We start from the raw sequence: 51,900 nt of genomic DNA on the forward strand, positions 1-51,900 counted from the left end.
GGGGTGCGCGGGACTCCGCGCTGCGGGAACACCTTGAACCGGGTCCCCGAATTCGCGAACGCCCACGACGGCGTCTCGATCCGCTGCGCCCGCAGTGCGGACTTCACGGCCGTCAGGTCGGACAAGTCGATCACTTCTCTTCTGCTCATGCGCTTTCGCGCTTTCCGTCAAGGTGGAAGACCTCGTTCAGCAGCCACAGGTTCTCGTCCGGCCGATGTTCGCCCGATCCAGTGAAGAAGGCCGCCATCTCCGCCTGCCAGCGCGCGTTGACCTCGGTACGCTCCATCGCTGCCTGCGCGGCGGCGAGGTCGTCCGCCTCCACGTAGCCGATGAGGAGGCCGTCCTCGCGGAGGAAGAGCGAGTAGTTCCGCCAGCCGCATTCGGCGAGCGCGGCCCGCATCTCGGGCCACACGGCGCGGTGCCGCTCGGCGTATTCCTCCAGCCGGTCGGGTTTCACCTGCAGGCAGAAGCAGTATCGAGCCACAGTCGGTCCTCCGTGGACCCGGCCGGACGAAGCCCAGCCGGGTCCGGGCGTCAGAAGTTGAACTTGTCGATGTTGTTCGCGTCGAAGGTCGTCGGCGGTCCGAGCACGATCTCGCCGTCCGCGCCGATCGTGTACTCGCCGAGCTTGCCGGCCTTGAACTTCTCGCCTTGCTTGCCGGTGATCTGGCCAGACTCCAGCGCGACGCCCGCGTACGCGGCGAGGTAGCCGATGTCCGCCGGGTTCCACAGCGCGAACTGCTTGACCGTGCCGTCCTTGACGAATGCGCGCATCTGGTTCGGCGTGCCGAGCCCGGTCACCGCGACTTTGCCCTTGTAGCTCGACGAACTGACGTACCGGGCCGCGGCCGCGATTCCGACCGTCGTGGGTGCCACGATCACCTTGAGGTTCGGGAACGACTGCAGCAGGCCCTGTGCTTCCTGGAACGACTTCTGGTCGTCGTCGTTGCCGTAGGCGACCTTGTCCAGTTTCAGGCCCGCGTAGTCCGGCTTGGCGAGTTCCTTCTTCAGCACGTCGATCCAGGCGTTCTGGTTGGTGGCGTTGGGCGTCGCGGACAGCACCGCGATCTCCCCGGACCCGCCGGACAGTTCCTTCGCCTGCTTGGCCAGCTGCTCGCCGATGCCTTGCGTGGTCGCCTGGTTGATGAACACGTCGCGACAGTTCTTGGCCGCGTCCGAGTCGAACGCGACGACCTTGATGCCCGCGCTGCGGGCCTGGTTCAGCGACGGGCACACCGCGTTCGGGTCGTTCGCGGCGATGCCGATGACGTCCTGCTGCTGCTGGATCAGTGTGTTGATGTAGCTGACTTGCGAGGACGCGCTCGCGTCGTTCGGGCCGACCAGCTTGTACTCGCCCTTCAGCTCGCTCAGCGCCGCTTTGCCTCCGCTGGCCTCGATGTCGCTGTAGGGATTGTTGAGCTGCTTGGGCAGGAAGGCCATCTTGACGCCGGTCTTGGACGCGGCGTTCGGGTTCGCCGACGCGGTGGACGCAGCCGGCCCGGAACCCGAACTGCTGTTCTTCGTGGTGCCGCCACAGGCGGTGAGACCGAGCACCAGGACGGCCGCGCTTGCGACCGACACGGCGCCGGAGGGGAATCGACGGGACATCATTGTCACCTTTCTGGAATTGCCGCGCTGCGGGCCCGATGCCGGCGCCGCAGCGCCGCACCGGCAGAGGAGAGGAGATTGGGCAGCAGAACCGAGATGATCAGCAGGACCCCGGTCACGACGTTCAGGGCTTCGTTCGACACGTCCTGCAGGCGCAACGCGTTCTGCAGGACCGCCAGCAGCAGCACCCCGCCGAGCACCCCGGGCAGCGTGCCCTTGCCGCCGAAGATCGAGACGCCGCCGAGCAGCACGGCGGCCACCACCGCGAGTTCCAGTCCGAAACCATTGTCGGCACGGGCGCTCGAATAGCGCAGCGTCCAGAGGACCCCGGCCAGTCCGGCGACGGCCCCGCTCACCACGTAGAGCCAGAACTTCAGCCGTCCGGTGCGGATGCCGGCGAATCGCGCCGCCTGATCGCTCGCGCCGGCGGCGAACGCGGCGCGGCCGACCGGCGTCGCGTGCAGCACCACCCCGAAAACGACCGCCAGCGCGAGCAGCGGCAGCAACACGTTCGGGAGCGCGCCGCCTCCGGCGACCCAGCCGGTGTAGGAGGCCGGGAAGTCGGCGACCGCGCTGTCCCCCAGAACCACGAAGGCCAAGCCCCGGAACAGGGCCATCGTGCCGATGGTGACGGCGAGAGACGGCAGCTTCAGCACGGTCACGAAGAAGCCGTTCACCGCGCCGAGCAACGCCCCGAGGACGATGCAGAGCGGAATGATCGTCTGGATGCTGAGGCCCGCGTTCCACAGCGAGCCCATCACCGCCGAGGTCAGCCCGAGCGTGCTCGCCACCGAGAGATCGATCTCGCCGGTGACGATGACGAACGTCATCGGCAGCGCCATCAACGCGATCGGCAGCAGGTCCAGCAACAGGAACGTGAAGTTGCGGCTGGTGCCGAAGTTCTCGACGGCGCCGGACGCGATCGCCAGGCCCGCGACGGCGACAGCGATCACGGCGACGTCCCAGCTGAGCAGCCGGCCGAGCCGGTTCCCGCGGTCAGACATGGGAATTCCTCTTCTTGAGCGCTTTGGCGACGCGGACCGCGACCAGCCGGTCTGCGCCGATGGCCAGCAGGATCAGCGCGCCGACGATCGCCTGCTGCCAGAACTGGTTGATGTCCAGAACCGCCAGCGAGCTGCCGATCACAGTCAGCAGGAGCGCGCCGAGGCTCGCGCCCCACACCGATCCGCTGCCGCCGAACACCGCGACCCCGCCCACGACCGCCGCGGCGACGACGTTGAGCTCGTAACCGGTTCCCGCCGCGGCATCGACCGTGCTGAACCGGGCGGCGAAGAGCACGCCCGCCAGCCCGGCCAGCGCTCCGCAGACGAGGAACGCGACCGTGGTGTTGCGGCCGACCTTGATGCCCGCCAGCTCGGCAGCCTGCGGACTCGACCCCATGGCATACAGCTCGCGTCCGCCGCGATAGCTGCGCAACACGACCCCGGCGACCACCAGCACGAGCACCGCGATCAAGACCAGCCATGGCACCCCCAGCAGCGACGCGTCCCCGAACTCCACGAACGAGCGAGGCAGCTTGTCGGCGTTGATCTGCTGACCGCCGGCCCAGAAATAGGTCACCCCGCGAAACGCGTACAGCGTGCCGAGCGTGACGACCAGCGCCGGCACCCGGCCGAAGCGCACCACCGCGCCGTTCACCAGCCCGCACCCCGCGCCGATGCCAAGCCCGGCCAGCAACGCCACGATCACCGGCAACCCCGGGTTGCCCTCCATCAACGAACCGACCGCGAAAGCCGACAGGCCGAGCACCGAACCGACCGACAGGTCGATGTTGCGCGTGATCATCACGATCGCTTGCCCCACGGCCAGCACCGCGAGGATCGCCGTGCCCAGCAGGATGTCCCTGATGTTCTGCCCGGACAGGAACCGGCCGTTCTGGGTCGCGGTGAACGCCACGAGCACCAGCAGCGCCAAGACGATGCCCGACTCGCGCGCTTTGAACACAGCCCCGAACACCGTCCTGCCCATGCCCGCGCTCGCCTGCGGGGGCGGCGCGGCAGCCACCTTCGTCGCGTTCATGCCGCCGCTCCCTGTCCCATCGCCGCGAACATCACCGAGTTCTCGTCGGCGTCGGACCGCGGAATCTCCGCGACGATCCGGCCTTCGCGCATCACGAGCACCCGGTCGGCCATGCCGAGCACCTCGGGCAGCTCCGACGACACCATCACCACGGCCACGCCTTCCGCGGCGAGCGATGACATGAGCCGGTGCACCTCGGCCTTCGTGCCGACATCGATTCCGCGGGTCGGCTCGTCCACGATCAGCACCCGCGGCGCCATCGCCAGCCACTTGGCCAGGACGACCTTCTGCTGGTTGCCGCCGGACAGTGTCGCGACCGGGTCGCCAAGACGGCGGTACTTCGTCCGCAGCCGCTCGGTCCAGCGCAGCGCCTCCCGCCGTTCGCCCGAACCCAGCAGCAGCCCCAGTTTCGACAGCGCGCGGGCCCGGGGCAGCGTCACGTTCCGCTCGATCGACAGGTCCATCACCAAGCCCTCCTGCCGCCGGTCCTCCGGAACGAGAGCCATGCCCGCGGCCATCGCCGCCCGCGCCGAATTCGGCCGCAGCTTCTTCCCGTTGACCCGCACGATTCCGGCGTCGCGCTCGTCCACCCCGAACACCGCTTGGACCACCTCGGACCGGCCAGAGCCGACCAGCCCGGCGAACGCGACGATCTCGCCTGCCCGCACCGAGAACGACACGTCGCGGAACACGCCTTCGCGGGTCAGGCCCTCGACCTCGAGCACGACCGCTCCGGGCTCCACCTCCTGCTTGGGAAACAGCGCCGCGAGATCCCGGCCCACCATCCGCCGCACCATCGTGTCGACAGTGACCTCGTCCATCAGGTCAGTGGAAACGTGTTTGCCGTCGCGCATGATCGTCACGCGCTGGCACAGATCGGTGATTTCCTCGAAACGATGCGAAATGAACATGATCGCCGCGCCCTCGTCCCGCAGCGCCCGCGCGACCGCGAACAGCCGCTCCACCTCCACCAGGCTCAGCGCCGCGGTCGGCTCGTCCATGACCAGCACCCGGGCGTCCGCACTCAGCGCCTTCGCGATCTCGACGATCTGCTGGTCGGCGATCGAGAGCCCGCGTGCAGGCCGCGCCGGATCGATCCGGACCCCGAGACGCGCGAAGAGCCGCTCAGCCTCCGACCGGATCGCGGCCCGGTCGATCCGGCCGAAGCCCTTGCGCGGATGACGGCCCATCACGATGTTCTCCGCGACCGACAGATCCGGGAACAGCGTGGGTTCCTGGTAGATCACCGCGATCCCGGCTGCCTTCGCGTCGGCTGGCGACGAGAAGGCGACCTCCTTCCCGTCGAGCAGCAGCGCGCCCCGTTCCGGCCGGTGCACCCCGGCCAGCATCTTGACGATCGTCGACTTGCCCGCCCCGTTCTCCCCCACCAGGGCGTGCACCTCCCCGGCGTACAGCGGAAACGACACCCCGTCGACCGCCGCGACCGCGCCGAACGACTTCGCCACCCCCCGGACCTCCAGCAAGGGCACCGGGCCCGGATCCTGCCGCATCATCGCGTCCTCCGGATTGAAAGGTTTCAAAATCGGTGTCGACGACGCTACTATGACGGAGAACACGAAGTCAACGCTCACCTTCAGCCAGTGATTATCCAGCTACACTGCACGCTGAGCCTGCTTTATGACGTTTCAAGAGGGGGTCGCGATGACGGTGACCGGGGTCGACGGGCCAGAGCCCGCGGAGAACCGTTCCGCCGGGATGAAGGACGTCGCGGCCGCCGCCGGCGTCTCGCTCGGTACGGTGTCCAACGTCCTCAACCGGCCCGAGCGAGTCAGTCCCGCGACGCGCGCCAGGGTCGAGGCCGCGATGGCCGAGCTGCGGTTCGTGCGCAACGAAGCCGCCCGGCACCTCCGGGCCGGACACAGCCGAATGCTGGCCTACGTGATGCTCGACGGCCGCAACCCGTTCTTCACCGACGTGGCCGGCGGCATGGAAGACGCCGCGGAAGAAGCCGACCTGTCGCTCTTCATGTGCAACAGCGCCAACCTCGCCGCCCGCGAAGCCGCCTATCTCAACCGGCTGGAGCAGCAGCGCGTGCAGGGCATCTTGATCACTCCGATCGACCCCGATTCCGCCCAGCTCGACGAAATCGCCCGACGAGGCACCCCGCTGGTGATCGTCGACCGCAGGCGAAACTCCGCCAGCCACTGCTCGGTCGCCGTCGACGACGTCGTCGGCGGCGAAATCGCCGTCCGCCACCTCCTCGAACAAGGACACGAGCGGATCGCCTTCGTCGGCGGACAGCTGAACATCGGCCAGGTCCGCGAACGCCGCGAAGGCGCACTGCGCGCCCTTCGGGAGGCCGGACTCGGGCCGGACCGCCTTGTCGACCTGACCACCTCGCAAATGGCCGTCGCCGACGGCGGCAACGCCGGCCAGCGCCTGGCCGGCCTCCCGGCCGCGACCAGGCCAACCGCGGCGTTCTGCGCCAACGACCTCCTGGCGCTCGGCCTGCTCCAGGCCTGCGCCGCCCTGCACATGCGCGTACCAGAAGACCTCGCCATAGTCGGCTACGACGACATCGAATTCGCCGCAGCCGCAACCGTCCCGCTCACCTCGGTCCGCCAGCCGCGCCGCCAGCTAGGACGCACCGCCGCCGAGCTGCTCATCCGCGAGACCACCGAGACGGCGCACGAGCATGAACAGGTGACGTTCACCCCGGAACTGGTCGTCCGAGCGTCGAGCTACCGACGATAGCCCCTCCCCGCTGCTTCAGCTGCCGACGGTCCCGCCGCTCCCCCGAATCGGTCCACGCAGCTCCGGTGATCGGCGCAGTCTCGGACAACAGCAATTCCCCCATCCGTTGGCAGGGAGCTGAAGATCTGCCTTGCACAGCATCGCTGCTTCCTCGGGACGCAATGCCGCGTAGTACCTGAGCGCGAAGTACGCAACGAGCATCGGACCCGCGGATCGACGCGGTGCAATATCGCGGACCAGTATTTCTGGCGTTCCGGAAACCAGGAAGGCACCGCCGATCGAGTCGACCTCACCTAGGGCAAACAGAGCGTTAAGCAGGTTCGGGATACGGTGCTCGGCCAGGTCCGCGGCCGCAGCCCATGCTCCGAACGCCCCGAGCGGCATCGCAGCCGGCCAGATCCACGACGGGCCAGGCAACCACTCAGACATCGGCAACGGCCGCGGTACCGAGAAGAGCCACGCCCAACAGACAGCGGATCGGCCCAGCTCTCCTGAGCGCGCCGCGGCTGATCCGCGAGCGACCTCGTTCAGTGGGCACGGCCCTCCTCGACCTTCACTTCCGCGCCGTACCGAACACCTGCGTCGCCGCGCCGCGCAGGCCGGTAGTGCCACTCTGGCCCGGACTAGGCGTGTAACGCGCTCCAGCCCAGCGACTCCCAGTGGGATCGCATATGGGCGGAGGGCAACGGCATGGGGTTCGAGTTCCATCCGCCGCCGAACTGGCCGCAGGTTCCCCCCGGGCGGACTTCCTCACCCGGCTGGCGTCCGCCGGCAGAGTGGCCCGAGCCGCCAAAGAAGTGGCAGCTGTGGACGCTCGATCCTGAATCGCCTACCCCGGCAGTTCCGGGCCAAGCGGATGTCGGCCCGGCTGCAGGAAAGCCTGGATTGTTCGGCGCTCGCAAGCGGGCTCGGGAACTCGAGGTCAAGCGCAGAGCAGGCCCACCAAGATTGGGATCAATTCTATCAGTTGCCCTGGAGCGCCGCGGGTTCCCGACCTCCCCTAGCGCTTCTGGAAGATCGATTGAAGTCTCATCTAAATTCTCCGCCAGCACTCCATCAATCGAATCAATAGCGACTCGAACATCGTCGCTAGCCCACCCGATGCGAATGAAGAATTCACTGCGCGACAGTGCTTCCACTGATTCGCTCACACAGGCCAGAAGTCGCTCCAGCTCAACCTTCGTCACAGTGAGAACGAATCCGACGCCACCACGATTAACATGCATGATTCACCTATTCGGATCGATTCGGGACTCGAAGTTGCCCCTTGAGCGCCTTCCCGGTGCCGATTTTTGCGTATGCGTCAAGGTAATCAGCGAGCTGGTTGTCAGTCATTCTCAGATCGTGGGTCATCTTACCCTTGTCACCCCGGTGTCAACCAAAGTCTGGGCTACGTCCTCGTCAATCCGGCCGTGAACCGCTGCGCGATTACGGCACCCGCGATGCGCAACCAGCGCAGTGGTTCCGCCATCGCAGCCTCAGCCGAACCAGCAAGAACCGTAAGATCCGTTCCGATGGCAGGTGGCTGGATGGCGAGCCGGCCCGCGACGATGACGGGCTGCACCCGGTGCGCCCGGCAGCGGCTCAACAACGACCCCACCAGCTTGCCGGTCGCTGACGTGGCGTCGAAACAACCTTCTCCGGTGACCAGGACGTCGATTCGATCGAGGAGTGCGGTCAAGCCGGAAAGCTCGGCGATCGCGTTCGCGCCGTCGACGATGCTGCCTCCCCAAGCAGAAAGGCCGAACGCGGTACCGCCCGCCGCACCGGAACCGGGCGCGTGCGGGTCAGCGGCGGAGCAGGCACCAAGGACTGCGCCGAACCGGGCGAGAGCAGCATCGAGTCGAGCGACTTCGTCCGGCGTCGCCCCTTTTTGCGGGCCGAACACTCGTGCCGCACCGTCGGGTCCGGTCAGGACAGTCCTGGTGTCAGTGAGCAGCCGGACGCCCCCAGGCGGAAGCGGGACGAGCCTGGTCAGGTCTGCCCGGTCGACCTGCAGCAGGGCCGCGCCCCCCAACGGCAATTCGGTGCCCTGCCTATCGGTCAGGCATGCCCCCAATGCCTGCAGAGCACCCGCTCCGCCGTCCGTCGACGCGGAACCGCCCAGCGCGACCGTGATCGACGGGGCACCGGATGCGGCGGCCGCCCGAACCACCTCGCCGAGACCGCGGGTCGTCGCACCGGCCGGATCGGGAGTGCGCAGCATCGGCAGACCGCACACCTGCGCCAGTTCCACCACCGCGCTGCCGTCCGGCAAGCGCAGCCATCGTCCTGGTACTGGGCGGCCGTCCGGCCCGGCGACGGAGTCCGGTGTGCGTTGCCAGGCCGCACCGGGAACGCCGGTCTGGATGACGGCCGCGGTTCCTTCTCCGCCGTCGGCCTGCGGCAGCAGGATCAGCTCGTCGCCGGGCCGATCGGTTTGCCAGCCTTCCGCCAGCGCAGCCGCGACCTGCGCGGCGGACGCCGAGCCTTTGAAGGAATCCGGCGCGAAGAGCACCCGCAGCTGGTGCGTCATGTGATCGAATAGCCGCCGTCGACCGGCACGACCGCTCCGGTCACGTACCGGGCGGCGTTCGAGACGAGGAACGTCACCACATCGGCGATGTCCGCGCCGTCCGCGAGCCTGCCGAGCGGGATCCTGCTGAGGACCCGATCGCGGAATTCGTTCCGCCCCAGCAGGTTTGCCGTCATCGGGGTGACCACGTAACCGGGTGCGACGGCGTTGACGCGGACGCCGGACGGCCCGAGCTCCACGGCGAGCCCTTTGGTCAGCTGGACCAAAGCCGCCTTCGTGGCACCGTAGGGCACGATGCCGGCGACCGCGCGGTCGGCCGACAACGACGCGATGTTCACCACCGAACCCCGCGCCTCGGCGAGCGCCTTCGCCGCGGCTTGGATCAACCGGTAGGTCGCCGTCAAATTCACCGACAACAGCCGTTCCCAGTCCTCTGCGGCGATGTCGACCGCGGCCGTCCGCACCTGGATGCCGGCCGCGTTGACCAGCATGTCCAAGCACGGGCGAACCGACAGCACCCGATCGAGCACGCGCCGCGGAGTCTCCGGACCGCTGAGATCTTCCACGATCGCGCATCCGCCGAGGTCCGCTGCGAGATTCTCGGCTCGCTCGTCGGCGTCGACCACCGCTACCCACACGCCCTGCGCGGCGAGCCCACGGGCGATCGCCGATCCGATCCCGCCCGATCCGCCGGTCACGACGGCGGTCTTGCCGGCCAGCCCCTCACCCGCCATCCGGGAATTCCTCACTGTCGTCGGCACCTTTCCTCTTCCGGTTGCCACGTCCTGTTGGCTCAGACCTGGCCGCGGAGACTGATCCAGCGGCGTTCGGTGAACAGATCGAGATTCGCGAGACCGCCGAAGCGTTCGCCCGCACCGGATGCACCGACCCCGCCGAACGGGACATGCGTCTCGTTCAGCGCGGTCATCTCGTTGACGTGGACCATCCCCGCGTGCAATCGACGGGCGATCCGCCAACCACGGTGCACGTCCCGGGTGAACACGGAGGCCGAAAGCCCGTACTCGGTCCGGTTCGCGAGTTCGACCGCGTCTTCCTCGTCGACGGCCTCGGTGACGGAGACGACCGGAGCGAACGTTTCCTGGTCGAACAGAGGCATCCCGGGCCGGACTCCGGTGACGACGGTGGCCGGCACGAATCGGCCGTCCTGCCCGCCGCCCAGTCGCAGCCGCGCACCTGCAGCCACGGTGTCGGCCACCAGCTGCGCCGCCCGTGCTGCTTGTTTCTCGCTGATGAGCGGACCGAGGTCGGCGTCGGGATCCAGCAGCGGGTCCGCCGTCCGGAGCGCCGCTGCCTGGGTGAGAACCCGCTCGACGTACTCGTCGGCGATCTCCCGGACGACGATGTGGCGACCGGTGGCGATGCAGACCTGTCCTTGGTGGACGAACGTGCCCGCGACGGCCTGCTCCACTGCGAGGTCGAGATCCGCGTCCGCCAGCACCAGCGCCGCATTGTTCCCGCCCAATTCGAGCGCGACCTTCTTCAGTGTGCGCGCGGCGATTGCCGCGACCTGGTGCCCCACCGCGCTCGACCCGGTGAAGTGGATCAGGTCGACACCAGGGTGCTCGACCAGCGCCGGTCCGGCCGCGTGCCCGGGAAGGACTTGCAGCAGCGCGGGCGGCAATCCCGCGTCTACCAGTGCGTCGTGCCATGCCAGCCCGCCCGCGTGCGGGGTTTCCGGTGCCGGCTTGACCAGCACAGCGTTGCCGAGCGCGAGGGCGGGCGCGGTAATCCGCAAACCCAGGTGCATAGGGAAATTCCAGCCGGTGATCAAGCCGACCACGCCGATGGGAAAGCGCTCGACGACATTGGTGCGCCCGGCGACTGCCGAGGGGATCAGTTCCGCCTCGGGGTGCAAGGTCAGCGCGCCCGCAGCGTGCAGCTCCTCGATGCTGTCGCGTACTTCTCCCTCTGCCTTGGATCTGGTGCTGCCCGTTTCTGTCATGACCAGATCGACGAGTTCGGACGATCGCGCGTCCAGGGTCGCTGCCGCGCGCCGCAGAACAAGACGTCGCTGCGGTGGCGGGGTCGCCGCCCATTCGTGTTGCGCTTCGGCAGCCAGTGCGACGGCTTTGCCAACGTCGTCCGGGGTGGCATCGGCCGGTTTCGGGGGCAGATTCATCGGGGTTTCTCCTTCAGGCGGGTCGGGGCAGCAAGGACCGGCTGATGATCAGCCTCTGCATTTCGCTGGTGCCCTCGTAGATGCGGGTGATGCGGGCGTCGCGGTAGAGGCGCTCCGCCTCGTACCCGCGGATGAAACCGGATCCGCCGAAGGTCTGGACCGCGGTATCTGCGTGCCGGACAGCGCCCTCGGACGCCGTCAACTTCGCCATCGAGCACAACACACCGGATTCAGCGGAGCCGTCGCCCAGCGCTCGGGCGGCTTCGGCGGCCAGCGCCACACCCGCGCGCAGTTCGGTGTATGCAGTCGCGAGCGGAAATGCGATCGCCTGATTGGCGCCGATCGGCTGGCCGAACTGGCGCCGGTCACCGGCTTGGTCGACTGCCGCGGCCACCGCGGCGCGGCTGATGCCAAGCGCGAGTCCTGCGATGCCCAGACGGCCTTTTGCCAGCACCTCCATCATGTAGCCGAAAGCCTTGCCCTCCTCGCCGAGCAATGCATCCGCGGGCAGCCGCACGTCGGAGAACACAAGACCGCCGACCTGGCTGGCACGCTGTCCCATCTTGTGTTCGTGGTAGGCCCTGGTCACGCCGGGCACGGCCAGATCCACGACGAACACCGAGATTCCCCCGCGTTTGCCTTTCTCCGGATCGGTCACCGCGAGCACCAGCGCGAAATCCGCGACCGGCGCGTTGTGGATGTAGATCTTCTCCCCGTTGAGGACCCACCCCGTTCCCTCCCGTACCGCTCGGGTGGAGATGCTGCCGAGGTCGGAGCCGGAACCGGCTTCTGTCAACGCGTAAGCGCAGGTCTGTTCGAACGCGAGCAGCGGGCGGAGATAGCGCTCGTGTTGTTCAGGCGTGCCGAACGCCGCCAGCAACGAGCCGATCAGCTCGATCAGCCCGCACTGGTCGGCGACAGAGGCGTAGCCGTAGGACAGCGCCTCCATGACGAACAGGTAGTCGAGCGGGCTCGCCCCCATTCCGCCGAGGTGCTCGGGCACCGTCGTGCCGAAGATGCCGATCTTGGCCAGCTCCGCGTACAGCTCGCGGGGGAAGCGCTCCGTCTGGTCGAGTTCCGCGGCCACCGGACGAATCTGCTCGGCGACGAACTCCTCGACCAGGTTCCGCTCATCCGCGCCGAGGGCCGCGGACGGGACGACGCTGCGCCGCAACGACACAGTCATGTTCTCTTTCCTTTCACTGCAAGGGTTCTTGTCAGCTCACTGCGGGATTTTCTTCCCGGCGAAGCGTTTCGGGCATGACCAAGACCGCGACCCCGCCCACCGCGCTGAGGACCATGAGGTAGACCGCCACGCCCCACGGCGATCCCCCGCCCCAGGCCACGAGGGCCGCGGAGACCAGCGGCGCGGTTCCGCCGACGACGGCGGCAGGTATCTCGCGTGCCGCGGCGATCCCGCTCCACCGCGAGCTGGCGGGGAACAGCTCGGACATCAGCGCGCCGGCCGGACCGGACGTCGCGCCCTGGCTGATCCCGATCCCCAGCGTCATCGCCAGCCCGATGACCCACGGCGACGAAGAGTGCAGCATCCAGAACATCGGCCAGGGGAACACCAGGCAGAACGCCGCGCCGCCGAGCAGGACCGGGCGGCGGCCGACCCGGTCCGCGAGCCGGCCGAACGCGACGATCAGCGGGATGGCGAGCAGCTCCGCGACGATGAGACAGGCCAGCGCGGTGCCGGAGGGAGCGTGCAAGGTCTTGGTCACGTACGAGAGCACGAAGACCTGCATCACGTAAGCCCAGGGGATGACGAACGCGAACAGCGCCATCCCCTGCAGCACCTGCCGCCGATGGTTTCGGGCCACCTGGAGAAGCGGGGCTTTCTCCAGTTCGCCGGCGTCGCGCACGCCCGAGAACTCCGCAGTTTCCTCCACCCGCAGCCGAAGATAGCCTGCGACCAGCACGATGACCGCGCTCGCCAGGAACGGCAGCCGCCAGCCCCAGCTGGTGAAGATCTCGTGCGGCAGCAGAGAGAACAGCGCGAAGACCGCCGTCGCACCGCCCGTGCCGACATAAATGGCCGCGCCGGGCAGGCTGCTTGCCAGCGCCCGTCCCCGGCTTGAGGTCGACTCGGTGACCATGGTGATGGCGCCCGCGAACTCCGCTCCGGCGCCCGCGCCTTGCACGAGCCGGAGCACGACGAGCAGGATCGCCGCCCAGGGCCCGATCAATGCTGCCGTGGGCAGGGCCCCGATCAGCGTAGTCGAAGCTCCCATGACGATGAGCGTCAGGAACATCATCGGCTTGCGGCCGATCCGGTCTCCGAAATGCGCGAAGATCAGCCCGCCCACCGGACGGGCGCCAAGCCCGACTGCGAACGTCGCCAACGAGGCCAGGACCCCGCCGAGGTCGCCGGCTCCCGGGAAGTACAGCGGACCGAAGATCAGCGCGGCCGCCAAGCCGTAAAGGGTGAAGTCGTACCACTCGATGACGGTTCCGGCGACGCTGGCGCGAAACATCCGCCGACGCTGCAGCCGCGCGGCGTCCCCGTCGGTGGATGATGCACCGCGCCCGGCGGTGACTCGTGGTGTCGGCATGTGTGCGTGGTCCCCGTTTCCGCGTCGATGCGTACCGACCAGCTCGGTAACCGGTTTCTACACGATTCACCCGAGGCGCGTCAACAGCGCCTCAGACTGCAGCTTTTACACCGCACAAGGGCCATTATCGGCCGGGTATTGCTGTTAGACTCACCGCCGATCTTGGGTCAGAAACCGGTTACTAGATGATGAGGAGCTTCCGGTGAAGACAGTCGTGGTGCGCGAACCGGGCCGAGTGGCGACGGAGGACGCCGCCCCTCCCCGTGAACCCGAGCCGCACGAACTCGCCCTGCGCCTGCATTCCGTCGGCATCTGCGGCGGCGACCTCGCGCTCGTCCGCGGGCGGAACCCGCTGGTCTCCTATCCGGTGGTGCCCGGACACGAGTGCGTAGCCATCGTGGAGCACGACCCCGGCGGCCGGCTCGCCACCGGCTCGTCCGTGGCGATCTATCCGACAGCGTCGTGCGGCGATTGCCGGGCGTGCCGGGCCGGCCGGTTCAACAACTGTGCCGGGATGCAGGTGCTCGGCTTGTCGGATCCGCGGGGCTGTCTCGCCGAACGCTTCGTCCTCCCGCGGTCGCAGGTCATCCCGCTGCCTGCCGGGCTGGGCGAACGGGCCGGCGCACTGATCGAACCGCTCGCAGTCGCGTCGCATGTCTGCGACCGGTCGGCGCTCGGCCACGGTGACACCGCACTCGTCGTCGGCGCGGGCGCCATCGGACTGGCCACTGGCCTCACCGCGCGGGCCAACGGCACCGAACGCGTACTGTTCGCCGACACCCTCCCGGAGCGTGTCGAGGTCCTGGCACGCTTGGGCTTCGCGGATTTCACCGTGTGTCGCGAGGACGACCTGATCGCCTGGGTCAAGGAACGCACGGGCACCGTCGACGTCGTGTTCGACACCGTCGGCCTCACCTCGACCGCGGCAGTGGCTTCGGCTGTGCTCGCCGGCGGCGGACGCTACGTCACGATCGCCGCAGCCAAGCCCGGCCACCGGATCGAACTCGACTACCAGGCGTTCTACGAGCGCGAACTCACCCTGGTCAGTTCGCGCAACTACACCCCGGCCGATTTCCGTTCCGCGATCGGACGACTCGAACGCGGCGAGGTCGACCCGCTTCCCCTGCGCACCGCCGTGTACGGCCTGTCCGGCGCGGCAGCCGCATTCCACGAACTCCTCGAACACCCCGAGCGCAACGTCAAGGTCTTGATCACCCCGGACGACCTTCTCGGCACGACACCGCTCCTGACCGGGGTGCAACGATGAAGGTCGCCATGCTCGGAGCAGGCTTGGCGGCGGGCGGACATCTTCGCGCGCTCGCGGCGCTCGACGCCACAGTCGTCACGGTCGCGACCCGCAGCCCGCAACGTTTCGCCCGCATTCGCGAGCGATTCCCCGGTGCTCGCCAGTGCTGGCCGCCAGAGGACGCCATGGACGGCGTCGACCTGGCGCTGATCCTCACCCCGCCCGCGACGCACCTGGGCCTCGTTCGCGTCGCGGCCGGCCGCGGGATCGACGTCGTTGTGGAAAAGCCGCTCGAAGTCTCGGCCGAACGCGCCCGGGCGCTCGTCGAGGTCGCCGAATCGGCCGGAATCGGCCTGGCCGTCTGCTACCAGCACCGCGCGAAGGAAGCCGGACGCGCGCTGCAGCGGCTGGCGGCCGCGGGCGAGCTCGGCCAGCTCGTCGGCGGGAACCTCCAGATGGCCTGGTGGCGACCCCAGTCCTATTACGACGAGTCCGGCCGCGGGCAGCTGGCGCGAGACGGCGGCGGAGTGCTGATCACCCAGGCCATCCACACCCTCGATCTGCTCGTGTGGGCAATGGGCCGTCCTCGGCGCGTGCTGGCGACATCGGGCCGCTCTCCGGCGCACACGATCGAAGCCGAGGACACTATGGCGGCCCTGCTGGACTACGGCCCCGGCGCCACGATCAGCCTCTTCGTCACCACGGCCGCCGGGCAGGGCGCACCCGAGCAGTTGACCCTGGTCGGCAGCGCGGCGACCGCAACCCTGCACGGGCCGCGGCTGACGCTGCACCGGATCGGCGCGTCCGAACCGGAGATCTGGGGCGACGCAACGGGATCGGGCATCGAAGCGGACACGAGCCGGATGCCCGCAGACTGGCACACCGAGCTGCTGCGCGACGCGATTTCGGCCTTCTGCGAGAAACGGGAACCGCTTGCGAGCGGAAGGTCGGCGCTGGCGACGCAATCCGTGGTGCAGGCTCTCTACGACTCCGCCGCGACCGGCTCCTGGGCCGGCTGAACGCGGGCCGATGGCTGGCCCCGGTCACCGGCCCGGGCCAGCCATCGGCGACGGTTCACACGAACGCGAGGACGTGTGTCCCGACGAGCACCGTCTCCCCTCGTTGGTTGGTGATTTCGATGTCCGACACGGCTCGGCGCCGCTCCTGGTCGAGCGACGCCAACCGGTACGTGACGGTCACTGTGTCGCCGATGCGCACCGGCCCGACGAAGCGGATCCGGTCATAGCCGAGCGACACCGCGTGCCCGCCGATCAGCGCCGCCATCTGGGTGGACGCCGTCGACGAGAAACCGAGAACGAGCACACCGTGGGCGATCCGGCCGCCGTAACGGCTGGCGGCCATGAACTGCTCGTCCACGTGGTTCGGTGCGAAGTCGCCGGTGATTCCGGCGAACCCGTAGACATCGCTCTCCGCGACAGTCTTGCGGAACGTGATCTCGTGTCCCGCCAAGTGCTCCGGGATCGGGGACACCGCCCGGCCCGACATCAGTGCTCGTGAACGAGCACGCCGCGGATGTTCGCCCCGGCATGCAGGTCGGCGTAGGCCTGATTCACCTCGTCGAGGCGGTAGCGCCGGGTGATGAGTTCGTCGAGTTTGAGCCGCCCGCTGCGGTAATAGCCGAGCAACGCCGGGATGTCGTGGGTTGGGTTGCAGTTGCCGAACAGCAGACCCCGCAACTGCTTCGCGTAGACGACCAGTTCGAGCGGGCTGATCGGGATCCCCGGTTCGTTCTGCCCGATCGAAGCCACGGCGACCGTGCCCCGCTTGCGGACCGCGGAAAACGCTTCGGCGATCAGGTCGCCGGTCACCACTCCGACGGTGACCACTGCCGAGTCCGCGCCCTGCCCGTTGGTGACCGACCGGATGAACGGCATCGCCTCCTCGATCGAGGCGAACGCGTGCGTCGCGCCGAGCGACAATGCCATTTCCCGTTTGAAAGCAACGGGATCGACCGCGACGACGTACGCCGCGCCCGCATGGCTCGCGCCCTGCACCGCATTGATCCCGACGCCACCGACCCCGACGATCAGCGCAGTGTCGCGGGGGCGCACTCCCGCCGCGTTCACCGCGGCGCCCCAGCCGGTGCCGACCCCGCACGACACCAGGCAGGCGACATCGAACGGGATGTCGTCGTCGATCTTCACTGCCTGCGCCTCGTCGGTGACCAGGTGATCGGCGAACGTCCCGAGCCGTTGCATCGCACCGATTCCGAGCCCGGCGGACGTGCTGAACCGAGCGGAGCCGTCCAGTGCCATGCCGGTTTCCATTCCCGCGCCGGTATCGCAGATGTACTGCATCCCCTGGGCGCACCACGTGCACGTCCCGCACGCGGGCAGATACGCGGTGGCGACATGGTCGCCGACCTTCAGCCGCCGGACGGCGCTGCCGACCGCTTCCACGACGCCCGCCCCTTCGTGCCCGCCCACGAGCGGGAGGGCGTTCGGGATGTCACCGGTGACGAGGTGGTCGTCGGAATGGCAGAGCCCGGACGCCATGACTTTGACGCGGACCTCGGTGGGGCCCGGATCGCGCAGCGTCAGCCGCTCGACGCTCCACTTGGCGCCCACTTCGTGAATGACCGCACCATTGACCTGAATACTCACCAGAACTCCTTAGCAACGCCGCGAACGGCTACTTGATCATCGAGAGTTTCTTGCGGTCGAGCGTGAGCGCCACCGCGACGATCACCACCACCCCGTAGACGATCTGCTGGTAGTTCGGGTCGATTCCGGCGACCGACCCGCCGACTCGCAACACGGTAACGATGAGCGCTCCCACCAGCACCCGCCAAGGCCCTCCGATGCCGCCGGTGATCGCGCACCCGCCGACCACCGCGGCGGCGATGGCAGGCAGCAGCAGAGAATTCCCCAGCTGCGCGGCGGCGCTCTGCTGCTGCGCGGTCAGCACGATCCCGGCCAGCCCCGACAGCAATCCGGACAACGCGAACGCCGCCACCTTGACGCGCCGGGTGCGGATCCCCGACAGGAGAGCCGCACGCTCGCCAAGCCCGACGACGTGGAGCACGTTGCCCCGGGGGTGGTGCCGCATGACCAGCCAGCCCACCGCCACGACCAGCACCGTCAGCAGGACCGACGCCGAAACAGAGCCGATGCCCAGGTTCGTCAGCCAACTGATCGCGCCGAAGCCGGCGCTGACGTAGATCGTGGACGCGCCGGACAGCACGAGGGCGACCGCGCCCCAGAAACCCAGCGCCCCCAAGGTGATGACGAACGACGGCACCTGCCCGTACGCGACGAGCGCACCGCTGAGCGCGCCGGCGCCGGTCAGCACCACCAGCGTGACGAGCACTGCCGCCGGTCCGAGCTCCGGAAGCAGGCGTGCCACCAGCACAGTGCCCAACGAGGCCAGAGCGGCCGCGGACAGATCGATCCCGCCGATGAGGATGACGAACATCTCCGCCAGTCCCAGCAGCAGAATCGGCACCGCCTGGTTGGCAACGACGAGCAGGCTCTGTCCACTGAGGAATGCCGGCGCGGCGAGCGCGACGAGCAGGACCAGCGCCGCCAGGACAGCCAGTGGCCCGAACATCCGCAGCCGCCGGCCGGCGGCGAACCGCCGGGATGGCCTGGCCTCCGGCGGGGCGGAGATCGTGGTCGGTTCGGTCGAGAGGGTCATCGTCGCCTCACATCATCTTCTCGAGCAGCTGAACCGCGGTAGGCCGGCTGGCACCCGGTTCGGGCGAGTCGCCGCCGAAGCGGCCGGTCACCCGGCCGTCCCGCATGACCAGCACTCGGTGGCTCATCCCGATGGCTTCGTCCAGGGTGTCGGCGAGCAGCAGGATCGAGGTTCCCTGCGCGCACAGGTCGTGGAACAGCCGGTACAGATCCTCTTTCGCGCCGATGTCGAGCCCTCGGGTCGGGTGGTCGAGCACCAGCAGCCGGGGTGGACCGGACTGCAGCCAGCGGGCGATGGCAGCCTTCTGCTGGTTGCCGCCGGAGAGCCGGGCGATGTCGGCGTGCGGGTCCGGTGGCCGGACCCCCAGCTTGCCGATCCACGTGCGCGCGATCGCGTCCCGCCGCGCCGCGGTCACGACGCCGCCTTTCGCCGCCGTCCCGGGATGCACGAGCACGATGTTCTCGGCCACCGTGGCACCGGCGATCATGCCCTCGGCGCGCCGTTCCGCCGGCACGTAGGCGATTCCCGCCCGCACGGCCTGCGCGGGAGAAGAGGCACGCAGCGGCTGCCCGTCGAGGCGCACCTCGCCATCCGAAGGGAGCGCGCCGAAGACCGCGCGGGCGACTTCTTCGCGACCGGAGCCGGCGACGCCGACCAGTCCGACGATTTCCCCAGCGTGGGTCTCGAAGGACACGTCGTGCACCAACCCGCGAACCGACAAGCCGCGGACCGACAGCACGGGCCGGGCGCTGCGATCGACCCGAACCCTCCGTTCTTCGGAGTAGAAGCCGGCGGCGGACTCCCGCCCGATCATCATGCGGTACAGATCGTCCTCGGTCGCGTCCGCGGCGTCCCGTTCCCCGACGACCGCGCCATCGCGCAGGACGTACACCCGGTCGGAGAAGCGCAGGATCTCGTCCAGCCGGTGCGAAACGAAGATCACCGAGCCGAGGTCCCGCAGGGCGCGGACGCGCTCGTACAGGATGTCGATGTCTTCCTCTTCCAGCACGGAAGTGGGTTCGTCGAATACGACGAGCGGCGGCCGACCGGCGTTCCCCGCGGCCGCTGCCCGCGCCACCTCGACCATCTGCCGCTGGGCGAAGCTCAGATCACCGGTGAGCGCCGACGCCGCGACATCGGACTCGACGGTGGCGAGCATCGCCGCCGCCCGCGCTTCCTGGCGGCGGCGACGGATGAACCCGGCGCGCACCGTGTCGCCCTCCCGGCCGATGAGGAGGTTCTCGGCGACTGTGAGATTAGCCAGCAGAGACTGTTCCTGGTGCACGACGCCGACACCGTGCCGGGCCGCGACCGCCGGAGCGGTCAGCCGGACGGGCTGCCCGGAAAGCAGGATCTCGCCCTCGTCTGGCTGGTGGTTGCCTGCCAGCAACTTGAGCAGAGTCGATTTCCCGGCGCCGTTCTCGCCGATCAGTCCGACCACCTCGTGCCGGCGCACGGTGATCGACACGTCGGACAATGCGGCGTGCCCGCCGAAACGCTTGGTGACATTGCGCAGTTCGAGCAAGGGGTCGGTCATTTGATCACCCGCAACCGGTCGCGAGCGGGCCACGCCGCCGCGATCACCGCCGCGACCAAGACGACGCCCTGCGCAGCCTGCTGCAGGTAAGGACTCGCCCCGGACAGCAGCAGACCGTTGCCGAGCACGGTCAGCAGGAGCACTCCGACCACAGTGTGCAGCGGGCCGCCCCGTCCGCCCGAAAGCAGCGTCCCGCCGAGGACGACCCCGGACAAGGTCAGGAACAGGTCGCCGGACCCGACGCTCACGTCCCCGACGCCGAGCCGGATCGTGGCCAGCACGCCGCCGAACCCGGACAGCAGTCCTGCGAGCGTGAAGATCGCGATCTTGTAGCGGCCGACGTGGATGCCTGCCAGCCGGGCGATCTGTTCGTCCCCGCCGATCGCGTAGGCGTACCGGCCCAGAACGGTGACCCGGCACAGCACCGCCACCGCCGCGACCACGAAGAGCGCGATCAGCACGACGATCGGCAGGCCAAGCAGGCGACTGCCCGCCCACCCTCGAAAAGTGCCGTCGAGCAGCTGCGGCGGCACGGTTCCGAACAGCACCGTCGCCGCTCCGAGGCCGATGAACCAGGTTCCGAGCGTCACCATGAACGAAGGCACCCGGGCCTGGACGTGCAGCACCCCGTTGAGCAGTCCGAACCCCGCGCCCACCGCCAGCGCGGCGATCAGGGCGAGCACGCCGAAATCGTTGTGGTTGACGGAGTTGTGCGCGAGCAGGACGAACGTCAGGCCGCTCGCGGCCATCACTCCCTCGATGGACAGGTCGATTCCGCCCAGCAGGACGACCAGCGTCGCGCCCATCGACAGCACGAGGGGGATCGCTGCCTGCTCGAGGATCGCCGAGGCATTGCCCAGCGTCGCGAACGACGGCGTCAGCGCGGCGAACACCACGCACAGCACAAGCAGCGCCAGCGCCGGGCCAGCGGTGAACAACAGCCGCTGCCGTGCGGCGGAGGTGCGCCGCGAGCCCATCGCGCCGGCAGGCCGGGCTCGGTCTTCGAGGACTGAGGGTGCGCTGCGGCCGGTCATCCGATCGGCCCAGCGTTGCGGCCCAGCGGGTCCTTCACCGACGCGACGATCTGCTGTGCGCTGGGTTCGGCGGTGTACTTGGCGACATTGTCTTTCGTAATCAGGTATTGCTGCACGTAGAAGGAGCGGTCGCGATGCGGCAGCGAGCCGACCTTCAGCTGCCCGGTCGCCGCCTGGTAGGCGAGCGCGAGACCCATCGCGCCGTTGTAGTACGGGTCAGTGGTGTAGGTCGAGACCAGATCGCCGCGCTGGATCGCCTGCAGCCCTTCGGGAGTGGCGTCGGCCGAACTGGCGATCTTGACCTGGCCTGCCCGGCCGGCTTCGGTCACCGCCTGCAGCGCGCCCAGCGCCATCGAGTCGGTAGCCGCCCAGATCCCCTTCACCTCGCTGCCGTATTTGTTGAGCAGCGTTTTCGTTGTCGCGTAAGCCTTGTTGCGGTCGAAGTCGGCGGGCTGCTGGTCGAGCAGCTTGATCCCCGGGGAACCCGCTATCCCCTGCTGGAAACCGTCGAACCGGGACTTGCTGATGTCGTTGGCAAGCAGGCCCTGCAACGCGATCACGCCGCCCTGTCCGCCGAGCGCATCGGCGAGCGCCTTTCCGGTCTGCGCGCCTTCCTGCCGCCCGTCGTAGCTGACGTAGGCGACCCAGTTGTCGCCCACGTCCCACGGCTGAAGGTCGTTCGGCTTGCTCCACTGGGTGACCGCGTACCCGCCCGCGTTCTTCACCGCGTGCACGATCGCCGGCGTGTCCGCCGTGGTGTTCGGGTTGATATTGAGCAGCACCTTTTTGCCGCCCGCGAGAACCGACTGCAGCTGGGAGAGCGCCTGCTGCGAATCGCCGTTGTAGACGATCGTCTTCAGCTCGATGCCCAGGGAGTCCGCGTAGGCCTTGCTGCCCGCCACCCACTGCGCCTCGTACGGGTTGGTCAGCGACCGGACCTCCGAAACCATGATCATGTCGTTCTTGGCGACCGGCGCGGCCGTGCTCCCGGTCGCAGAAGTCGTCGAACATCCGGCCGCGCCGGCTACGAGCGCCGCCGCCGCGAGGGCGGTCGCGCCTCGCGACCACTGGGACTGAGCTCCCCGGAAGACCTTCATGCGTTCCACCTGTCTCTCGTTGTGCCGCACTGCACCACCGGCGTCACGCGCGCACCAACTTCACCGAGCCGACGCCAGTAACCGGTTTCTACACAAGACGAGCGACCGCTGTCAATAGCGCTCTCACCTGCACAGTCTCCGAGAAGATCACGAAACTCAGAAGCAGTATTCGTTTACTCACGAGAAGCCCCCGGCTCCGTGGCCAACGAACAGGGCAACCGCGTCCGTCCCGCGAGGAAACGAACGGACCGCACCCGGCGGTCAGGCAGGCTCGGCGAGGCACGCGCCGAGGCGGCATGCACGCTGACGCGGGGTTTTTCCGCGCGCCGGGATCGCCCGGTGCCCGCCGGTCGCCGCACCGTGCCGATCGCATCGAGGCCGCGCGCGCACGTTCACCGGGGTCACCCCGGCCTTACCGCGGCGAATCAGGACGCCTTGACCGGCCCCGTCGACTGCCGCTTCTGCAGGGTCGCGGCCAGCAGGACCTCGTTGCCTTCGGGCTTCTGGCCGTTGATCGCACCGTTGAGCAAAGCCCAGGCTCGACGGCCGAGTTCGTCGCGAGGACTCGTCGCCGTCGTCAGGGCCGGGTAGACATGCCGTCCGATGCTGAGGTCGTCGAAGCCCGTCACCGAGACATCGCGAGGCACGTCCAGCCCTTCGTCGCGAAGCCTGGAGATGACGCCGATGGCAGAGAGGTCGTTGAAGCACACGATCGCGGTCGGGCCGTGGCCGAGCGCCTGCTCCGCCGCCTCGTAACTGGTCTCGATCGTCCCGTCGCCTTCGACTCGCACTGAATCCAGGTTCAGGAAACGGTTCGCGGTCTGTACCGCCCGCCAGCGCTCACGGTCCTGCCAGGCCAGCTCGGACCCGGACACGTACACGACCCGCCGATGGCCCAGTTCGGCCAGATGCGCGCAGATCTCCAGCGTCGCGGTGAAGCTGTCCACCCCGACCATCGGCAGGTCCACGCCGAGTTCAACCCGGTTGATGAGCACGACCGGAGTCTTCTGCCGGGCCAGTTCCTTGAGATCCCCGACCCGGATCCGGGACGACAGCAGCGCGAGGCCGTCCACGTGCCCCATCAAGTCCCAGGCCGTGGCGAACTCGTCGTCCGGCTTGCCGGAGTGGTCCGAGATGAGCATGCGAAACCCGGTGTCGGACGCGACGTCGTGCATGCCTTTGACGATGTCGTGGAAGTAGGCGTTGCCGAGGTCCGGCATCAGGGCCCCGATGTTGCGCAGCGCCCCGAGAGCCAAGTTCCGCGCGGTCTCGCTGGGCCGGTACGCGAGCTCCTCGGCAACCCTGCGAACGCGTTCCGCGAGCTCCGGATTGACCGTGGAGACACCGCTCATCACCCGCGACACCGTCGCGGTCGACACGTTCGCAGCCGCCGCGACCGTGCGAATCGTCACGCGATCCGGATCGGTCGGCCGCGCCGTATCACCCATCGAGCGTTGCCTCCCTGCAGCCTTCGGCCGGATCGTTGTGCCCGCACTGCCGCGATGATATGCGGTCTCGGTCTCCGCGATCGGCTCAGGGACCACGCCGGCGTGGTCCGGCTCCAGGTCACGCTGCTCGTGCCGACTGCCGGACCGGCGAACCGGCAGCGGACCGTCCGTGCGCGGATCGGCGCCCGCCGCGACCGCGACAGGCGCCGGCTCGAACTTCTTCGCCTTCACTCCACGCCTCCCGGTAACCGGATACTCACCAGGCTGCCACCGAGCACACCGCTCTTGTCATCGCAGCACGGAACGCTATAAGGTCCGGCTCAACAGTATCAGAAACCGGTTACTCGGAGCACGCATGACGGCGATCGCCCTGCCCAGCAGCAACGGAACCATCCGGCCCCTCATTCTCGGCGACCCGGCGGACCTGGCCCCGCGCAGCGAACCGGCTGCCAGCCGCATGGCCTACGCGGCCGCGCACGTAGTGGCCGACCCGCTCGTCGCCTCCGCCGCGGGAACGCCCGGGCAGATCGACTGGGACTCGACGCTCGGCCTGCGCCACCGCCTGTGGGATCTCGGCCTCGGCGTCGCCGAGTCGATGGACACCGCCCAGCGGGGCATGGGGCTGGACTGGCCCGCAGCCCGCGAACTCGGCCGGCGCACGCTGGCCGAAGCCCGCAGCCGCGACGCACGGGTCCTGGTAGGCATCGCGACCGACCAGCTGCCGCCGGAGGCGGCCGGCCTCGCCGCGATCCAGGACGCCTACCTCGAACAGCTGGACGCCATCGAGTCCAGCGGCGGTCAGGTCGTGCTGATGGCCAGCCGGCACCTGGCCAAGGCGGCACGCTCCGAGGACGATTACCTCGCGGTGTACTCCGCGGTGCTGAAGGAAGCCCGACGTCCAGTCGTTCTGCATTGGCTAGGCAGCGTCTTCGACCCCGCCCTGGCCGGGTACTGGGGCCATGCCGACCCGGCCGCCGCGATGCCGGTGGTACGCGGTTTGATCGACAGCCACCGCGATTCGGTCCGCGGCATCAAGGTCTCGCTGCTCGACGCGGACCTCGAACGGGACCTGCGTCGCCAGCTGCCCGACGGAGTGCAGTTGTTCACCGGCGACGACTATCACTACACCGATCTCATAGCCGGCGACGGCCAGCACCACAGTGACGCGCTGCTGGGTGCGTTCGCGGTCGTCGGCCGCCACGCCTCGGCGGCACTGGCCCGCCTGGACTCCGGGGACGAGGCCGGCTTCCGCGACATCCTGGCACCGACGGAAACCTTGTCCCGTCTCGTTTTCGCCGAGCCGACGCGGTACTACAAGGTCGGGGTGGCCTGGTTGGCATACCTTTCCGGCGCTCAGTCGCACTTCCGCATGATCGCCGGCTTCGAAACGGGACGAAGCCTGGGGCATCTCGGCGACCTGGTCCGGGCGGCCGACGCGGTCGGCCTGTTTCCAGACCCGGAATCCGCCGCACATCGCGCTTCCGCGTACTTCGCCGTCCACGGGATCGCGTGATCCTGATGGGCCTTTCGCTGTGCAGCCTCAACTCGGCGACGATCAAGCACGCATCGTTTTCCGATCTGATCGCACTTGCCGTGCACCACGGGTTCGGCGGCGTCGGCCTGTGGCGCGACAGCTACGCCGCGACCGGTGCCGCCAGCGCCGCGCGGCTCCTCGCGAAGGCCGGACTGCGAGTCACCAGCGTCTGCCGCGGAGGAGCCTTCCCCCAACCCAGTGCCGAAGCTCGCGCCGCAGTTCGCGAGGACAATCTCCGTGCGCTCGACGAGGCGCACGCACTCGGCGCCGACTGTCTTGTGCTCGTGTGCGGTCCGGCGATCGGCCGCGATCTGGAAGGCGCCCGCAGGCAGATCGAGGACGGCATCGCCGATCTCATCCCGCGCGCCGCCTCGGCGGGCGTTCCTCTCGCGGTCGAACCGATGCACCCGATGATGGCCGCCGACCGATCGGCCGTCACGTCGCTGGCTGAGGCCAACGACCTGCTCGATCGGCTGGACAGCGAATGGGTCAGCCTGTGTCTGGACAGCTATCACCTGTGGTGGGACGCCGCGCTCCCCGCCGAGGTCGCCCGCGCCGCGGGCCGGGTGTCGTCTGTCCAGTTGGCCGACTGGATACTCCCCATCGAAGGCCAGCTCTCCAGCCGCGGCATGCCCGGCGAGGGCACCATCGACCTCGCCGGATTCGTCGAACTCGTCGCCGGGGCGGGCTATCCCGGCCTCGTGGAAGTCGAAGTCCTCAGCGACCGGTGGTGGTCCGTTCCTCCGGCCGACGCGGCCCGCGCTGCTGCGGACGGACTGCACGCTCTGTCCCTGCACCGCGGAGCGCCGTCTGCCGGACCGTCCGCGCACGCCTGGCTTTCCGCCTTGGCCAAGGAGTCGTCGTGACGTCGACCTGCCCTTCCGGATTCCCGGCCGCGTCCGGCACGGTCACCGTCCGGGCCAGTGCCGACGAGCAGGTGGCCACGATCCTCATCGATCGGGCCGACCAGCTCAACGCGCTCACGCTCGACCTGCTCGCCGATCTCGACGACGCGCTCGCCGAGATCGCCGATTCCCCTGCTCGCGTCGTGCTCGTCCGCACCGCTGGCGAAAAAGCGTTCTGCGTCGGGGCGGACATCAAGGTCTTCTCGCGGCTGGCGCCGGAAGAGATGTGGCGCCGGTGGATCGCCTCCGGCCACCGCACTTTCGATCGGCTGGCCGGGCTGCCGCAGCCGACTATCGCCGTGGTCGACGGGCTCGCTCTCGGCGGCGGGCTGGAACTCGCCATGTCCTGCGATCTGCGGATCGCGCACCGCCGGGCCGAGTTCGGGCTTCCAGAGACGGGCCTCGGCACGATCCCGGGCTGGGGAGGGACCGCGCGGCTGACCGACCTGGCAGGCCCGTCACGAGCCAAACACCTGATCCTCACCCGGCGGCGGATCGATGCCGACACCGCGCTCGCATGGGGCGTCGTGAACTCGGTCGCGGATGATCTGGAGGCCGCCGTCGGCGGCTTCGTCCGGGATCTCCTCGATTCCGCACCGATCGCCCAGCAAGTCGCCAAACAGCTTGTCGACGCGGCCGCCGCCGGCGCACCGTCGTCCGTGCTCGAAGCGATCGCCAGCGGATTCACCGCGCACACCGCCGACTTCCGGGAAGGAGTCCGGGCTTTCACCGCCCGGGCCACGCCGCAGTTCCAGGGCCGCTAGGCGTTCTTGACATTTAGCGGTGTCGCGGAGGCATGCGGTAGTGCGGCAGCGCGCGACGAGTCGCTTTCGTCCTTTCGCAGGCAGGGGCGCGTTGCGGTGAGTCATGGTGCGAAGAGGATCTCGATTGCGGAGCCGGCCGCCTTCAGCGCCGTCAGACGATCCGCGGTCAGGCGTCCAGTGCGCTGATGACGGCGGCGATCGTGCCGGTTTCTGCGATTCGGGGGAAGGTGTGGGCGAGGGCGTGGTCGTGGGCGGTTTGGTCGAGGTCGGTGACGCCGTCGGTGGCGATGGTGACGTGGAGTCCGTGGTCGTAGGCGGCGCGGGCGGTGGATTCGACGGCTTGGCTGGTTGAGACTCCGGTCAGCACGATCTGGGTGATGCCGCGTTCCTCGAGGTCGTCGATCAGGCTGGTGCGGCCGAGGGCTCCCCAGCTGCTCTTCGTGACGGTGTGGTCGCTCTCGTCAGCACGCAGTTCAGGCAGGAACTGCGTGTACGCCTCGGGGAGAGTCATGCCCGCGGGGTCGCCGGCGTCGGTGCGACCGGGGGCGGTGCCGGTGACCCGGACGAGGATGACCGGACGCGAATGGGCGCGGAACGCGTCGGCGAGGTCGGCCACGCGGGCGGCGACGGCCGGCACCGGCTCGAGGGTCGGGGCGGCGGCCGCCGCGGCCTGGAGGTCGAGGACGACGAGGGCTGCGGTGTCGTCGATGGCGGTGATGGGCACGGTTCTCTCCTTGCTTGCAGTTTGCGCGGGGCCAGGAACTTCGGTCAGGCGGTCGGGGCGGCGGTCCGGCCGAGCGTGCGGTCGAAGATCGAGATGCCGAGGAGGACGAGGCTGCAGCCGACCATGATCCAGGCGATGGTCGCGACCCCGGTGTCGGTCACGGAGGTGCGGTAGACGATCCCGGTGACGGCGGAGGAGGCGATGGAGCCGAGGTAGCCGAAGGAGCGCATCAGGCCGGATGCCGTGCCGAGCTGTTCGGCGGTCGCCTGGCTGTAGAGGGCGAGCTGGTTGCTGCTGGCTGCGCCCTGCGCGAAGCCGAGCAGGATCGTGACCGCGAGAGTGATCGCGAGCCAGGCGGGGGTGGGCAGGAAGAGGGCGCTGATCGCAGCGGCGATGCAGGCGACGGCGGCGCCGACGATCGGGCCGCGCACCAGGTTGCGGCGCGAGAACGGCACGATGACGAGGCCGGAGACGACGGTCATCGGGATCAGCAGGAGGCCCGCGCCGAGCTCGGACATGCCCTGGGACGCTTCCAGCCACTGGGTGATGCCGTAGAGGACGACGTAGCCGCAGAGCATGACGAGCCCGAAACGGACGAGGGTGCGGGTGAGTGCGGCGTTGCGGCCGAGGAGGAGCACGTCGAAGAAGGGGGACTTCGCGCGCAGCTCCCACCAGATCTCGAGCGCCCAGAGCACGACCGTGGCGGCCAGCAGAGCCCAGTTCGGCGTGGGGAGGCCGGAGAGGAAGAGCAGCAGGCTCGTCATCGCCAGGGCGAATCCGACGATCCCCGTCAGGTCCAGATCGGAGGCGATCCGGCGGGCGGTGCGCCGTTCGGTGGTTCCGTCGCCGGGCACCCAGATCAGGGTCGCGACGAGTGCGACGAGCGCGACCGGCACGTTGACGAGGAACACCGATCGCCAGCCGAGGAACTGCACGAGCACGCCCCCGACCGGGAGCCCCAGGGAGGCAGTGGCGACGCCGGCGATCATGAGGCCGCCAAGCACGCCGCCCGGCGGCTTCTCCAGCCCGGCCGCGCTGGCTCGGCGGCGGATCAGGACCATCGCGGTCGGGTAAGCGCACGAAGTGCCAAGGCCGATCAGCACCCGGCTGACGATCAACGCCGGCAGCCCGGGGGCGAGACCTCCGACGATCCCGCCGGCCAGGACCAAGAGGATACCGGTGAGGAACACGCGCCGCGGCCCGAAGACCTCGGCCGCTTTTCCCGCGGTGGGCTGCGCGATCGCGCTGGCGAGGTAGAGCGCGGACACCAGCGCGGCCGTCTGGCCGATCGAGACGTGCACGCCGGCCGCGATCGGCACCAACGCCGTAGCTATCAGAGAGCTGTTGATCGGGTTCAGGGCCGAGCCGATGTACAGGGGTGTGGTGAACCGCCAGTCGAACGGCTTGCTCGGCACCTCGGCCGAGGCCGTCATAGAACCAGACATGGACCTACTCCAGGGCGCCCGGCGGGCGCGCTCGGCAGCGGGCCGCCGAGGCGCCCGCCGGTGAAGGAAAGAAGTGGGTTAGAGGTACTGCGCGACGCGCTCGATCAGCGGCGCCGCATCGCGGATGAGCCGGATCTCCTCCGGGCTCAGGTGCTCGCGCAGAGCAGCCGCGATCTTGTCGGTCGCGGCATCGCGGATGTCGTGCAGCTGGCGTACCCCGGCCGGAGTCAGCGAGAGCAGGAACCGGCGACCGTCGGCCGGGTCCGGGCGCCGTTCGATGAATCCCCGCGCCTCGAGCGCGGCGACCGTGGCTCCCATCGTCTGCGGAGTCACCTGGTCCCACCGGGCAAGGCCGGCAATGTTGTCCGGACCATTGCGGTCCAGACGGGAAAGCACCGACGACTCCGCCGCGCTGAGATCATCGGTGCGGCTATTGCGCATGCGCCGCTTCACCTGGCTCACGGCTCGGCGCAACGCAGCCGCCGTCTTCTCCGCGTCGATCTCATCCGCCATATTGAGAAGGTTAACCTTGTAAGGACAGACTTGCAAGTTTTGCCTTCCTAAATGGCTCCGACGCCGACCCGCCGACGATCAAGCGACACGCTCAAGGTGCGCTGCCGATCCCGGACTCGTCCGAACCGGCGAGCGCTGCGGGCGGCCCTTCCGCCGCGCTCGGCAGCAGATCGCTCTTCGCGCCGGCCGGGACCGCGCCTTTCCCGGCTCGCCGATGCCGGCTGCCGGAATCGAGGCCCTGAGGTCCAGCCCGGCCGATCGTTCCCGCATGATGGGTCCGTGGCGGGTAAGGATGCGGGTCAACGCAAACGACGCAGCGCGACGGCGGGACGAGTGACGATCAGCGCGGTCGCGGCCGAAGCCGGGGTCTCAACGGCGACCGTGTCCCGGGTCCTCACCGGGCAATCGACGCGACCCGAGCTGGCGGCCCGGGTTCGGGAAGCGGCCGAAAAGCTCGACTACCGTCCCAACGAGGCTGCCCGCGGCCTCGTGTCCGGGCGTTACCACACAGTCGGCGTCGTAGCGCCGGACCTGGCGAACCCGTACTTCAGCCGGCTGCTGAAAGTACTGACTCTCAACGCAGCGGACTGCGGCTTCCGCACCGTTGTCGCCGATTCCAACGACGATCCCGGCGAGGAACTCGAACTGTGCCGCAGTCTGTTGCGCCAAGTGGACGGGCTGGTCCTGTTGTCACCCCGGATGCCCGCAGACGCGCTGCGCGTCCTTGCCAAGGAGGCGCCCGGAACGGTGATGGTGAACCGGGTCGCGGTCGGGATCGGACTGCCGACCGTCGCGGTCGACGGATTCGGAGCCATGCTCGAGGTATGCGGTCACCTCGTGCAACTGGGACACCGCAAAGTCGCTTACCTGGCCGGGCCGGAAGGTGCCTGGCAGGACTCGGAACGACGGCGCGCGGTCGAGCAGGCCGCGGCCTTCGGGCTCGAAGCCGAAACCGTCCGGGCCGGATCGTCCATCGAAGACGGCTATCAGGCGGTCGACGCCGCACTGCAAACCGGGGCCACCGCACTGTTGGGTTTCAATGACCTGGTAGCGGTCGGTCTGCTGAAAGGCCTCCGCGAACGAGGCATCCGAGTCCCCGGGGACATCTCGCTCGCAGGTGCAGACGATGTCCCGTTCGCCACCTGCGTGGAACCGGCCTTGACGACCACGACGGCAGCGCAGCAGGAACTGGGTGAAGCCGCCTGGCGCCAGCTGCAGGCCGTATTGTCCAAGCAGGAAATCGCCGAGGTGCCGCTCCTGACCGCGTCGCTCGTCCTGCGCGACTCCACCGGGCCGGTCGCACGCTGAGCGCAGGGCGGCCGCTCAGCCGGCCAGGATCAAGTCGGCTGCCTTCTCCGCGATCATCACGGTCGGTGCCTGCGTGTTGGAACTGACGATCCGGGGCATCACCGAACTGTCCGCAACCCGCAGCCCGTCCAGCCCGTAGACGCGCAGCTCCGGCGACACGACCGCTTGGTCGTTCACGCCCATGGCGCAGGTGCCCACCGGGTGGTACGCGGTGCGGCCGTGCGCCCGGACGAAGCGCAGGTAGTCGTCCGTGGTGCGCAGGGTCGCCTGGCCCGCGAGATGTTCAGACTTCACCTCTCGGGCCATCGACGGTTGCGCCATGATCTCGCGGCTTTGCCGGACGCCGTCGACGGTACGGGCCACGTCGCGTTCGTCGGCCAGATAGTTCGGATCGATGAGCGGTGCGCGGGCCGGGTCCGCACTCGCAATCCGTACCGTGCCGCGACTGTACGGGCGCAGGAACACGACGTTCAGGGTCGCCCCGTAGCCCGGCCGCACGCCGGCCACCCCGGCTTCGACCCCAGCGGCCGGAAGGAAGTGGAACTGCAGATCGGCGGTGGGCTCGCCTGGGTCGCTGCGCCCGAACCCGCCGGCTTCGACCACAGTGGACGCCAGCGGCCCGGTGCGGAAGGCGAGATACTGGATCCCCGCCGACACCGCGGCCGGAACGGGGCGCTGCAGCCGATCCATGCTCTGGTACCGGTGCAGCTGGTAAATGATGTCCAGGTCGCAGTGATCCTGCAGATTCTTGCCGACGCCCGGCAGCGCGTGCCGGACCTCGACCCCTGCCCGGCCGAGGTCTTCGGGGTCGCCGATGCCAGACAGCTGCAGCAGCTTCGGCGAGCCGAACGCGCCGGCGGTGACGACGACCTCACGGCCGGCTCGGTATCGGCGTAGCCGGCCGCCGTCGACGCACTCGATCCCCGTCGCGCGCCTTCCGTCCAGCAGCACGCGGGTGACCAGCACTTGCGAACGCACGACGAGGTTGGCGCGCTTGCGCGCGGGCCGCAGGTAGCCCACCGCGGCACTGCAGCGCCGACCGTTCTTGGTGGTGGTTTGGTAGAAGCCGATCCCGTATTGGTCCGCGCCGTTGAAATCGGCGTTGTAGGGCAGTCCGAATTCCTGGCCGGCGCGCACGAACGCCTGCGAGAGCGGATGGGAGCTCGCCGGATCGGAGACGCCGAGCGGGCCTTCAGTGCCGTGATGCGGCGCCGACAGCCGCGTGTTGCCCTCCGAACGCAAGAAGTAGGGCTGCACGTCCTTGGACGACCAGCCTTCGCAACCGTACGCGGCGGCCCACTCGTCGTAGTCCTCGGCGGCGCCGCGGGTATACACCTGTGCGTTGATCGATCCCCCGCCGCCGACGACCTTGCCCTGCGCGAACTGGACGGACCGGTTGTCACAATGCCGCTGCGGCACCGTCGTGTAGCCCCACTGATAGGAGCTGGACGTGAGTTTCGCGAATCCGGCCGGGACGTGGATCAGCGGGTTGCGGTCGTCGCGCCCGGCCTCCAGCAGCAGCACCCGGTTCGCGGGGTTTTCCGAGAGGCGGGCGGCCAGCACGCAGCCCGCGGTGCCCCCGCCGGCGATCACGAAATCGAAGCTGTCGTCTGGTGGCGTCATTGCCGTTGTTCCGTTTCTGGTCGGGGTGCGGGAAGTCCGGCTGGTCAGTGCCGTGCGCCCGGCCACAGCGGACCTCCGGCGAATACCGCCCGCGGAATCGTGCGCAGGTCGCCGACTCGGGGGGTGAATCCAAGGTGTGCCAGCACGTCTCGCTCCAGGTCGAGGCCTTCCGCGATCTCGGTGAGGACAAGTCCGTCGGGGCCCAGCTCGAATACGGCGCGCTCGGTCACATAGACGACCTGCTGGCCGTCGGCGAGAGCGGTTTCCGCGGAGAATGTCCGTTCGGCGACGGACGGCACGAACTTCGCGACGCTGCCCTCCCGGTCGATCCGCAACCGTCCGTCCGCTGTGGACACTTTGAGGCCGCGGGCGGTGAGAGTGCCGCAGAAGACCACCTTGCGCGCACCGCTGACGATGTCGATGAATCCGCCCGGCCCGACCACCTGCCCGGCGATGCGGGAAACGTTGACGTTCCCGTGCTGATCGACCTCGGCCATCCCCAGCGCGGTCACATCGAGCAGCCGGGTCGCGAAGAAGTCGAACTGGGTCGTCGAAGGGACCTGGGCATACGGGGCGCGCGAGAGCCCGAACAACTGCCCGGTCTCCATCCGCCCGCCGACTGCGCCCTGCTCGATGCACAAGTCCACGTCTTCCATCCGCCCGTGGTCGGCCAGCACGTCAACGACCTCCGCGCTCATCCCGAAGCCGACGTTGACCACCATCCCCGGCGTCACTTCCAGTGCGGCCCGCCGGGCGATGACGGTCCGCGCGCCCCAGCTCGCCGTTTCCCCCTGTGCAGCCGTGCGCGACGCAGGCGTGAACTGGCCGGTCAGCCCTGGGTCGTATTCCGCGGCGTAGGTCTGCCATTGGCCGGGTTCCTCGACCACGACGTCGACGAGCGGCGCGGGCAGGTGCACCGACCGGGGCTCGAGCGACCCGGTCGCGGCCACGCGTTTCGCTTGTGCGATCACGATGCCCCCATTGCCGCGGGCCGATGCCGCGACAGCCTGCACATCGAGCAGCGCGGCCTCCTCGGCCAGGCTCAGGTTTCCGCGCAAGTCGGCAGCGCTGCCGCGCACGATCGCAACGTCGACCGCCAGCGGCCGATACCGCAAGTACTCGTGCCCGTCGTATTCGACCAGCTCCACGAGGTCCTCGGAAGCGGCTTCGTTCAGCTTTCCCCCACCGTGGCGCGGATCGACGAAGGTGCCCAGTCCCACCCTGGTGAACAGCCCCGGCCGCCGAGCGCCGCTTTCCCGCAGCAAGGCGCTGATCACGCCGGCCGGCAACGCGTACGCCTCGATCTGGTTCGTCGCCGCCAGCTTCTGCATCGTCTGCGACCACGTCCAATGGCCCCCGATCACCCGTCGCGCCAGGCCGGGGTGGGCGAACCGGTTGAGGCCCTTCGCGCCGTTGTCCCCGATGCCGAGCGCATGGATCACGGTCAGGCCGCGCGGACTGCCGGTCGCGATGAACCGTCGTTCGATCGCGGCGAACACCTCGTCGGCCTCGAGGATCCCGCCGCCGGATCCAGTGAGAGCGAGCACCGCGCCGTCCGGTATCCGGGCCGCGGCGGAGTCGGCGTCGAGCAGTTCAGCTGTGCGAGACATCGTTCACCTCAGGCGCTATGTAATCGCTTACAGAGAGGAAAACTACGTTTCTTGCTGCCCCTAAGTCAATACTGAAATCGCTTTCTCTACCAGGGTACCGGTCCGGCGGAGCCCCGCTCGATCACCTGCACGGCCAGGCAAACCGGATCAGGCAGCGGTTCGCCGTACAGCACCGCCCGCAGCATCTGCCAGGTCCGGTCGCCGAGCGCGCGCTGGTCTGCCGCCGTCGTCGTCAACGCCGGATCCACGTGCCGCGCGAGAGCGATGTCGTCGCAGCCGGTGATCGACAGGTCCTCCGGGACGCGAATGCCACACTGGCGCGCCGCGCGCATCGCACCGATCGCGACCAAGTCGTTGAAGGCGACCAGCGCTGTCGGTCCATGCCGCATCGCGTGCTCGAACGCTTCGTAACCCTGATCAACGCCTTCCCCCGCCGGGATGGCGACCGACTCGAGCCCGAAAGCCGCCGCCCGCTGGACCGCACGCCAACGCTCCGCGTTGTGCCAAGACCCGGCCGTGCCGGCGAGATACGCCAGCCGCCGGTGCCCCAGGCGCGACAGCAAACCGCAGAGGGCGAACGTCGCACCGAACGCGTCGACCGTCACCACAGGCAACGCCAAGCCGGACTCAACTCGGTTCACCAGCACGACCGGCGCGCATTCAGCCGCGAGGACACGGAGATCCGAGACGGCCATCCGAGGTGCGACAACCACGATTCCGTCCGCCTGGCGCAGCAGCCCGCACGCCAGCTCGAGTTCGCTGGACGCATGATTGTCGGCGTCCGCGACCAGGGTCCGCAGGCCGTCCGCCGCCGCATGCACCGTCACCGCCTTCAGAACACCGCTGAAATACGGATTCGCCAGGTCGGGCACAAGCACACCGATCGTGTCGAAGCGACCCGACACCAGCCCCTTCGCGGCAGGGTTGGGCCGGTAGCCCAATGCCGTGACAGCCGCGTGCACCCGTTCGGCGGCCTCCGGCCGCACGGATCGACGCCCAGACAACACGCGGGAGACCGTGGCGATCGAGACGCCGGCCGCTTCGGCCACTGAGCCGATCGTTGCGCGTTGTCGCTCAGGCATCACTCCGCAACTGTAAGCGATTACCATTGACAGCGGTAGCGTCGCTTCTTAGAGTGCCACACAAGCTAACCTTCAGCTTCCCCGCTACCTCAGAGATATGAAATCCTTTACCTAACAGATCTGACGGAGCGCCGAGCCGCTTCGGAGCCGCACCGTCCGGGTCGGCGCACCCGGACACGGCTGGGCACATTACGCCTGTCGGTTCGAGATCTACGACGTCGTGCTCACCGTGGCCGGCAAGACCGGAAGCTCGGCGGAAAACTGCGGAATCAGGTGGATGGACCGTCACTCTGCGGTGTGGCCTCGCGATGATCTCCCTGGCCGTCTGCGTCCGGCCTCGGGAAGATCTTGCGCACCGCCTCCGCCCAGTGCCCGATCTCGAGCCGCGACCACGAGACCACCCCAGATCGGAGAGCACCGAAGTTGGCCCGTTCCGCACCCAACCACCCGATCCCCGCTGTCGAACTCAACGACGGCACCCTCATGCCGCAGCTCGGCCTCGGCACATACCGGATCGCCGACGATGTCGCCCAGACTGTCGTCGCGACCGCGCTCGACGCCGGTTACCGCCATTTCGACCTGGCCTCCTACTACCGGAACGAGCGTGCGGTCGGACTCGCGCTCCGCCGAAGCGGCATCGCACGCTCGGAGTTGTTCCTGACGTCGAAGGTGTGGAACGACTCGCACGGATACGAGCACACCGTTCAGGCATTTGAACGCAGCCTCGCGGAGATCGAGACGGACTACCTCGACCTCTACCTGATCCACTGGCCCGCATCCGATCCGGCGCTCACCCGCGATACCTGGCGTGCGCTGGAAGATCTTGCCCGCGACGGAAGGGCCCGCTCGATCGGAGTGTCGAATTTCAGCACCAGCCAGCTTGAATCTCTCTTGCGCGGGACGACGATCGTGCCCGCGGTCAACCAGATCGAGCTGCACCCCTACCTGCCGCAAACCGAGTTGCGGGAGTTACATCGCGCACAGGGGATCGTCACCCAGGCATGGGCGCCGCTCGGACGCGCGGCCGTCCTGGACGATCCGGTGATTGCCGATATAGCGCGCCGGCATCGGACCACCACTGCACAAGTGGTTCTCCGGTGGCACCTGCAGCTCGGGACCGTCGCCCTGCCGAAATCCGTGACCCCTCAGCGGATCCGGGCCAACGCACAGGTTCACGGCTTCGCGCTTGACGAAACGGATCTGGCCCGGATCGCATCGCTCGACCACGGTCGGCACGTCGGACCGACAGCCAGCGAACCGAAGTAGGCGGACACTGGGAAAGGGCGGAAAATGCACGTCGCACAACGCAGGACCCTCGGCCGGACCGGCATCGACCCGTCGTTGCTGTCCTTCGGCGCAGCGCCTATCGGCAACTTCCTTCGCCCGTTCCGGGAAGCGGATGCGCGAGGGATGGTCGACCAGGCATGGGAACTCGGCATCAGGTACTACGACACCGCACCTCTCTACGGGCACGGGCTGAGCGAGTATCGGCTCGGCCACGCCCTGCGGGAGCGGCCACGGCAGGAATTCTTCCTGTCCACCAAGGTCGGCAGGGTGTTGCGGCCGGCCGCGCCGGGTACTTTCGACTCGGGTTTGTGGACCGACCCCGCCCCGTTCGCGGTCACCTACGACTACAGCTATGACGGGGTGCTGCGATCGGTCGAGGACAGCCTGCAACGCCTCCTGGTCGATCGCGTCGACATCCTTCTGCTGCACGACATCGACCGCTACACCCATGGCGACGCCCAGCCGGACATGTTCGAAACCGCTATGACCGGCGGTGCCCGGGCGCTGGAACGACTTCGGGACGAAGGCGTGACGAAGGCCATCGGCGTCGGTGTCAACGAGGCGGACGTGTGCGCCGAAGCGCTGCGCCGGATGGACGCGGACTGCGCCCTGCTCGCCGGAAGGTACACGCTGCTCGAGCAGGAGCCGCTCGACGACCTGCTCCCCCTGTGCCTTGACCGCGGCATCGGAGTGATCCTCGGCGGTGTCTACAACAGCGGTGTCCTGGCGACCGGCCCCAAGCCTGGAGCGAAGTTCAACTACGCACCCGCACCACCGGACATCCTGCAACGCGCAGGCCGGCTACAGGCGATCTGCGACCGCCACCATGTCCCGCTCCCAGCAGTCGCTCTCCAGTTCGCGGCCGCACACCCCGCAGTCGCCTCGATCTGCATCGGCTCCCGAACACCGGACCAGCAGGCGGCGACCGCGCAGTGGCTCGAGACTCTCCTCCCTGCCGAGCTGTGGCAGGACCTCCGCAGCGAGGGACTGGTCCGTGAAGACGCGCCCACCGCATGACTTCTCCGCGTCGCGTGCACCGACTGACACACGAAGTGCTCCGAGCTTCTCGCGATCCGCTTGCCCCCTGCTCGCGGCAGAGCCGAGTCGCGGGCCAGGCCGCACAGTGGCGCGGACGCAACGGCTGACACCGAAGCCACACCGGCTACTGGCTCGAGGCCTGCGGTGCGCGCCGCCGAGAGCTCCTGCGCGGTCTCGCGCTACACGCCGCTTCGCAGCAGCGAGATGAGCGGCGAGCTCACCGGCGAGGTCTGCGTCCGGCAGGTCTGCGTACGCAGTGGCTGCTCGACCGGCACCGCGGCGGACTCGGCTGCACGTTCGCGAGCGAGACCACGACCGCAACGCGCGTTTGAGCAACTCCAAAGCAGCGCAGGAGAGCAAGCGGAGGCCACGCCGCCGTCACCCCGAACACACTCAACGACAGAGCAGCACTGATTATTCGCGCGCAACGACAGCGAGATCCCGAACCGCAAAGGTGTGAACCGGCGCCCACCGGGTATGCGCCCGTTCGAACGGGTCGCGCGCGGAAGGGCAGAGAGGATGAACCGCTTCCTCGGAATTTATCTCAATGATCAGCTGGCGCTGGGCGTGCTGTGGCGAGAACTGGCCTTCCGCGCCGCACGGAACAACCGGGAGACGGATCTCGCGGCCGCGCTCGACGAGGTCGCCGCTGCGATCGCCGAGGACGTAAGCGCGTTCGAAGGCGTTCTGCGGCGGCTCGGCGTCCGGCCGAATCCGGTCAAGACCTGGCTCGCGGTCGCCGCGGAACGGGCTGGCCGGCTCAAATGCAACGGCCGGGTCCGCGGATTCTCGCCGCTCAGCCGGTTCTTCGAAATGGAGGCGCTCGCGATGGGCATCGAGGGGAAGAAGATTCTGTGGCACACCGTCGCGGATCTCGCGGCCGCGCGGGAGATGCTGCCCGACGTCGATTTCGACGCCCTGCTCGACCGGGCCGAGCATCAGCGGGACGTGCTGGAGCCGTGCCGCCGGCGCGCCGGAGCGGCGGCTTTCCGTCCGTCCGGTGCCGGCCGGTCCTGACTGGACGGTTGCGCGAACGCGTTTGTCCCGCCTCGGCACGGGTATCCGGGCGGACCGACCGAGACCAAGGGAGTCCCGATGTCCGCGCCTGTTCGAGCCGACCCGCAGCCCCGGCCGCCGGGTGGACTGTTCCGGTTGCCCGGGGTGTACCGCCCGCAGCACGACACCGCTCTGCTCGCCTCTGTGCTGGCCGAGGACCCGCGCATCGGCCCCGGGCTGCGCTGCGCGGACCTGGGCACCGGCAGCGGAGCGCTGGCGATCGGGCTGGCGCGGACCGGGGCCGCCGTCGTCGCGACGGACGTTTCGTCGCGGGCACTGGCTTCTGCCTGGGCGAACGCCGTCGTTCGGGCACTGCGGATCGGCCTCGTCCGGGGCGGGCTCACCGCGGCCGCGGCAGCCGGCCCGTATGACGTCGTCGCGGTAAACCCGCCCTACGTCCCGTCCCCGGCCCCGGCGGTCCGCTCGACGCGCGCGTGGGACGCCGGGCCGGACGGGCGCGAGCTGATCGACCCGCTGTGTGCTGCCGCCCCGGCGCTGCTGAACCGCAACGGTGTGCTGTACCTAGTGCAGTCGACGATGTCCGATGTGGACAAAAGCCGGCACGCCTTGGCCGCCGCCGGACTGCGCAGCAAGGTGGTCGCGCGCGCGGAAGTGCCGTTCGGGCCGGTGGTTTCCGGGCGGCTGCGGTATTTGACCGAGCGCGGATTCGTACGGCCCGGGGACCGCACCGAGGAACTGGTGGTGCTGCGTGCCGCGCGATGAACGGCGGGTCCGGATCGTGCCGGACGGGCCGATTCTGGTGGAGGGTCCGGTGGCGGTGTCCACTCCGGACGGCCGCACCGTGCGGTCGGACCGGTTCGTCGTCGCGGTGTGCGCGTGCCGGCGCAGCAAGCGGTACCCGTGGTGCGACACGAGCCACCGCAAGCGCGTCCGCGGTCAGGGCAGCGGCTGACGCAGCGACGAACGCCCGTCCTGCCAGCAGCTGGCCAAATGCTCGTCCAGGTATTCTTCGAGCAACCCGGTCGCCTGGATCCCGAACACGACGTCCGCCGCCAGCTCCGGTTCCGCGGCCAGCAGGCCGCCCGCGACGTCATGCCGCATGACCTGTTCGTGCACGGCGTCCGCCTCGATGTGTTCGGTGTAGAAGAACCGGCAGGCGTCCGGAGCTCCGAGCCGGCGCAGGATCCGGTCCATCCGTCGCGCGGCCGGGGCGGTGGTGATTTCGGCCGCGGCGAAATGCCCGACCAACGCGCCGCGCAACGCCCGGTGCAGACCGAACATCGACATCATGTTCACCAACGCCAGCATCGGTCCCGGCACGTGCTCCAGCAGCGCGAGATAGCCGTTCGGCAGACCGGCCGCGGCGAGCAGGTCCGCGAACAGCGCGGCGTGGACCCGATCCGCGTGCCCGCCGCCGAATTCGTCGAACTCGACGGCCACCAGTCCCGCCTTCGCCGGCCCGGACAGCCGCGGGATGGCCCAGGCGTGCGGATCGGCCTCTTTCAGGTGATAGACCGAGCGGTGCGCGAACAGTTCCCGCACGTGCCACCACTGCCCCTCTGCCACCAGGAACCCGATTGCTCCCGCGGCACCGGTTTCGGTGAGCAGCGCGTCGAATTCGGCCTCGACGTCGGTGCCGCCGGGAAGACTGTCGCGCAACCCGGACTCGAACCGAGACTCGAGCAAAGCCCGGACAGCCAGCAGCTTCGGGTCCCATTCCTGCTCCGCGGCGACCCCGGGCAAACCTCGATAGTGCAGCTCGTAGCACAGGTGCAGCGCGAGATGGAGGTCGTCGCCGAACGGGTCGGCGGCGTCGAGCCCCGGCGCGGCGGGGGCGGCCGAGCCGCGCAATGCTCCCAGGATGGCCGCGGACACCGGACCGCGCGCGCCGGGCAGTGCGGTGAGGGAGGTCGTCATCGGCTCCGGGTACCCGCCGCGGGCCGCGGTCACGCTTCCGAAGGCGCGGCAGTGCGTCTCGCGATCAGCGCCACCGCCCGGTCCAGCCCAGCCCTCCGTTGCGCGACCGAACCGGTGCCGTCGCGCAGAATCGCGGACACCAGCCGGTGCGCCAGCTGATAGTCCCCGGACAACCGCAACGCCGGCTCGACGTAGCTGAGCAGGCCGCGGACCGTGCGCGCGGCGGGCAACGGCCTGGCATGCACCGGATCGACCAGCGCGCCGGTGACGCCGTGCCGCGCGGCTGCCCACACGGCCGCCGCACCGATCTGCGGATCCAGCGGATCCGCCGGGACGCCGCGAGCCAGCTCGTCCAGCGCGGTGGCGACGATTGCGCGGGACAGAACCGCCTGGACCAGCGCGCCGTCGACGGTCAACGGGACATCGGCGACGCGCAGCTCGACTGTCGGGTACCGGGGCGAAGGCCGGGCGAGCCAGAACGTCTGTTTCCGGTCCACCAACGCGCCGCACGTCACCAGCGAATCGACCAGGCGCAGATGCTCGGCGTGCGAGCGGGCAGGCGGGCAGAGCCCGGAGCCCGGAAATCGCGTCTGCTGAGCGGTCCGCCAGCTGTGCAGGCCGGTGTCGCGGCCCCGGTCGAACGGCGAGTTCGCCGACAGCGCGAGCAGCGCCGGCAGCCACCGGGCGAGGCGGTTCACCACGGCGATCGCGGTGTCCGGGTCCGGGACCCCCACGTGCACATGACAACCGCACGCCTCGTAGTCGGCGACCAGACCTCGGTAGTGCTCGTCGATCCGGGCGTACCGGTCCGGTGGTCGCGGTTCGGCGGCCGCGAGGAGCGCGCCGACCGGGCTTCCGGTCGCCAGCAACGCGCACCCCGCGCTCGCCGCGGCGGAGGAGAGCGCTTGTCGTCCGCGCGTCAACTGGTCGCGTACCTCGGCCCACCGCGTGCACACCCCGGTGGCATGTTCCACCTGCGTCGCACGCAGCTCGCGATGCACCGCCGCTCCGTCCGCGAGCGGCCCCGTCGCGGCCAGCACTTCGGCTACGACCGGCATCGGACGCCCGCTGTCCGGGTCGGCGAGCAGGAACTCTTCCTCGACCCCGACCGTCAGCGACTCCATCGGCACCTCCCCGGACCGGTTACCCGCGGCCTGGGCAGGCAATCCTGAGCTGGGACGGGTAGCCAGCCGGGCAGCGGGTAGCCGTGCAGCCATGAACAGGAACAGGCAGTGACGTCGTCGTGGGTGGCGGTGCCGGCCGCGGTCGCCGGGGCATTCGCCTTCGGCACGACCGGCGCGCTGCAGCACCGCAGCGCCCGCCGGACCCGAGGAGCCGGCGCGGTACGGCTGAGCATCCTCCGATCGCTCGCGGCACAGCCGCTCTGGCTGGCGTCGCTGGCCGCCAACGCGGCGGGCGTCGTGCTGCAGTGGGTCGCGTTGAGCACCGGACCGCTCGTGCTCGTCCAGCCGGTGCTGGCCGTCGGCCTGGTTTTCGCGGTGCTCGTGAGTTCCGCCCTGGCGAGACAGCGCCCGGACCGGGTGGTGCTGGCCGGGGCGGCGCTGACCACTGCCGGAGTCGCCGTCTTCCTCTTGCTGGCCCGCCCGCAGCCCGGGCACGGCAAGCCGGCTTTCCCGGCAATCCTGCCGTCCGCGACGGTGCTCGCCGCGATTCTCGCCGCCTGCCTCGTGGCAGCGCTCTGGCGATCCGGCCAGCCACGCGCGCTCGCCCTCGGAATCGCGACCGGCGTCCTCTTCGGGACAACCGCATGCCTGGCCAAGCTCACGGCCGCCGACTTCGCGCACGGCCCGGTCGCGGCGCTGTCGGATTGGCCGCTCTATGCCGTCGCCGGATGCGGGATCGCGGGCTTCGTCCTGAGCCAGAACGCGTTCCGGGCCGGGGTCGCGATGGCTCCCGCGCTCGCGCTGATGCTGGCGCTCGATCCGGTGGTCAGCCTGTTCCTGGGCGCACGGTGGCTGGAGGAGCAGATCTCCCACAACGCCGCCGCTGTCGCCGGCGAAGCGACCGCGCTCGTCGCGCTCGTCGCCGGCATCGTCGTGCTGAGCACCCGGGCGCCGCAAGCGGCTCGCGCGAGCGGCCAGCCGTGAAGCGGTCGGGAAAAACCGGCACGGTGCAGGTCGTCCGGATCAGCGGGCCGCTCGGCATCCTCGCCGGATTCCGGCTGGCCGCCGCGGTGGCGAACGCACAAGGCGACCCCCGGATCCTGGTCATGGTCCTCGATCTGGCCGAGGTTCCCGGTCTGGACGCGACCGGCCTGCGCATCGTCCGCGCCGTGAACGGAGCCTGCGGAGCGGCGCCCGCCCTGCGCATCCTCGCGTCCGCCCCGGTCGAGCACGCGCTTGCCGGGGGAAGGGCTCGACTACCTGCTCGCCAGCGGCGCCGAGGTCCGGCGGCTCCTCGCCTGAGCCCGGGTTTCCCCTTCCCGCTACGGGGTATCCGGCCGGTCCGACGCTCTCCTGGAAAGGCACGGACATGGGCCTTCTTGTCGCACTGCTCGTCATCTGGGTCGCGCTCGCCGTCATCGACATCGTGATCAAGGGACTGTTCTGGCTGATCGTCGTCGGCGCCGTGCTGTTCCTCGCTACGGCGGTGATCGGCTTCGTGAAGCGGGAGGCGCTGGGGCGGCGGCGCGGGTAGATTCGCGGGCATGGAGCACGGTGGGCCGAGCCGGACCGCACTCGTCACCGCGTGGGCCCGCGCCGTCCACCAGGTCGCCGACCAGCCGCGAATCCTCACCGACCCGCTCGTGGCACGTTTGGTCGGCAGCGAAGCCGGTGCGCCCGGAATCGACCGGCCGCGCCGGCTGTTCTTCGCCGCACGCGCTCGCTTCGCCGAGGACCGGGTGGCCCACGCTGTCGCGGACGGCGTCCGGCAGGCGGTGTTCCTCGGCGCGGGACTGGACACCTTCGGCTGCCGCAACCCGTACCCGGATCTGCGGGTGTTCGAGGTCGACCATCCAGCGACCCAGGAATGGAAACGCGAACGCCTCGCTTTGGCCGGGATCGACTGCCCTGCGACGGCGACCTTCGTGCCGCTCGACTTCGAAACCGGAACGCTCGCGGCGGCGCTGGCAGCGGCCGGGTTCCAGCGCAGCGAACCGGCCGTTTTCGTCTGGCTCGGCGTCGTTTTCTACCTGACCCCGGCAGCCGCCCGGGCCACCCTCGACTACATCGCCGGCCAGGCTCGCCCCGCCGAGGTGGTCTTCGACTACTTGCAGCCCGCGGACAACGACGAGGAACGCGCGCACCTGCGGCAGCGGGCCGACCGGCTCGCCGCCGAGGGCGAGCCGCTGCGCAGCTTCTTCGCCCCGGACGAAATCGCCGCGCAGCTTCGCGCGCTCGGTTTCGCCGAGATCGACGACTACCCCGCCGCGGACCTCGTCGCCGGGTATCTCGACGGCCAGCCCGGGTTCGAGGACGAACCGTCCCGCGCGCTGCGCGCGAGCCGCGTCCTGCGTGCCCGCCGCTGACCGCCCGGAACGCGGCTTTTTGGCAGCCCCGCGCTGGGGTCGGTTCGCCGGACACGATCAGGTCCGACGGTTGAGTGCCGGGCCTGCCGGGAAACCGCCGAGGGCACGGTCCGCGACGAGTCCTGCACCCGGAGCCCCGGCACGCGGCTCCGCCCGCCGCCGGGCTCGCCCTGGTGCCCGCGCTCGGCCGGGACGAGCGCTCCGCAGGCGGGCAACGGGACAAGAGGTGGCGAGATGGCCGTTCAGGACGGAAACGTTCCAGCCCGCCGGATCGCCGGCGGGCGCCGGCGCCAAAGCCGGGACGCCGCCGAGGGCGTGCCGTGGGGGCTGCGGGTCGCCGCCGCGGCCGGATGGCGCTTCCTGGTTGTCCTGGTCATGCTCGGGGTGATCGCCTGGGTGCTCGGCTACCTCGCGACCGTCACCGTCCCGGTCGGGATCGCCCTGCTGCTGTCGGCGTTGTTCGCGCCGCTGGTGGACCGCCTCGTGCGCTGGCACGTTCCCCGCGCGGTGGCCACGCTCGTCGCGATCGTCGTCGGGCTGGCCGTTGTCGGCGGAGTCCTCGCCCTGGTGATCACCACGGTCACCGCCAGCCTGCCGCAGCTGCAGAACCAGGTCGGCGCCAGCCTCGCGAACATCAACGACTGGCTGCAGCACGGTCCGCTGCACCTGTCGCACGCCCAACTCCAGCAACTGCTCGACGAAGCCGTGAAGTCCTTCCAGGGCAACACCGCCGAACTCACCAGCCGGGCGATCACCACCGCCGCCACCGTCGGCGGGCTCCTGACCGAAATACTGCTGACCCTGTTCGTGCTCGTCTTCTTCCTCTACAGCGGCGACCAGGTATGGCGGTTCCTCCTGGGCGTCGTGCCCGCCGCCTCCCGCGACAACGTCGATGTGGCCGGGCGGCGCGGCTACGCCTCGCTGGTCAGCTACGTGCGCGCCACGGCGGCAGTGGCCTGCGTCGACGCGGTCTGCATCGGGATCGGCGTGTGGCTGGTCGGGGTCCCGCTCGCGGTGCCGCTGGCCGCGCTGATCTTCATCGGCGCGTTCGTGCCGATCCTCGGTGCGGTGGTCACCGGCGCGGTCGCCGTGCTGGTCGCGCTCGTCGCCAACGGTTTCGTCGCCGCGCTCATCGTGCTCGCCGTCGTCGTCGCGGTGATGCAGCTGGAAAGTCATGTCCTGCAGCCGTTCCTGCTCGGCCGCGCGGTCCGGCTCCACCCGCTGGCGGTGGTGGTCGGCATCGCGGTGGGCCTGGAGGTCGCGGGCATCGCGGGGGCGCTGCTCGCCGTCCCGATCCTCGCCGTCGCCAAGTCCGCGATCGGCTCGTTCCTGCGCGACCCGCGACTCGATCCGGTCGAGGTCGACCCGCTGCGCCCGCGCAACGCGCGCGTCGCGACGGATCGGGCCGAGGAGAACGACGAGCCTGGCGAGCCCCCGCCGGACCGCGTTTGAACCGGCCTGGCGCGGGCACTCTCGGCTATGCGGTTGCGGCGAAGCGACCCGTCCACCCCCGGTCTCAAGCGCCGGCGCCGGGGACGGGGTTTCCGTTATCTCGCACCGGACGGCTCACCCGTGACCGACCCGGACACTCTCGAGCGCATCGAGCGGCTCGTCATCCCGCCTGCCTGGCGCCGGGTGTGGATCTGCCCGCACGGCACCGGCCACATCCAGGCGGTCGGGGTCGACGACGCGGGCCGCCGCCAGTACCTCTACCACCCCGAATGGCGCCGGGCGCGAGACGAGGAGAAGCACGACCGGGTGCTCGCGCTGGCCGGCAGGCTCCCCGGCGTCCGCGACGCGATCCGGAGCGACCTGCGGCGACCGCACCTGGACCGGCTCCGGGTGTCCGCTGCCGCGCTGCGGATGATCGACCGGGGCGTGTTCCGCAGCGGCGGCGAGGAATACACCGAAACGAACGGCTCTCGCGGCGCCATGACGCTGCTCCGCGAACATGTCCGGATTTCCGGCGAGGAGCTCTCTTTCCGCTACCCGGCCAAAAGCGGACTGGTCCGGACGCTGAGCATGCGCGATCGCGAACTCGCGACCGTGCTCGGCTCGCTTCGCCGGTGCCGTACCGGCACCTCGCGCTTGTTCGCCTACCGCACCGCCGAGGGCTGGCGCCAGCTGCACGCCGACGAGGTCAACGAGCGTTTCAAAGAGCTCGCCGGCGACGAGTTCACCGTCAAGGACCTGCGCACCTGGAACGCCACGGTGCTCGCCGCGGTCGCTCTCGCCGTCCGCGAAGTGCCTGCGTCGCAACGAGGACGGGCCCGGGCCGCCGCGGCGGCAATGAAGGAGGTCGCAGAGGAACTCGGCAACACTCCCGCCGTCGCGCGACGCTCCTACGTCGATCCGCGCGTCCTGCGGGAGTACGAAAGCCACCGCACCATCTACCGCACGGTGCGCAGGGCGGACTCCGATGCGGTCGCCGACGACGTGCTGCGCGAGCGGATCGAGAAAGCGGTGATCCGCTTGCTGCGGCGGTCTTCCCGCCGGTGACTGGACAGGTTCCGGATGCTTTCCTCGTGCTGTCCTCGCCGGCGGAGGCCAGGCCTCCGCCGGCGAGCCGGTCAGGCGTTGATCTGCCGGGCTTCGCGGTTGCCGCCGACGGCGATCTTGCGGGGCTTGGCCTGTTCGGCGATCGGCACCCGCAGGGTGAGCACGCCGGCGTCGTACTCGGCCTTGATCCGGTCGGTGTCCAGTGCGTCGCCCAGGAACAGCTGCCGGGAGAAGACACCTCGCGGCCGCTCGGAGACCTGGACCTCGGCGTCCTCGCTGTACTCCGGCCTGCGTTCGGCCTTCACGGTCAGCACGTTGCGCTCGACGTCCAGGTCGATCGACTCCGGCGCGACGCCCGGCAGGTCGAACTGCACCACGTAGTCGTTGCCGGACCGGTAGGCGTCCATCGGCATCACCGCCGGCCGGGTCGCGGTGCCGTTGCCTCCGAAGAACTGCTGGCTCAGCCGATCCAGCTCCCGGAACGGGTCAGTCCGCATCAACATGACCATGCGCCTCCATTCTCCTTCCCCTGCCGCCCGCCGCCCGGCGCACTCGGCCGATCGGAAGCGGGCTCTCCCTGTTTTCTGCCCTGCCAGCCAATCGCTCGGTATTTCTTTCCCGTAGCTGGAGCTGTTCTCCGCTTTCCACTTTGGACTGCCAGTTTCGCCGTACCCTCGGCGATCCGGCCCCGTCGCCGGGACAGCGGCGGGGCCGGGACCAGTTCGGGGTGAAACGCAACTAGGACGAGCTGTGCGCAAGACGGCGCTGCCGGCCACGTCCGGACGCGACGGGATCAGCCGCGGAAATGCGTCGCGAGACGCCGCGCCGGGGCTGTTCGAGCCTCCTCGGCCGCGTGTCGTGGCAGACCTTCCCGCCTGGAGCGACCCGGATCCGGCCGCGCCGTGCTATCACCTCCCAAGCGATGTCATCGCTGTGTTCCGCCGGGTGCGTATCGCGGCGGAGGCGACCGTTGCCGATGCTCCGGCGGCCACGCCCGGTGCAAACCGGGTCCGCCTCGCTCGTCTGCGCCCGCGGGCCGCCGAGGGCCGCAGCGGTCACCGCGCGCCGGAGGAAGCACCGGAACCTGGTCGAAGGCGGCCTCCACGATCGCGCCGAACTTGGCGCGCGGCCAGGCCGCGTCGGCGCAGACCAGCTCTACGAATCCGCGGGGCGGCGCGCCCTGACCGCCCCAGCGGCCGATGGTGTCCGGCATCGTCGATCACTCCCCGGCTCGGTCGTCTCGACACCAGGTCAGCTATCGCCTCTCCCAATTTCTATAGCGCGGACTGTAGATTGTGTCAAGCAGTGAGTCGAGATAATCTTGAGCCGAACCAGCGGCAACGCTGCCGGCGAGGAGGCGCGCATGACCGGACTGGAGAGTCTCGACGATCAGGACTACCCGGCGTACACGACCGGCCAAGCCGCCGAAATGCTGGGCGTGCAGCAGGCGTTCTTGCGCAGCCTGGACACCGCGGCCGTGGTGCGCCCCGAACGCTCCGGCGGCGGGCACCGGCGCTACTCCCGCCGCCAGCTGACACTGGTCGTGCGGCTGCGCCAGCAACTGGACGACGGCCACCCCCTCGCCTCCGCCGCCAGGATCGTCGGCCTGCAGGACGAACTCGCCGACGCCCGCGAGATCATCACCGGACTCCGCGCCCAGCTCGACGAGCGCGACCGCTGACCGGCCGGCGGTTCCCCGGGCCCGGCTCCCGGCAGGTGCGTGCCGGGCGGACCGGCCCGGTCTCCACGAAAGTCATCAGGTACCGGTACTCGTTCTTCTCCGTCATTGGCTAACCGCGGAGAGCAGTCGCCGCCGCGCTGCAGTCCGCAGGAAGTTCGTACCACGAACTGTGCGCTACCCTGGCCAGATGGCGAACAGTGCTGATCAGATGGGCGTCGTCGCCGGACTGGTCCGGTCCGCATTCCTGGTGGACGCCGTTTATGCCGCGTCCGCCCGCGAATACGGGATCACCCAGCAGCAGGGACAACTGCTCTGCGTCCTGATGTCCGGCCCCCTGGGCATGAGCGAGCTGGGCGCCACCCTCGGGCTGGCCAAGTCCAGCCTCACCGGACTGGTCGACCGCACCGAGCGCAACGGCTTCGTCCGGCGGATGGCGGACGAGCAGGACACCCGGGCGGTCCGGGTCGGGCTCACCATGCGCGGACACCGGCTGGTCGACGAGTTCTACGCCGAGACCTGCCGTCGGGTCGACGCACTGGCGGCCGGCCTCGGCGAGACCGAGCGGGAGACCCTGGCCGGACTGTTGAGCCGGGTCGTGGTCGACAACAAAGCTCCCATGGTCTTCCTCGACGCGAACGCCTGACCCCCAAGAACCAGATTGCGGTTCGTATCACGAACTATTATGGTTCGTATTGCGAACTACAGCGCCAAGGGGTGTGGGTCATGAATCGTTCAGTCCTGGTCGGCGGCGGCAGTTACGGCGGCTGGTCGCTGGCCAAAGCACTTGGGCGGCTAGGCCGACGTCGTGCTGGTCGAACCCCGCGAAGCGTTCGTCAACACCGCCGGATCGCTGCGCGCACTGACGCGTCCCGGCCGGGCCCCGAACCCCTGTTCCACGACCGGCCGTTCACCGGCCGGTTCGCTCCGCCGTTCAGCGCCGCCAAAAACAACTGAAAGGCACTGCCATGTCTCTTCCCCCGGTCGTCTTCGGCTTCGGCGCGCACAGCACGATCGCCGACGGACCCGAACTGCTTTCGATGACCGAACAGGCGGATCGCGACGGTCTCGACCTGTTTTCCCTCTCCGACCACCCGTACCTCGGCGAACGCCTCGACGCCTACGCCACGATCGCGCTGGTTCTGGGCCGCACTCAGCGACTCGCCGGCTTCGCCAACGTCACCAACCTGCCGTCCCGGCCCGCGCCGATGCTGGCCCGCGCGGTGACGTCGCTGTCCGCGCTCACCGGCGGGCGCGTCGTGCTGGGGCTCGGCGCGGGCGGGTTGTGGGACCGGATCGCCGACCTCGGCGTGGCCCGTCTCTCCCCCGGCGAGGCGGTCGAAGCCTTCGAGGAGGCAGCGGTACTGATCAAGAAGCTGTCCGGCGGCGGGCCGCCGATCACCTTCCACGGCAAGCACTATCAGGTCGAGCAGATCGAACCCGCCGCAGTGGCCGCGCCGCCGGTGTGGACCGGTTCAGTCGGCGCGAAATCACTGGCCGCCACCGGCCGCGTCGCGGACGGCTGGATCCCCGGTCACGCCGCGGACTGGCTCAGCGAGCGCTACCGGACCTCGCGTCCGGTCGTCGACGCCGCCGCCAAGGCAGCCGGACGAAACCCCGCCGAGATCCGCACGATCTACAACTTCCCCGGCCGGATCACCGAAAAGCCGCTGGCCGCGACCCGTCGCGAGGACGGCCGGTGGATCGGCGGTTCCGTCGAGCAGTGGACCGAGGAACTGACCGGTGCCGTGCTGGAACACGGCGCTTCCGGATTCGTGCTCTTCTCGCCCGGCGGCGGCACGCCTGACCGGGACTCGCTCAGCCGCTGGGGACAGGAGATCGCGCCGGCGGTGCGTGAAGCGATTTCCTGAGCCGGGACATGGCAGTCAACTGTCGGCGCGCACTGTCGTGGCAGTAGCCGGAGGTCTGCTGACTGGGTCGCGCCGACCGGACGCTTCAACTCGATCGAGATGTTGTCGCGGTCCGGGACGCGATTCTTCCTGACGCAACAACAAGGGCCCGGTCCCCTGGGTGGGGCCGGGCCTTGCTTGTTCGAGCGTGGTCGTGGATGCATGAAAAAAGCTGGGCCCCGGGAGAACCTGTTGGGGGTTCTCGACCGGGACCCAGCCTGTTGGTTGAGTTCGGCGGTGTCCTACTCTCCCACAACCCTTCGGTTGCAGTACCATCGGCGCAATCAGGCTTAGCTTCCGGGTTCGGAATGGGACCGGGCGTTTCCCTGACGCTAAAACCACCGAAACACTCCGAAACAACACACACCCGCCACCCGGTATCCGGTGACAGCCGGTGTGGTGTTTCAGAACCGTAGAGTGGATGCGCAACATCTTCGTAGGCAAGTCCTCGGCCTATTAGTACCAGTCGACTCGACAACACATTACTGTGCTTCCATCTCTGGCCTATCAACCCAATCGTCTCTTGGGGGCCTTAACCCACAAAGGGGTGGGATACCTCATCTTGGAACAGGCTTCCCGCTTAGATGCCTTCAGCGGTTATCCCTTCCGAACATAGCCAACCAGCCATGCCACTGGCGTGACAACTGGCACACCAGAGGTCCGTCCGTCCCGGTCCTCTCGTACTAGGGACAGCCTTCCTCAAGTATCCTGCGCGCGCGGCGGATAGGGACCGAACTGTCTCACGACGTTCTAAACCCAGCTCGCGTGCCGCTTTAATGGGCGAACAGCCCAACCCTTGGGACCTACTCCGGCCCCAGGATGCGACGAGCCGACATCGAGGTGCCAAACCATGCCGTCGATATGGACTCTTGGGCAAGATCAGCCTGTTATCCCCGGGGTACCTTTTATCCGTTGAGCGACACCCCTTCCACCAGGAGGTGCCGGATCACTAGTCCCGACTTTCGTCCCTGCTCGACATGTCTGTCTCACAGTCAAGCTCCCTTGTGCACTTGCACTCGACACCTGATTGCCAACCAGGCTGAGGGAACCTTTGGGCGCCTCCGTTACTCTTTAGGAGGCAACCGCCCCAGTTAAACTACCCATCAGGCACTGTCCCTGAACCGGATCACGGTCCGAGGTTCAGATTCCCAATCCGACCAGAGTGGTATTTCAACAACGACTCCACCCGAACTAGCGTCCGAGCTTCACAGTCTCCCACCTATCCTACACAAGCCGAACCGAAAACCAATACCAAACTATAGTAAAGGTCCCGGGGTCTTTCCGTCCTGCCGCGCGTAACGAGCATCTTTACTCGTAATGCAATTTCGCCGGGCCTGTGGTCGAGACAGCCGGAAAGTCGTTACGCCATTCGTGCAGGTCGGAACTTACCCGACAAGGAATTTCGCTACCTTAGGATGGTTATAGTTACCACCGCCGTTTACTGGCGCTTAAATTCTCAGCTTCACCCACCGAAATGAGTTAACCGGTCCTCTTAACGTTCCAGCACCGGGCAGGCGTCAGTCCATATACATCGTCTTGCGACTTCGCATGGACCTGTGTTTTTAGTAAACAGTCGCTTTCCGCTGGTCTCTGCGGCCAACCACAGCTCCACCCGCAAAGGGGTATCACCGCGCTTGGCCCCCCTTCTCCCGAAGTTACGGGGGCATTTTGCCGAGTTCCTTAACCACAGTTCACCCGATCGCCTTGGTATTCTCTACCTGACCACCTGTGTTGGTTTGGGGTACGGGCCGTGCATGCACTCACTAGAGGCTTTTCTCGGCAGCATAGGATCACTCGCTTCACCTCAAACGGCTACGCATCACGTCTCAGCCTNNTGNNANNCGGATTTGCCTNNNTNNCGGCCTACACGCTTACACCAGGACAACCATCGCCTGGCAGAGCTGCCTTCCTGCGTCACCCCATCGCTTGACTACTACGGAATCAGGTCCCACGCTCCACAC

Annotated in this window: 47 protein-coding genes, 2 rRNA genes and 1 pseudogene (2 of these 50 only partly in view); 20 read left to right on the forward strand and 30 right to left on the reverse strand. The window is 68.9% G+C overall.

The window, feature by feature from the left end:
• The 6 genes in view from rhaI to AMYBE_RS0116430 are tightly spaced (at most 50 nt apart) and all read right to left on the reverse strand, a layout consistent with a single transcriptional unit that may run on beyond the window.
• Positions 1 to 149, reverse strand: partial view of an L-rhamnose isomerase gene (gene rhaI, locus AMYBE_RS0116405; RefSeq protein WP_211226825.1) — the 5' portion only. 1,042 nt of this gene lie to the left of the window's left edge; 149 of the gene's 1,191 nt are visible here — the first part of the coding sequence; it begins with the start codon at positions 147 to 149; its stop codon lies beyond the left edge, outside the window.
• Positions 146 to 484, reverse strand: a complete 339-nt coding sequence (locus AMYBE_RS0116410) for an L-rhamnose mutarotase (protein ID WP_020660477.1) — start codon at positions 482 to 484, stop codon at positions 146 to 148. Before AMYBE_RS0116410 ends, rhaI begins: the two co-directional genes overlap by 4 nt.
• 50 nt (positions 485 to 534) lie before the next feature.
• Positions 535 to 1,608, reverse strand: coding sequence for a rhamnose ABC transporter substrate-binding protein (gene rhaS, locus AMYBE_RS0116415; RefSeq protein WP_027927716.1), 1,074 nt, complete (start codon positions 1,606 to 1,608; stop codon positions 535 to 537).
• Positions 1,609 to 1,613: 5 nt separating this feature from the next.
• Complete coding sequence (locus AMYBE_RS0116420) at positions 1,614 to 2,612, reverse strand: ABC transporter permease (protein WP_020660479.1); 999 nt, start codon at positions 2,610 to 2,612, stop codon at positions 1,614 to 1,616.
• Positions 2,605 to 3,648, reverse strand: coding sequence for an ABC transporter permease (locus AMYBE_RS0116425; protein WP_020660480.1), 1,044 nt, complete (start codon positions 3,646 to 3,648; stop codon positions 2,605 to 2,607). The genes AMYBE_RS0116420 and AMYBE_RS0116425 overlap by 8 nt, the downstream gene beginning before the upstream one ends.
• On the reverse strand, positions 3,645 to 5,162 hold the full coding sequence (locus AMYBE_RS0116430; protein ID WP_020660481.1) for a sugar ABC transporter ATP-binding protein: 1,518 nt from the start codon (positions 5,160 to 5,162) through the stop codon (positions 3,645 to 3,647). Before AMYBE_RS0116430 ends, AMYBE_RS0116425 begins: the two co-directional genes overlap by 4 nt.
• A gap of 202 nt (positions 5,163 to 5,364) precedes the next feature.
• Between AMYBE_RS0116430 and AMYBE_RS0116435 the strand changes: the two genes are divergently transcribed.
• A complete protein-coding gene (locus AMYBE_RS0116435) occupies positions 5,365 to 6,363 on the forward strand; it encodes a LacI family DNA-binding transcriptional regulator (protein ID WP_027927717.1) in 999 nt (332 codons plus the stop codon).
• Positions 6,364 to 6,367: 4 nt separating this feature from the next.
• On the opposite strand, the pseudogene AMYBE_RS46165 reads toward AMYBE_RS0116435, so the two are convergent.
• The 6 genes and pseudogenes from AMYBE_RS46165 to AMYBE_RS41810 form a co-directional block, all read right to left on the reverse strand.
• Positions 6,368 to 6,594 (reverse strand): annotated as a pseudogene (locus AMYBE_RS46165) (tyrosine-type recombinase/integrase); the annotation flags it as partial.
• A gap of 1,159 nt (positions 6,595 to 7,753) precedes the next feature.
• Positions 7,754 to 8,878: a glycerate kinase gene (locus AMYBE_RS0116440; protein ID WP_020660483.1), complete on the reverse strand. Its 1,125-nt coding sequence runs from the start codon at positions 8,876 to 8,878 to the stop codon at positions 7,754 to 7,756.
• Complete coding sequence (locus tag AMYBE_RS0116445) at positions 8,875 to 9,612, reverse strand: SDR family NAD(P)-dependent oxidoreductase (protein WP_020660484.1); 738 nt, start codon at positions 9,610 to 9,612, stop codon at positions 8,875 to 8,877. The genes AMYBE_RS0116440 and AMYBE_RS0116445 overlap by 4 nt, the downstream gene beginning before the upstream one ends.
• A gap of 59 nt (positions 9,613 to 9,671) precedes the next feature.
• A complete protein-coding gene (locus AMYBE_RS0116450) occupies positions 9,672 to 11,018 on the reverse strand; it encodes an aldehyde dehydrogenase family protein (RefSeq protein WP_020660485.1) in 1,347 nt (448 codons plus the stop codon).
• A 13-nt stretch (positions 11,019 to 11,031) separates the two neighbouring features.
• The gene (locus AMYBE_RS0116455) at positions 11,032 to 12,204 is read right to left on the reverse strand and encodes an acyl-CoA dehydrogenase family protein (RefSeq protein ID WP_020660486.1); all 1,173 of its coding nucleotides are present in this window, start codon (positions 12,202 to 12,204) and stop codon (positions 11,032 to 11,034) included.
• Positions 12,205 to 12,235: 31 nt separating this feature from the next.
• On the reverse strand, positions 12,236 to 13,498 hold the full coding sequence (locus tag AMYBE_RS41810; RefSeq protein WP_020660487.1) for an MFS transporter: 1,263 nt from the start codon (positions 13,496 to 13,498) through the stop codon (positions 12,236 to 12,238).
• 280 nt (positions 13,499 to 13,778) lie between these two features.
• Between AMYBE_RS41810 and AMYBE_RS0116465 the strand changes: the two genes are divergently transcribed.
• Entirely contained in the window at positions 13,779 to 14,843 is a 1,065-nt protein-coding gene (locus tag AMYBE_RS0116465; protein ID WP_020660488.1) for an alcohol dehydrogenase catalytic domain-containing protein, read from the forward strand.
• Complete coding sequence (locus AMYBE_RS0116470) at positions 14,840 to 15,841, forward strand: Gfo/Idh/MocA family protein (protein ID WP_027927719.1); 1,002 nt, start codon at positions 14,840 to 14,842, stop codon at positions 15,839 to 15,841. Before AMYBE_RS0116465 ends, AMYBE_RS0116470 begins: the two co-directional genes overlap by 4 nt.
• 55 nt (positions 15,842 to 15,896) lie before the next feature.
• Here AMYBE_RS0116470 and AMYBE_RS0116475 read toward each other — a convergent pair whose 3' ends face one another.
• The 7 genes from AMYBE_RS0116475 to AMYBE_RS0116505 form a co-directional block, all read right to left on the reverse strand.
• Positions 15,897 to 16,328, reverse strand: a complete 432-nt coding sequence (locus tag AMYBE_RS0116475) for a MaoC family dehydratase (RefSeq protein ID WP_020660490.1) — start codon at positions 16,326 to 16,328, stop codon at positions 15,897 to 15,899.
• Complete coding sequence (locus tag AMYBE_RS0116480) at positions 16,328 to 17,446, reverse strand: NDMA-dependent alcohol dehydrogenase (RefSeq protein ID WP_020660491.1); 1,119 nt, start codon at positions 17,444 to 17,446, stop codon at positions 16,328 to 16,330. Before AMYBE_RS0116480 ends, AMYBE_RS0116475 begins: the two co-directional genes overlap by 1 nt.
• A gap of 28 nt (positions 17,447 to 17,474) precedes the next feature.
• Positions 17,475 to 18,479: an ABC transporter permease gene (locus tag AMYBE_RS0116485; RefSeq protein WP_020660492.1), complete on the reverse strand. Its 1,005-nt coding sequence runs from the start codon at positions 18,477 to 18,479 to the stop codon at positions 17,475 to 17,477.
• A 7-nt stretch (positions 18,480 to 18,486) separates the two neighbouring features.
• A complete protein-coding gene (locus AMYBE_RS0116490; RefSeq protein WP_020660493.1) occupies positions 18,487 to 20,016 on the reverse strand; it encodes a sugar ABC transporter ATP-binding protein in 1,530 nt (509 codons plus the stop codon).
• Complete coding sequence (locus AMYBE_RS0116495; RefSeq protein WP_154676227.1) at positions 20,013 to 21,050, reverse strand: ABC transporter permease; 1,038 nt, start codon at positions 21,048 to 21,050, stop codon at positions 20,013 to 20,015. The genes AMYBE_RS0116490 and AMYBE_RS0116495 overlap by 4 nt, the downstream gene beginning before the upstream one ends.
• Positions 21,047 to 22,147, reverse strand: coding sequence for a sugar ABC transporter substrate-binding protein (locus tag AMYBE_RS41815; protein WP_051124955.1), 1,101 nt, complete (start codon positions 22,145 to 22,147; stop codon positions 21,047 to 21,049). The genes AMYBE_RS0116495 and AMYBE_RS41815 overlap by 4 nt, the downstream gene beginning before the upstream one ends.
• Positions 22,148 to 22,572: 425 nt before the next feature.
• The gene (locus AMYBE_RS0116505) at positions 22,573 to 23,595 is read right to left on the reverse strand and encodes a LacI family DNA-binding transcriptional regulator (RefSeq protein WP_027927721.1); all 1,023 of its coding nucleotides are present in this window, start codon (positions 23,593 to 23,595) and stop codon (positions 22,573 to 22,575) included.
• Between the two features lie 355 nt (positions 23,596 to 23,950).
• Here AMYBE_RS0116505 and AMYBE_RS0116510 point away from each other — a divergent pair, with 355 nt between their 5' ends.
• From AMYBE_RS0116510 to AMYBE_RS0116520, 3 genes are read left to right on the forward strand one after another with little or no spacing between them, the layout of a single operon-like run.
• On the forward strand, positions 23,951 to 25,108 hold the full coding sequence (locus AMYBE_RS0116510) for a dihydrodipicolinate synthase family protein (RefSeq protein WP_020660497.1): 1,158 nt from the start codon (positions 23,951 to 23,953) through the stop codon (positions 25,106 to 25,108).
• 5 nt (positions 25,109 to 25,113) lie between these two features.
• Positions 25,114 to 25,995, forward strand: coding sequence for a sugar phosphate isomerase/epimerase family protein (locus AMYBE_RS41820; protein WP_034288690.1), 882 nt, complete (start codon positions 25,114 to 25,116; stop codon positions 25,993 to 25,995).
• On the forward strand, positions 25,992 to 26,798 hold the full coding sequence (locus AMYBE_RS0116520; protein ID WP_020660499.1) for an enoyl-CoA hydratase/isomerase family protein: 807 nt from the start codon (positions 25,992 to 25,994) through the stop codon (positions 26,796 to 26,798). The genes AMYBE_RS41820 and AMYBE_RS0116520 overlap by 4 nt, the downstream gene beginning before the upstream one ends.
• 166 nt (positions 26,799 to 26,964) lie before the next feature.
• Here AMYBE_RS0116520 and AMYBE_RS0116525 read toward each other — a convergent pair whose 3' ends face one another.
• From AMYBE_RS0116525 to AMYBE_RS0116535, 3 genes are all read right to left on the reverse strand, one after another.
• Positions 26,965 to 27,522, reverse strand: a complete 558-nt coding sequence (locus tag AMYBE_RS0116525; protein ID WP_020660500.1) for an isochorismatase family protein — start codon at positions 27,520 to 27,522, stop codon at positions 26,965 to 26,967.
• A gap of 44 nt (positions 27,523 to 27,566) precedes the next feature.
• Positions 27,567 to 28,967 carry an MFS transporter gene (locus AMYBE_RS0116530; protein ID WP_027927722.1) on the reverse strand — a complete coding sequence of 467 codons (1,401 nt, stop codon included), beginning with the start codon at positions 28,965 to 28,967 and terminating at the stop codon, positions 27,567 to 27,569.
• A gap of 78 nt (positions 28,968 to 29,045) precedes the next feature.
• Positions 29,046 to 29,480: a MarR family winged helix-turn-helix transcriptional regulator gene (locus tag AMYBE_RS0116535; protein ID WP_020660502.1), complete on the reverse strand. Its 435-nt coding sequence runs from the start codon at positions 29,478 to 29,480 to the stop codon at positions 29,046 to 29,048.
• A 333-nt stretch (positions 29,481 to 29,813) separates the two neighbouring features.
• Between AMYBE_RS0116535 and AMYBE_RS0116540 the strand changes: the two genes are divergently transcribed.
• The gene (locus tag AMYBE_RS0116540) at positions 29,814 to 30,788 is read left to right on the forward strand and encodes a LacI family DNA-binding transcriptional regulator (protein WP_020660503.1); all 975 of its coding nucleotides are present in this window, start codon (positions 29,814 to 29,816) and stop codon (positions 30,786 to 30,788) included.
• 15 nt (positions 30,789 to 30,803) lie between these two features.
• On the opposite strand, the gene AMYBE_RS0116545 is transcribed toward AMYBE_RS0116540, so the two are convergent.
• The 3 genes from AMYBE_RS0116545 to AMYBE_RS0116555 form a co-directional block, all read right to left on the reverse strand.
• Positions 30,804 to 32,411, reverse strand: coding sequence for a GMC family oxidoreductase (locus tag AMYBE_RS0116545; protein ID WP_020660504.1), 1,608 nt, complete (start codon positions 32,409 to 32,411; stop codon positions 30,804 to 30,806).
• 44 nt (positions 32,412 to 32,455) lie between these two features.
• On the reverse strand, positions 32,456 to 34,021 hold the full coding sequence (locus AMYBE_RS0116550) for an acyl CoA:acetate/3-ketoacid CoA transferase (RefSeq protein WP_020660505.1): 1,566 nt from the start codon (positions 34,019 to 34,021) through the stop codon (positions 32,456 to 32,458).
• An 86-nt stretch (positions 34,022 to 34,107) separates the two neighbouring features.
• Positions 34,108 to 35,070, reverse strand: coding sequence for a LacI family DNA-binding transcriptional regulator (locus tag AMYBE_RS0116555; RefSeq protein ID WP_020660506.1), 963 nt, complete (start codon positions 35,068 to 35,070; stop codon positions 34,108 to 34,110).
• A 516-nt stretch (positions 35,071 to 35,586) separates the two neighbouring features.
• On the opposite strand from AMYBE_RS0116555, the gene AMYBE_RS0116560 reads away from it, so the two are divergent.
• The 5 genes from AMYBE_RS0116560 to AMYBE_RS0116580 all read left to right on the forward strand — a co-directional run bounded on the left by AMYBE_RS0116560 (position 35,587) and on the right by AMYBE_RS0116580 (position 39,397).
• A complete protein-coding gene (locus tag AMYBE_RS0116560) occupies positions 35,587 to 36,369 on the forward strand; it encodes an aldo/keto reductase (protein WP_051124956.1) in 783 nt (260 codons plus the stop codon).
• 24 nt (positions 36,370 to 36,393) lie between these two features.
• Positions 36,394 to 37,407, forward strand: a complete 1,014-nt coding sequence (locus AMYBE_RS0116565) for an aldo/keto reductase (RefSeq protein ID WP_020660508.1) — start codon at positions 36,394 to 36,396, stop codon at positions 37,405 to 37,407.
• 540 nt (positions 37,408 to 37,947) lie between these two features.
• On the forward strand, positions 37,948 to 38,445 hold the full coding sequence (locus AMYBE_RS0116570) for a hypothetical protein (RefSeq protein WP_020660509.1): 498 nt from the start codon (positions 37,948 to 37,950) through the stop codon (positions 38,443 to 38,445).
• Between the two features lie 78 nt (positions 38,446 to 38,523).
• Positions 38,524 to 39,207 (forward strand): methyltransferase, encoded by a 684-nt coding sequence (locus AMYBE_RS0116575; protein WP_051124724.1) that lies wholly within the window; start codon positions 38,524 to 38,526, stop codon positions 39,205 to 39,207.
• The gene (locus tag AMYBE_RS0116580) at positions 39,194 to 39,397 is read left to right on the forward strand and encodes a CDGSH iron-sulfur domain-containing protein (RefSeq protein ID WP_020660511.1); all 204 of its coding nucleotides are present in this window, start codon (positions 39,194 to 39,196) and stop codon (positions 39,395 to 39,397) included. The genes AMYBE_RS0116575 and AMYBE_RS0116580 overlap by 14 nt, the downstream gene beginning before the upstream one ends.
• Here AMYBE_RS0116580 and AMYBE_RS0116585 read toward each other — a convergent pair.
• Together AMYBE_RS0116585 and AMYBE_RS0116590 are read right to left on the reverse strand one after the other, a co-directional pair.
• Positions 39,382 to 40,362 carry an iron-containing redox enzyme family protein gene (locus tag AMYBE_RS0116585; protein ID WP_027927725.1) on the reverse strand — a complete coding sequence of 327 codons (981 nt, stop codon included), beginning with the start codon at positions 40,360 to 40,362 and terminating at the stop codon, positions 39,382 to 39,384. The two genes, AMYBE_RS0116580 and AMYBE_RS0116585, sit on opposite strands and share 16 nt — an antisense overlap.
• 29 nt (positions 40,363 to 40,391) lie before the next feature.
• Positions 40,392 to 41,486, reverse strand: a complete 1,095-nt coding sequence (locus AMYBE_RS0116590; protein WP_020660513.1) for a carboxylate-amine ligase — start codon at positions 41,484 to 41,486, stop codon at positions 40,392 to 40,394.
• Between the two features lie 108 nt (positions 41,487 to 41,594).
• Here AMYBE_RS0116590 and AMYBE_RS0116595 point away from each other — a divergent pair, with 108 nt between their 5' ends.
• The 5 genes from AMYBE_RS0116595 to AMYBE_RS0116615 all read left to right on the forward strand — a co-directional run bounded on the left by AMYBE_RS0116595 (position 41,595) and on the right by AMYBE_RS0116615 (position 46,351).
• Positions 41,595 to 42,470, forward strand: a complete 876-nt coding sequence (locus tag AMYBE_RS0116595; RefSeq protein ID WP_020660514.1) for a DMT family transporter — start codon at positions 41,595 to 41,597, stop codon at positions 42,468 to 42,470.
• 385 nt (positions 42,471 to 42,855) lie between these two features.
• Complete coding sequence (locus AMYBE_RS45445) at positions 42,856 to 43,020, forward strand: hypothetical protein (protein WP_020660515.1); 165 nt, start codon at positions 42,856 to 42,858, stop codon at positions 43,018 to 43,020.
• A 10-nt stretch (positions 43,021 to 43,030) separates the two neighbouring features.
• Positions 43,031 to 43,852, forward strand: a complete 822-nt coding sequence (locus AMYBE_RS0116605; protein WP_020660516.1) for a class I SAM-dependent methyltransferase — start codon at positions 43,031 to 43,033, stop codon at positions 43,850 to 43,852.
• Positions 43,853 to 44,086: 234 nt separating this feature from the next.
• Positions 44,087 to 45,304: an AI-2E family transporter gene (locus AMYBE_RS0116610; RefSeq protein ID WP_020660517.1), complete on the forward strand. Its 1,218-nt coding sequence runs from the start codon at positions 44,087 to 44,089 to the stop codon at positions 45,302 to 45,304.
• A 27-nt stretch (positions 45,305 to 45,331) separates the two neighbouring features.
• Positions 45,332 to 46,351 (forward strand): DNA topoisomerase IB, encoded by a 1,020-nt coding sequence (locus AMYBE_RS0116615; RefSeq protein ID WP_027927726.1) that lies wholly within the window; start codon positions 45,332 to 45,334, stop codon positions 46,349 to 46,351.
• 71 nt (positions 46,352 to 46,422) lie between these two features.
• On the opposite strand, the gene AMYBE_RS0116620 is transcribed toward AMYBE_RS0116615, so the two are convergent.
• Positions 46,423 to 46,854 carry an Hsp20/alpha crystallin family protein gene (locus AMYBE_RS0116620; protein ID WP_027927727.1) on the reverse strand — a complete coding sequence of 144 codons (432 nt, stop codon included), beginning with the start codon at positions 46,852 to 46,854 and terminating at the stop codon, positions 46,423 to 46,425.
• 860 nt (positions 46,855 to 47,714) lie between these two features.
• Between AMYBE_RS0116620 and AMYBE_RS0116630 the strand changes: the two genes are divergently transcribed.
• From AMYBE_RS0116630 to AMYBE_RS0116640, 3 genes are all read left to right on the forward strand, one after another.
• Entirely contained in the window at positions 47,715 to 48,032 is a 318-nt protein-coding gene (locus AMYBE_RS0116630) for a helix-turn-helix domain-containing protein (protein ID WP_020660521.1), read from the forward strand.
• Between the two features lie 187 nt (positions 48,033 to 48,219).
• Entirely contained in the window at positions 48,220 to 48,675 is a 456-nt protein-coding gene (locus AMYBE_RS0116635) for a MarR family winged helix-turn-helix transcriptional regulator (protein WP_020660522.1), read from the forward strand.
• A gap of 322 nt (positions 48,676 to 48,997) precedes the next feature.
• Positions 48,998 to 49,900, forward strand: coding sequence for an LLM class flavin-dependent oxidoreductase (locus AMYBE_RS0116640; protein WP_020660523.1), 903 nt, complete (start codon positions 48,998 to 49,000; stop codon positions 49,898 to 49,900).
• Positions 49,901 to 50,168: 268 nt separating this feature from the next.
• On the opposite strand, the gene rrf is transcribed toward AMYBE_RS0116640, so the two are convergent.
• Together rrf and AMYBE_RS0116650 are read right to left on the reverse strand one after the other, a co-directional pair.
• Positions 50,169 to 50,285: ribosomal RNA gene (gene rrf, locus AMYBE_RS0116645) — 5S ribosomal RNA — on the reverse strand.
• 90 nt (positions 50,286 to 50,375) lie between these two features.
• Positions 50,376 to 51,900: ribosomal RNA gene (locus tag AMYBE_RS0116650) — 23S ribosomal RNA — on the reverse strand (it continues 1,598 nt past the right edge of the window).

Source organism: Amycolatopsis benzoatilytica AK 16/65, assembly GCF_000383915.1.
Lineage (GTDB): Bacteria > Actinomycetota > Actinomycetes > Mycobacteriales > Pseudonocardiaceae > Amycolatopsis > Amycolatopsis benzoatilytica.

What these genes read in the sequence shown, in the direction of transcription:
- AMYBE_RS0116615 (WP_027927726.1), top strand. Translation starts at nt 45,332, where the DNA reads ATGCGGTTGCGGCGAAGCGACCCGTCCACCCCCGGTCTCAAGCGCCGG.
- AMYBE_RS0116495 (WP_154676227.1), bottom strand. Translation starts at nt 21,050, where the DNA reads ATGACCGGCCGCAGCGCACCCTCAGTCCTCGAAGACCGAGCCCGGCCT.
- AMYBE_RS0116420 (WP_020660479.1), bottom strand. Translation starts at nt 2,612, where the DNA reads ATGTCTGACCGCGGGAACCGGCTCGGCCGGCTGCTCAGCTGGGACGTC.
- AMYBE_RS0116570 (WP_020660509.1), top strand. Translation starts at nt 37,948, where the DNA reads ATGAACCGCTTCCTCGGAATTTATCTCAATGATCAGCTGGCGCTGGGC.
- AMYBE_RS0116560 (WP_051124956.1), top strand. Translation starts at nt 35,587, where the DNA reads ATGCCGCAGCTCGGCCTCGGCACATACCGGATCGCCGACGATGTCGCC.
- AMYBE_RS0116510 (WP_020660497.1), top strand. Translation starts at nt 23,951, where the DNA reads ATGACGGCGATCGCCCTGCCCAGCAGCAACGGAACCATCCGGCCCCTC.
- AMYBE_RS41810 (WP_020660487.1), bottom strand. Translation starts at nt 13,498, where the DNA reads ATGTTTCGCGCCAGCGTCGCCGGAACCGTCATCGAGTGGTACGACTTC.
- rhaS (WP_027927716.1), bottom strand. Translation starts at nt 1,608, where the DNA reads ATGTCCCGTCGATTCCCCTCCGGCGCCGTGTCGGTCGCAAGCGCGGCC.
- AMYBE_RS0116425 (WP_020660480.1), bottom strand. Translation starts at nt 3,648, where the DNA reads ATGAACGCGACGAAGGTGGCTGCCGCGCCGCCCCCGCAGGCGAGCGCG.
- AMYBE_RS0116440 (WP_020660483.1), bottom strand. Translation starts at nt 8,878, where the DNA reads ATGACGCACCAGCTGCGGGTGCTCTTCGCGCCGGATTCCTTCAAAGGC.
- AMYBE_RS0116430 (WP_020660481.1), bottom strand. Translation starts at nt 5,162, where the DNA reads ATGATGCGGCAGGATCCGGGCCCGGTGCCCTTGCTGGAGGTCCGGGGG.
- AMYBE_RS0116490 (WP_020660493.1), bottom strand. Translation starts at nt 20,016, where the DNA reads ATGACCGACCCCTTGCTCGAACTGCGCAATGTCACCAAGCGTTTCGGC.
- AMYBE_RS0116475 (WP_020660490.1), bottom strand. Translation starts at nt 16,328, where the DNA reads ATGTCGGGCCGGGCGGTGTCCCCGATCCCGGAGCACTTGGCGGGACAC.
- AMYBE_RS0116605 (WP_020660516.1), top strand. Translation starts at nt 43,031, where the DNA reads ATGGAGCACGGTGGGCCGAGCCGGACCGCACTCGTCACCGCGTGGGCC.
- AMYBE_RS0116550 (WP_020660505.1), bottom strand. Translation starts at nt 34,021, where the DNA reads ATGTCTCGCACAGCTGAACTGCTCGACGCCGACTCCGCCGCGGCCCGG.
- AMYBE_RS0116455 (WP_020660486.1), bottom strand. Translation starts at nt 12,204, where the DNA reads ATGACTGTGTCGTTGCGGCGCAGCGTCGTCCCGTCCGCGGCCCTCGGC.
- AMYBE_RS0116565 (WP_020660508.1), top strand. Translation starts at nt 36,394, where the DNA reads ATGCACGTCGCACAACGCAGGACCCTCGGCCGGACCGGCATCGACCCG.
- AMYBE_RS41815 (WP_051124955.1), bottom strand. Translation starts at nt 22,147, where the DNA reads ATGAAGGTCTTCCGGGGAGCTCAGTCCCAGTGGTCGCGAGGCGCGACC.
- AMYBE_RS0116610 (WP_020660517.1), top strand. Translation starts at nt 44,087, where the DNA reads ATGGCCGTTCAGGACGGAAACGTTCCAGCCCGCCGGATCGCCGGCGGG.
- AMYBE_RS0116505 (WP_027927721.1), bottom strand. Translation starts at nt 23,595, where the DNA reads ATGGGTGATACGGCGCGGCCGACCGATCCGGATCGCGTGACGATTCGC.
- AMYBE_RS0116630 (WP_020660521.1), top strand. Translation starts at nt 47,715, where the DNA reads ATGACCGGACTGGAGAGTCTCGACGATCAGGACTACCCGGCGTACACG.
- AMYBE_RS0116530 (WP_027927722.1), bottom strand. Translation starts at nt 28,967, where the DNA reads ATGTCTGGTTCTATGACGGCCTCGGCCGAGGTGCCGAGCAAGCCGTTC.
- AMYBE_RS0116575 (WP_051124724.1), top strand. Translation starts at nt 38,524, where the DNA reads ATGTCCGCGCCTGTTCGAGCCGACCCGCAGCCCCGGCCGCCGGGTGGA.
- AMYBE_RS0116485 (WP_020660492.1), bottom strand. Translation starts at nt 18,479, where the DNA reads ATGACCCTCTCGACCGAACCGACCACGATCTCCGCCCCGCCGGAGGCC.
- AMYBE_RS0116620 (WP_027927727.1), bottom strand. Translation starts at nt 46,854, where the DNA reads ATGTTGATGCGGACTGACCCGTTCCGGGAGCTGGATCGGCTGAGCCAG.
- AMYBE_RS0116585 (WP_027927725.1), bottom strand. Translation starts at nt 40,362, where the DNA reads ATGACGACCTCCCTCACCGCACTGCCCGGCGCGCGCGGTCCGGTGTCC.
- AMYBE_RS0116535 (WP_020660502.1), bottom strand. Translation starts at nt 29,480, where the DNA reads ATGGCGGATGAGATCGACGCGGAGAAGACGGCGGCTGCGTTGCGCCGA.
- AMYBE_RS0116470 (WP_027927719.1), top strand. Translation starts at nt 14,840, where the DNA reads ATGAAGGTCGCCATGCTCGGAGCAGGCTTGGCGGCGGGCGGACATCTT.
- AMYBE_RS0116590 (WP_020660513.1), bottom strand. Translation starts at nt 41,486, where the DNA reads ATGGAGTCGCTGACGGTCGGGGTCGAGGAAGAGTTCCTGCTCGCCGAC.
- AMYBE_RS0116445 (WP_020660484.1), bottom strand. Translation starts at nt 9,612, where the DNA reads ATGGCGGGTGAGGGGCTGGCCGGCAAGACCGCCGTCGTGACCGGCGGA.
- AMYBE_RS0116635 (WP_020660522.1), top strand. Translation starts at nt 48,220, where the DNA reads ATGGCGAACAGTGCTGATCAGATGGGCGTCGTCGCCGGACTGGTCCGG.
- AMYBE_RS0116545 (WP_020660504.1), bottom strand. Translation starts at nt 32,411, where the DNA reads ATGACGCCACCAGACGACAGCTTCGATTTCGTGATCGCCGGCGGGGGC.
- AMYBE_RS41820 (WP_034288690.1), top strand. Translation starts at nt 25,114, where the DNA reads ATGGGCCTTTCGCTGTGCAGCCTCAACTCGGCGACGATCAAGCACGCA.
- AMYBE_RS0116450 (WP_020660485.1), bottom strand. Translation starts at nt 11,018, where the DNA reads ATGAATCTGCCCCCGAAACCGGCCGATGCCACCCCGGACGACGTTGGC.
- AMYBE_RS45445 (WP_020660515.1), top strand. Translation starts at nt 42,856, where the DNA reads ATGGGCCTTCTTGTCGCACTGCTCGTCATCTGGGTCGCGCTCGCCGTC.
- AMYBE_RS0116640 (WP_020660523.1), top strand. Translation starts at nt 48,998, where the DNA reads ATGTCTCTTCCCCCGGTCGTCTTCGGCTTCGGCGCGCACAGCACGATC.
- AMYBE_RS0116435 (WP_027927717.1), top strand. Translation starts at nt 5,365, where the DNA reads ATGAAGGACGTCGCGGCCGCCGCCGGCGTCTCGCTCGGTACGGTGTCC.